This is a genomic window from Sulfitobacter sp. TCYB15 (assembly GCF_040435955.1).
GTDB lineage: Bacteria > Pseudomonadota > Alphaproteobacteria > Rhodobacterales > Rhodobacteraceae > Sulfitobacter > Sulfitobacter pontiacus.
Genome location: NZ_CP159193.1, coordinates 629,339 through 684,849, shown reverse-complemented (window position 1 = coordinate 684,849; position 55,511 = coordinate 629,339). Strand labels below are relative to the sequence as shown.

The following is a 55,511-nucleotide window of genomic DNA, read 5'->3' as shown; positions in this document are numbered from 1 at the left end:
TCACCGACCCGCAGGTTCAGGGCAAGTGGTCCACCGCATCCTATCTGGGGCTAGGAGCCATTGGCCTTTGCGCGCTGCCGGACCTGACAGGGGTGCCGCTGGCAACACTCTGGTGCATCATCGGCGGGGCATTTGCCTATGTTATCGGCGTCGGCTTTTATGTGCGCCGGGCCATGCGCTTTCGCTATGCGACATGGCACGCCTGGGTCAATATCGGCGGCATCGCGATGTTCGCGGGCATCTGGATGGCGCTGTTTCCCTCCGCGATTTAACCGACTGGCAACGCTGTGGTGTTGCACACCGTGCGCAGCGCAAAGCTGGATTGCATCTGCCCCACACCGGGCAACCGCGCCAAATGCTGGCGATGGATGCGGGCGAAATCCTCGGTATTTTCTGCCACGACCTTAAGCAGGTAATCCGCGGCCCCCGCCATCAGGTGGCATTCCAGCACATCGGGAATACGCGCAACCGCCTTTTCAAAGGCGTCCAGCACCTCGTCCGCTTGACCTTGTAGGGTGATCTCGACAAACACCGTCGTGGGGACACCCATCTTGCGCGGGTTCAGCAGGGCGACGTAATCGCGGATATACCCTTCGGCTTCCAGCCGCTGCACGCGCCGGTGACAGGCCGACGGCGAAAGATGTACCTTTTCCGACAGGTCAGAGTTCGACATCCGCCCGTTGCGTTGCAGGGCAGTAAGGATGCGGCGATCGATGTCGTCTAGACTCATGTGGCGCAATACTTTCGCGTGAAATGACCAATATGCAGCAGAGTATTCGAAGAGCAAGGGGGATAACGGCCCATAATCCGTGCCCAATTGCGTATCGAGGGGCGTACCGTAATTCAAATGCACCCTCAATAGGATGAACTCATGAAAATCGGTTGCCCCAAAGAAATCAAGCCACAGGAATTCCGCGTCGGCATGACCCCGAATGCCGCTTACGAGGCGGTGAACAAGGGACATGAGGTTGTTATCGAAGCAGGTGCCGGCATCGGCGCTGGTTTTGATGACGCCGCCTATACCGACGCAGGCGCGACGATCCTTGCCACCGCGCAAGAGGTCTTCGACAGCGCCGACATGATCGTCAAGGTCAAGGAACCCCAAGCGGTCGAGCGCAAGATGCTGCGCGAAGGGCAGATCCTGTTCACCTATCTGCACCTCGCCCCCGATCCCGAACAGACCAAGGATCTTCTTGCCTCCGGGGCGACTTGTATCGCCTATGAAACCGTCACCGACCGCAATGGTGGCTTGCCGCTGCTTGCGCCAATGTCCGAAGTCGCGGGTCGCCTGGCCCCGCAGGTGGGCGCATGGACGCTGCAAAAAGCCAACGGCGGGCGCGGCGTGCTGATGGGCGGCGTCCCCGGCGTTGGTCCGGCGCGTGTGGTCGTGATCGGCGGCGGTGTTGTCGGCACCCACGCCGCACGGATTGCGGCTGGCATGGGCGCGGATGTCACCGTGCTTGACCGGTCCCTGCCCCGTCTGCGCTATCTGGATGACATCTATGGCGGCGTGTTCAACACCTCTTACGCCTCGGCGGGCAATACGATCGAACTGGCGCGCGAGGCCGACATGATCATCGGTGCCGTCCTGATCCCCGGGGCCGCAGCCCCCAAGCTGATCAGCCGCGCGCAACTGTCCGAGCTCAAGCCCGGCGCGGCGCTGGTGGACGTGGCGATTGACCAAGGCGGCTGCTTTGAAACCTCGAAAGCGACCACCCACCAAGACCCCGTATACGAAGTGGACGGCATCATGCACTACTGCGTTGCCAACATGCCCGGTGCCGTGGCGCGGACATCGACCATTGCGCTTGGCAACGCCACGATGCCGTTCATGCTGGCACTCGCGGATAAAGGCTGGAAGCAAGCCTGCGCCGACGATCCCCACCTCAAGGCAGGTCTGAACGTGCACGCAGGTCAACTGACCTACGCCGCCGTGGCCGAAGCGCTCGGGATGGAGGCGATCACCGCCGATCAGGCCATCGCCGGTTAACCCCCCCCTACGCACCACGCAAAAGGCCCGCAGTGCACCTGCGGGCCTTTTCGTTTCACGCGGTTGAAACGCTTACTTCTTGGCAAGCTCATCGCGAATTTGCAGCAGCACGTCCAACTGGCTGGGGCCAGTCGCCACTTCGGGAGCGACATCATCGGGGCGTTCGGCCAGCGATTTCAGCCGGTTGACGGATTTGACAAGCATGAACACCACAAAAGCGATGATCAGGAAGTTGATGCAGGCCGTGATGAACGCGCCATAGGCAAAGATCGCCGCGCCGGTTTCGCGCGCCGCGTCCAGACCGGTACCCGCAGGCACATCGCCAGACAGCACCACATACATGCTGGTGAAATCAACGCCGCCAAGGACCAGACCGATCACAGGGTTGATCAGATCGCTAACCAGCGAGGTCACAATAGCCGTAAACGCCGCGCCGATAATGATACCGACTGCCAGGTCCATAACATTGCCCTTGGCAATGAAATCCTTGAATTCTTGAATCATGTCTGTCCCTCGTATGATTGAAAGCCGTGTCTGCTACGTCGCACGACATACTGCGCATGCGTTAGCACAAGTTTTCAAAATAACGATGGATTTTTGTCGGATAAGCACGGTTTTCCCCCTTACAGAGGCGAAAACCGCGCAATCCGGTGCAAAGCGTGCTTACGCTGGCAGGGAGCCCGTCAGCACATAGCGCAGGATTTGCACGACCTGCGCGGGCTCTTGGGCGACAGCCAAAGCTGCGGCGTCGACCTCTTTCAGCGCGTGCGCGTGGTCGGCCCCATGCAGGATCACCAGCGATTTCCCCAGAGCCGCCGCATAGCCTGCATCAAAAGCCGCGTTCCACTGTTTGTACTGATCGCCAAAACGCACGACGACAACATCCGCCTCTTCGATGCCCTTGCGGGTGCGGATCGCGTTCAGCTGTGCGCCCTTGCGGTCGTGCCAGAACTTGTTTTCCTCGGCCCCCAGAATCGCCACACCGCAGTCGTCGCTGGCCGCGTGGTCGGTGACAGGGCCGGTGAACACAACATCCAACCCTGCCGCGCCATCGATGATCTGATCGCGCCAGTCGGTGTGGATTTCACCCGAGAGATATACATGCAGTGTCATACCGCCTCCGTTCGCTTTAGCCGCGCAGCACGCCGCCGCTGGCTTTGGTCACCTTGTCGATCACCTTGGCGCCAACCGCCTCGATATCCGCGTCTTTCAGTGTCTTGTCGCTTGGCTGCATCCGTACCGTGAGGGCGAGCGATTTTTTCCCCTCACCCAAAGCACCGCCGATGAATTCATCAAAGACGCGCACATCGTCAATCAGGGCCTTGTCCGCCCCCATCGCCGCATTGACCAGCGTCAGCGCGTCAACATCGGCGTCCACCACAAAGGCAAAGTCACGTTCCACCGCTTGCAAAGCGCTGGTGTTCAGCGCGGGACGTGTGGCACCGGACTTGCGCGGCAAGGGCACCTCGGCTGGCCAGATGGTGAAGCCCATCGCGGGCCCTTTCACATCCAGTGCCGCCAGTACCCGCGGGTGAATTTCGCCAAAGACGCCAAGCACTTTTTTCGGGCCAAGGCAGATCTGCCCGTGACGCCCGGGGTGGAACCAGTCAGCGCCATTGCGGTTGATCTGCACCTTGGCGGGGGCACCGATGGCGGACAGGACCGCCTCGATATCCGCCTTGACGTCGAACACATCGACCGGCCGGGATGCGCCGTGCACATCTTTGGGACCGGTGCTGCCGGTCAGCAGGCCGCTGATCTGCAGATGCTGATCGCCGGGCTCGCCGCCGGTGAAGACGGGGCCGACCTCGAACAGCGCCATGTCAGGAAAGCCCCGCGCCTGATTGCGGGCCGCAGCCTGCAGCAAGGCGGGCAGCAGCGACGGGCGCATATGGCTCATGTCATTGCTGATCGGATTTTCCAGACGGGTGTCATCGGTGCCACCGCCAAACAGCGCAGCAGACGCCTGATCGATAAAGCTGTAAGACACACATTCGTTATAACCCAAGGCCGCGCAGGCGCGGCGCGCGATGGCCTCGCGGCGCTGCATCGGCGACAGGACGGGCTTGGGCACGCCGGTCGTCAGGCGCGGCAAGGGGCGCCCTTCAAGCTTGGTGAGAGACGCAATCCGCGCGACTTCCTCGACCAGATCGGCTTCGCCCTGCACATCGGGGCGCCAGCTTGGGACATGCGCCATGTCGCCTTCCAGACGGAAGCCAAGCGCCGTCAGCGTCTTGCGCTGCTCGCTTTCCGAGATGGTCATCCCCACCAGCGACTGCACGCGCGCCGCGTCCAGCTTGTAGGCGCGAGAATAGTCCGGCACCTTGCCCGCGACGACAACTTCGGACGCCTCACCGCCTGCGATGTCCAGGATCATCTGGGTCGCATGTTCGATGGCATAGGGCGTCCATTCGGGGTCAATCCCCCGTTCAAAGCGATAGCGCGCGTCCGAGTTGATCTTGAGCGCGCGGCCCGTGTAGGCGGTGCGCACCGGATCGAAATAGGCCGCTTCGACAAAGACATTCACCGTGTCCATGGAACAGCCGCTTTCCGCGCCGCCCATCACACCCGCGATGCTTTCGACCTTTTCGGCGTCCGAAATCAGGGTCATGCCTTCGCTGAAGGTATATTCCTTGTCGTCCAGCCCCATCAGGGTCTCGCCGCCCTTGGCGCGGTGGATGCGCAGGCTGTTGCCCGCGACCTTATCCGCGTCGAACACGTGCAAAGGACGGTTGCGGTCATAGGTGAAGAAGTTCGTCACATCGACGAGGAACGAGATTGGGCGCAGGCCAATGGCGCGCAGCTTGTCCTGCAACCATGCCGGCGACGGGCCATTTTTGACGCCGCGGATCACACGACCGTAGAAAACCGGACATTGGTCCAGCGTGTCTTCGTCGATCGAAACAGAGATCGGGCACGGGAACTGCCCCTCGACCGCGGGCACATCGCGCTGTTTCAGCGAGCCCAGACCACGGGCCGCCAGATCACGCGCGATCCCGCGCACACCCAAGGCATCGGGTCGGTTGGGGGTGATCGCGATCTCGATCACGGGGTCGACCTTGGCGGGGTCGTTTTCCGCCAGCCAGTCGATGAAACGGTCGCCGACATTGCCCGAGGGCAGTTCAATGATACCGTCATGTTCTTCGGACAGCTCAAGCTCGCGCTCTGACGCCATCATGCCAAAGCTTTCGACGCCACGGATCTTGCCAACGCCGATGGTGGTATCAATGCCCGGCACATAAACGCCCGGTTTCGCCACAACCACGGTGATGCCCTGACGCGCGTTCGGGGCACCGCAGATGATCTGCTGCACGCCTTCGTCGGTATCCACCTGACAGATCTGCAAACGATCCGCGTCGGGGTGCTTTTCTGCCGATTGCACATAGCCCAGCGTAAAATCCGCCAGCTTCGCGCCACGGTCTTCGACGCCTTCGACCTCGAGCCCCAGATCGGTCAGCGCATAGGTGATTTCATCGATCGACGCGGTGGTGTCGAGATGTTCCTTCAGCCAGGACAGTGTGAATTTCATGGCGGTGATCCTCATGCAATGCTTGCGCTAGGGCGTAGCGTTTAATCGGCGCGGTTTCAATGCGGTGCGGCTGCGTTTTGCGCCTAGCCCGGTGTTTTGGGCATCAACCCGTCCAGCTGGTAGCCAAGCCATCCGGTCGGGATGAAATGTCCGCCGGTATGGATGTCCAGCGTCACACTGCGGTCGCCGGCGCAATTGTCCCAAGCGAAATGCGCGAACTCTACCCCCGGGGCGAGGGTCAGCGCGCCGTCCAGCCGGCCCTTGCCGCAGCGGAACGCCTTGCGCCACAGGGCGACGACATTGGTGGTGTCATGCTCAGGCCCGCGCGGCAGGCTCATCCACAGGTCGTTGAGCCCATGCACATGGCGGACCTGACGCGGCGGGTTGGCGCAGGTGCTGGACTGTTTGATCGTGCCCGACATGGTCATCAGCCCCGCGATCCGGTCGCCGCGCGCGCAGGCATAACGCCACGCCATCGCTGCGCCAAAGCTGAACCCCGAGATATAGATCTGGCTTTGATCCACCGGATAGCGTTTCGCCACATCCGCCAGCACCGCGTCAGCAAAGGCGATATCCGCAGGGTCATCCTGCCAGAACCGCCACGCCCGATGCTGCGCCGACGGGGCTACCAGCATCACGCCACGGGGCTTTGTCTCGGACCCGATACGCGGATGGTGGATCACCGTCCGCCCGCGCCGCAGGAACGCGTGGAAATGCATCATAACAGGCAGGGGCGTCACGCCGTCCCAATCGTCGGGCATCAGGATGTTGTAGCTGCGGTTGCCGACAGGGCAGACGGTATCCCCGCCGCAGGGCGGGAGGGTTTGGGCGGTGGCAACCATTGGCGCGGCAGACAGCGCGCAGGCCAGCATCGCGGCCTGTACAATCGCTTTTGGCCGCGCGGTCATGGCGTAGAAAAAGGCGGAGAGGCTCACGGGTTTCTCTAATCCTCAAACCGATGCGCGAGATCGTCCACATCGCCCATGCGATAAAGCTTGATCTCGCGGATCAGACGCAGGGTTGGTTTGGCAGCAAACAGCAGCGACCCGACCAGAAACAACCATGTGCCCGGCGTAAGCCAAGCGTCGCTAAAGAACATGACCGACCCGACAATAAAGCAAAAAGCAGCCACGAAATCGACAACCGTATGGGCCAACTCGAACCGTGCATAAAGCCTGCGGTGCGCCTCGGATTGGTCCCGACGTTCATTGCGAAATATTTTCATGGGACCCTGCCCTTGTTCACCGGACAAGCGACGCGGTGCCCAGCGACGGACACCGCGACGATCGATTAGCGGCTCAAACCACCATGCAGCGTCGGCTGGTCCAAGCTTGCAAACCCGTAATGCCGCAACCAGCGCAGGTCTGAATCAAAGAACGCCCGCAGATCAGGAATGCCGTATTTCAGCATCGCGATGCGGTCGATGCCCATGCCAAAGGCAAAGCCCTGCCATTCGTTCGGGTCGATCCCGCCTGCTTGCAGCACCTTCGGGTGGACCATGCCGGAGCCCAGCACCTCCATCCAGCCGTCGCCTTCGCCGATACGCAGCTGCCCGTCGACCCAGGAACACTGGATATCAACCTCTGCCGATGGTTCGGTGAAGGGGAAATGCGATGCGCGGAAGCGGGTCTTGATGCCCTCGACCTCGAAGAACGCGCTAAAGAATTCCTCCAGCGTCCATTTCAGGTTCGCCATAGAGATGTCTTTGTCGATCGCCAGACCTTCGACCTGATGGAACATCGGCGTGTGGGTCTGGTCATAGTCGGCACGGTAGACGCCACCGGGGCAGATGATGCGCAGGGGCGCGCCTTCGGCCTCCATCGTGCGGATCTGCACGGGGCTGGTGTGGGTGCGCAGCACGTGGGGCGGACGGTCGTCGCCCTCGGCACGGGCCATATAGAACGTGTCCATCTCGGCGCGTGCGGGGTGGTGGCCGGGGATGTTCAGCGCGTCGAAGTTATACCAATCGGTGTCGATGCGCGGGCCTTCGGCGACCGAAAACCCCAGCTCGGCGAAGATCGCGGTCACTTCCTCGGTCACCTGGCTGACGGGGTGGATCGTGCCCTGACGCGTCGCCCGCGTGGGCAATGTCACGTCCAGCCATTCGCTGCGCAGACGCTCATCAAGGGCCGCATCCCCAAGTGCTGCTTTCTTCGCGGCAATGGCGGAGTTGATCTCGTCCTTGAGCGCGTTCAGCGCGGGGCCGACTGTCTGGCGTTCTTCGGGCGTCATACGGCCCAGCTCGCGCATCTTCAGGGCGACTTCGCCCTTTTTACCCACGGCGGCCAGACGGATGTCCTCCAACGCGGCTTCGTCGGCGGCACCAGCGATCTGGCCCAGATATTTCGCTTTCAGGTCGTCCATATCGGCCTCATGTCTTTTGCTCGGGCTGGTGCTAGCAGAATTGGCCCCGAATACAAGCGGCAGGGCTATTTGAAGCGGGTCTTGTGATGCTGAAACCGCGGGCACATAGTGGCGCAAACCATCAAGGGGGTGCCGCGCGTGGCAGAGATTTTACAACCCGACGGCAACCCGTCCCTGCCCCGACCTGTCACACGGCCCTGGCTGGCGCTGCTTGGCCTGACGCTGGGGGTGACGGTCACCAACGGGTTCGCGCGCTTTGCCTACGGGCTGATCCTGCCCGCGATGAAGACCGAGTTGGACTGGACCTATGCGCAGGCGGGCTGGCTGAACACGGCGAATGCCATCGGCTATATCATCGGCGCGGTGCTGACGTTGCTGCTGATCGGGCGCATCGCGCCTGCGCGGTTGTTCGGGTTCGGCATGGTGACCACGACGCTGACGCTGTTGGCGACGGGGTACGAGGCGACGATGGGCTGGCAGACCTTCTGGCGGATCGCGGCGGGGGTGTTCGGGGCGATGTCCTTTTCCACCGCAGGCGTTCTGACCGCGCGGCTGTTTCCCGGCGACGCGCGCCGCAATGCGCTGGCGATCGCGATCCTGTTCGGCGCGGGCGGCGGTATCGGGATCATGCTGGCAGGCGCGTCCCTGCCCCTGATGATAGAGTTCTGGGGCACCGGATCATGGCGCTATGGCTGGTATATCATCGGCGTGATCAGCGTCGCCTGCCTGCCCCTGTCCCTATGGGCCGCGGCGCGCCTGTCGGTCCCTGCACAGCGCAACACGGCGGCCGGCGGCATCAAGCTGCACCTGATCTGGAGAGAGCTTGCAGGCTACGTCGGTTTTGCCATGGGCTATATCGTCTATCTGACGTTCCTGTCTGCGTGGATGACGGATCAACAGGCACCGGCGCTGCTGATCTCGGCGGTGTGGATCATCATGGGGGTGGCGCTGATCGCCTCGCCCTTCGTCTGGCGCGGGGTATTGGCGCGGCACGCTTCGGGCAAGCCTTTGGCGATGATCCTGACCGGCATCGCAATCGGATCGGCGCTGCCGCTCGTCCTGCCCGCGGGTGGGGCCGTGGTGATTTCAGCCGTGGTGTTCGGGCTTTGCGTCTTCATGGCCCCTGGCGCGATCACCAGCTTTATCCGCCAGAACCTGCCTGCCGAAAGCTGGGCCGCCGCGATGAGCCTGTTCACCGTGGTCTTTGCCATCGCGCAGACCGCAGGCCCCTTCGCCGCCGGTGCCTTGGGCGACCTGACGGGCAATATCGGGTCCAGCCTCTTGGCTGCCGCTGCAATCCTGCTGACAGGGGCCGCTGTGGTGGCGTTTCAAAAACCGCTGCCGCAACAAGACCCCAGCTGATCACCGCACAAACGAAAAACGCCGCCCCGACGTCAGGGCGGCGTTCTAAAACTTGGGGTCGGCAAAGGGCGCTTACGCGGCCAGTGCGTCTTGTGCTTGCTTCACGATGGCACCGAATGCTTCGGGCTCGTTGATGGCCAGGTCGGACAGAACCTTCCGGTCCACTTCGATACCAGCCAGGGACAGACCATTGATGAAGCGGCTGTATGTCAGTGCTTCGTCGTGGCTGCGCACAGCGGCGTTGATCCGCTGGATCCACAATGCGCGGAAGTTCCGCTTGCGGTTCTTACGGTCGCGCGTGGCGTATTGGTTGGCTTTGTCGACCGCCTGACGGGCGACCTTAAAGGTGTTCTTGCGGCGGCCATAGTAACCTTTGGCTGCTTTGATTACCTTTTTGTGACGGGCGTGGGTAACGACACCACCTTTTGTACGGGACATATCGGCTCTCCTATCTTAGCGGTCGTAGGGCATGAAGCCCTTGATGATCTTGGCGTCGGGTGCAGACAAAGCTGTTGTCCCACGCGCGTCACGGATGAATTTTTTCGTCCGTTTGATCATACCATGCTGTTTGCCAGCCTGACCGCCGATGACCTTGCCGGTCGCCGAGATCTTAAAGCGCTTCTTGGCGCTCGATTTCGTCTTCATCTTGGGCATTTCCGTCTCCTTAACTTGAGTTCGGTAAGTGCGCGACTCGGCATGCCACGAAGGCCGGACGCGCGGAACGAAGCTGGCGTATAGGAGGGACAGGGGCCCAAAGCAAGGGCAAAAGCGCGAAACGCCTGCGCTTACCAGAACTTGTAGCGCGCAATCACATGCAAAACGGCGTCTGGCACGTCTTCCAACGCGTAGCCGCCCGGATGGGTGTTGATGGCATAGACGATCATCCCGCCCGCGATCAGCACCGTCAACGCTGACGCGCGCGGCGCACGGCCATCAGAGAAGGCCGACACGACAGAGGGGATAGAAAGCACAGCAAGGGCAAGACCAATCACCAAAATCAGATCAGTATCCATTATTCCTGCCCTTGCTCGATATATTCTTGTTACCTGACCATAGGTTATTCCGGATCGGTATTAAAAATCAATCGTTCGTCGCAGGGTGCGACGCGCAGGATATTTGTGCTGCCCTCGACGTTGAAAGGCACGCCTGCGGTGACAACGATCATATCCTCCGGCCCGGCATAGCCTTCGTCACGGGCAACGCGTGCAGCGCTGACCACAGCCATCTTGAAGCGTTCCAGCGTACCGGTCTGAACGCAATTGACGCCCCAGGTGAGCGCCAGTCGGCGCGCGGTCTTGACCAGGGGCGTCAACGCGATGATCGGTACCCGCGGGCGTTCACGTGCGGTCAACAGCGCCGTGGTCCCGCTTTGGGTGAAGCAACAGATTGCCTTGATGTTCGCGGTTTCCGCAATCTCGCGTGCAGCGGCGACAATACCGTCCGCCACGGTCATGCGGTCCACCTTGCGCGACGATTCGATAATCTGGGTGTAGGTCGGATCCTGCTCTACCTCGGTGGCCACGTTATCCATCGTGCGCACCGCCTCGACCGGATAGGCACCGGCCGCGGATTCCGCCGACAACATCACCGCATCGGCCCCTTCATAAATGGCAGTCGCGACATCCGATACCTCGGCCCGAGTGGGGATCGGGCTTTCGATCATCGATTCCAGCATCTGCGTCGCCACGATCACCGGCTTTGCCGCCGCACGGCATTTGCGCACCAGTCGTTTCTGGATCGGCGGCACATTCTGTACCGGCAGTTCAACCCCCAGATCACCGCGCGCAACCATGATACCGTCGCTCACCGCCAGGATGTCCTCGAACCGGTCCACGGCCGACGGCTTTTCGATCTTGCTCAGCAATGCGGCACGGCCCTTGGCCAGTTCGCGCGCCTCGGTCACATCTTCGGGGCGCTGCACAAAGCTCAGTGCCAGCCAGTCGACCCCCAGCTCGCACACGAATTCCAGATCGGCGCGGTCTTTTTCCGACAGGGCGGCCAGCGGCAGCACCACATCCGGCACGTTCACGCCCTTGCGGTTAGAGATCACGCCGCCGATCATCACTTCGCACTCCGCGAAATCGGGGCCGCATTCCTTGACCTTCAGACGGATCTTGCCGTCATTGACCAACAGCGATGCGCCCGGTTCAAGCGCCTGGAAAATCTCGGGGTGCGGCAGGCTCACGCGGCGGGCATTGCCCTCTGCCTCGTCCAGATCCAGCCGGAAGGACGCGCCCTCGACCAGCAATTCGCTGTCCCCCGAAAAGACACCCACACGCAGCTTTGGTCCCTGAAGATCCGCGAGAATACCGATCGTGGATCCCGTTTCCTCTTCGATCTGGCGGATGATCTGGTGCTTGATCCGGATTTCGTCATGGCTGCCGTGGCTCATGTTCAACCGGAACACATCCGCGCCCGCGTGAAACAGTGCCGATATCGTCTCGTGCGTGTCCGAGGCCGGACCCAAGGTGGCAACTACTTTGACATTCCGCGTGCGTTTCATACTGGTGACGTCCCTTTTCATCTGCGGGCTTTGGCAGCCCCTGCGCTTATTGCCACGGGTCTAACACGCGCGGCGGTCAGAGTGGATAGTAAATAAGTTAGCGTTAACATGTGTTAGCGTTAACACTTAGCGAAGATCGCCCGCCCCGTCTATGCCCACCACAGTATGACAGCACGATGACAGCGGGCGGCGGAAGGCCGTGCCACATTCATGGCCCGCCGCCTTGTACCCGCACCGGCCAGCCCATAGCTTGGGCCCACCCCACACGCAGGAGAGCATAATGCCCACACAACAGGAAATCGAACTTCAGGCCGCTGCGTTTCGCCGGCTGCAACAGCACCTGATGCAAGACCGCACGGACGTGCAGAACATCGACATGATGAACCTGGCCGGATTTTGCCGCAACTGCCTGTCGCGCTGGTATCAAGAAGCCGCAAACGAACGCGGGATCGACATGGGCAAGGATGAAGCCCGCGAGCTGTTCTACGGCATGACCATGGACGCATGGAAAGCCAACTATCAGACCGACGCGAAGGACGCGCAGAAAGAGGCGTTCAAGGTCGCCTTCGAACAGAACGTCGGCGAAAAGGGCTGACCGCGCGCAGCCAGCCCCTTGGCAAGGCGGGTTAGACCGCCGCCTTGCGCATCTCGTCCAGATAGATCTCGCGCAGACGCGGCGCGACCTTGCCCGGTGTTCCATCGCCCAGGGCCACGCCGTCGATCTCGACCACGGGCATGACAAAGGCGCTGGCGGAGGTGGTAAACGCCTCATCCGCCTGCTGCGCTTCGTGGATGGTAAAGTTACGCTCTTCCACCACCATCTGCGCCTCTTTGGCAAAACGCAGAACCGCAGCGCGGGTGATGCCGTGCAAAATCTCGTTGCTCAGGGCGCGGGTGATGATCTTGTTGCCCATCACGATATAGGCGTTGTTGCTGGTGCCTTCGGTGACAAAGCCGTCCTCGACCATCCAGGCATCATCGCAGCCCGCCTTCTTGGCCATCATCTTGCCCATCGACGGATACAGCAGCTGCACCGTCTTGATGTCGCGACGGCCCCAGCGGATGTCTTCGATGCTGATGATCTTGGCACCTTTCTTGGCGGCGGGGCTGTCGGCTAGACCGGGTTTGGACTGGGTGAACAAGACAATCGTCGGCTCTGTCGTCTCGGGATCGGGGAAGGCAAAGTCGCGGTCCCCGTCCGATCCGCGGGTGATCTGCAAATAGATCAGCCCCTCGTCGATCTCGTTCACGCGCACCAGCTCGCGGTGAACCTCCAGCAGGTCCTCCTTCGAGATCGGGTTGCGCATCTGTAGCTCGTTCAACGACCGGCTGAGCCGGATCGCATGGCCGTCAAAGTCGATCAGCTTGCCGTCCAGCACGCTGGTGACCTCATAGACCCCGTCCGCCATCAGAAACCCGCGATCAAAGATCGAAACCTTGGCTTCGGTCTCGGGCAGGTATTCGCCGTTCACATATACAGTCCGCATGTCTTATCCCCAAAGCTTGGCCGCAGGCGGATGCACCCCGGCGGCGTCAAATGTCAAAGCGTTGTCGCGGTCTTCGGCCAGAAGCAGCGGGCCGTCAAGGTCCACGACCTTTGCCCCCTGCGCCACCAGCACCGCCGGTGCCATCGCAAGCGACGACCCGACCATGCACCCCACCATGACCTCATAGCCCTGCGCGACAGCCGCATCGCGCAGCGCCAGCGCCTCTGTCAGACCACCGGTCTTGTCCAGCTTGATGTTGACCACATCGTATTTGCCCTTCAGCGCAGCAAGGCTCGCACGGTCATGACAGCTTTCATCGGCACAGACCGGCACGGGCCGCTCCATCCCGACGAGCGCATCGTCATCCCCTGCGGGCAAAGGCTGTTCAACCAATGACACACCCAGCCGCACCAGATGCGGGGCAAGATCGGCGTATACCGCGGCCGACCAGCCCTCATTCGCGTCGATAATGATCTGCGCATCAGGCGCACCGGCGCGCACAGCCTCAAGGCGGGGCATATCATCCGGCGTGCCCAGCTTGATCTTCAACAGCGGGCGATGCGCATGCAAGGCCGCCTGTTCGCGCATCTTTTCGGGTTTATCCAACGACAGGGTAAAGGCCGTGATCTCGGGCCCCGGTCGCGCCAGCCCCGCCAGTTCCCACACAGGTTTGCCCGCCTGCTTGGCTTGCAGATCCCATAGGGCACAATCCACTGCATTGCGCGCGGCACCAGCCGGCAGCAGGTCATACAGCGCATCACGCGTCAGCGGCCCGCGCAGCGCTTCGATCTCTGCCGTGACCGACTCCAGCGTCTCGCCATACCGGGCATAGGGCACACATTCGCCCCACCCCGTCACGCCGCCATCGGTGATCCGCACCGTGAGCACCTGCGCCTCGGTCCGCGATCCACGCGAAATGGTAAAGACCTGCGCCAGCCGAAAGACATCCCGGCTTACCTCAATACGCATATCCGCTCCTTCATTTTGCCACTTAAACTCTCCCCGAAGGGCCGATCAGAGGGCTGCCAAAGCCTCCGCCAATCTCGCGGCACCTTGGCGGAACGGGTCCACGGCTGGCAAGCCCAAGCGTTGTTCAACCTCGGCCAGATAGGCGTCTGCCTCTGCCTCCGACAGATGCTGGGTGTTGATCGAGATACCGACCACCTGACAGCCTGCGTTGGCAACCTTTGCCAGCGTCAGTGCCACGTCGCGCACTTCTTCCAACGTGGGCAGCGTGTAGTCGGGCAGGCCGCGCATGGTCTTGCGGGTCGGCTCGTGGCACAGGATCAACGCATCGGGTTGGCCGCCGTGGATCAGCGCCATGGTGACACCGGAATAGGACACGTGGAACAAGCTGCCCTGCCCTTCGATGATATCCCAGTGATCATCATCATTATCGGGGGTCAGATACTCGATCGAGCCGGCCATGAAATCCGCGATCACGGCATCCAAAGGCACGCCTTCGCCGGTGATCAGGATACCGGTCTGGCCCGTCGCGCGGAAGCTGCTTTTCAGCCCCTTCTCTTTCATCGCCGCGTCCAGCGCCAGCGCGGTATACATCTTGCCGACCGAACAATCGGTGCCGACCGCCAGCACGCGCTTGCCGCTGCGTTTGACGCCATTCGCAATCGGGTACTGCACCGACGGGATACGCACGTCATGCAAGCTGCGCCCGTGTTTCTCGGCGGCGGCCACGAGCTCTGGCTCGTTGCGCAGCAGGTTATGCAAGCCGGATGCCAGATCGAAACCGGCCTCCAGCGCGTCGACCAGCACGGCGCGCCATGTGGCGCTGATGGTGCCCCCGCGGTTGGCGACGCCAATCACCAGGGTCTGCGCGTCTGCCTCTTTCGCTTGCGCAAGCGTCATATCGGTCAGACCCAGATCCGCCTTGCACCCGTGCAGCCGCAGCTGACCGACGGCATTTTCAGGGCGCCAGTCCTTGATGCCCTGCGCCACTTTAACCGCAAGGTGATCCGGCGCGTCGCCCAGAAAAAGAAGATAAGGTGTTTTGATCATGATCACATGCTCCTGCAATTTGGCTTTGGCTCAGTTTCGCAGCCTTTCGGCGCGATAAGGTTGCAAATGAGTGGTGGGCGCAAGAGATGGCGCAGGAATTTTGCGGGTATCTGCCGATGCGAGCAAGAACTGTGCACAGAAATTCAGCCGCCGATGCTGCAGGTGCGAGATCACCCTTGCAGGGCGCAGCGCAATTTAATACCACCCAAGGCAATCAAGTCGTAACTTTATTACTCAAGGATTCCGCATATGAGCTTTCGCATCCAGCCTACAGCACCTGCACGTCCCAACCGCTGCCAATTGTTCGGCCCCGGTTCGCGCCCGGCAATCTTCGAAAAAATGGCAAGCTCTGACGCCGATGTGATCAACCTTGATCTGGAAGACAGCGTTGCCCCCACAGACAAGGACAGCGCCCGCGCGAATATCATCAAGGCGATCAGCGATGTAGACTGGGGCGACAAAACACTGTCCGTGCGGATCAACGGGCTGGATACACCTTACTGGTACCGCGATGTCGTCGACCTGCTGGAACAGGCGGGCGAGCGTCTGGACCAGATCATGATCCCCAAGGTCGGCTGCGCCGCTGACGTATATACTGTCGACGCGCTGGTTACGGCGATCGAAACCGCGAAGGGCCGCACCAAGAAAATCTCGTTCGAGGTGATTATCGAATCGGCCGCAGGCATCGCCCACGTCGAAGAGATCGCCGCCGCCAGCCCGCGCCTGCAAGCGATGAGCCTTGGTGCCGCCGACTTTGCCGCCTCTATGGGGATGCAGACGACCGGCATCGGTGGCACGCAAGAAAACTATTACATGCTGCGCGACGGGGCGAAGCATTGGTCCGATCCGTGGCATTGGGCGCAGACCGCCATTGTCGCCGCCTGCCGGACCCACGGCGTGCTGCCGGTCGATGGTCCGTTCGGTGATTTCTCGGACGACGAAGGCTACCGCGCGCAGGCGCGCCGGTCGGCGACCCTGGGCATGGTCGGCAAATGGGCCATCCACCCCAAGCAGATCGCCGTCGCGAACGAGGTGTTCACCCCCTCCGACGAGGCCGTCGCCGAAGCGCGCGAGATTCTGGCCGCGATGGAAACAGCCAAGGCCAACGGCGAGGGTGCGACCGTCTACAAGGGCCGTTTGGTCGATATCGCCAGCATCAAACAGGCCGAAGTCATCGTGCGCCAGTCCGAGATGATCGCCTCGCGCTAACCCCGCGATACTGAACAGCGGTGCGAGGCGACCCTCGCGCCGCGCCATCTCCCCCGCAGCAAAGCGGGCTTGGCATGCCCCGCGGCTTGGGGCATCAAGGCAGCATGACCATCGATATCCTCTCTGCGCTCGCGCTTTTCGCGCTGATCACCTCTATCACGCCGGGGCCGAACAACCTGATGCTGATGGCATCGGGCGCGAACTTCGGCTTTGCGCGCACGGTGCCGCATATGATGGGCATCACCCTTGGTTTTATGGTCATGTTGCTGCTGGTGGGCTTTGGCCTGATCCGCGTGTTTGACGCCTTTCCCGTCATCTATACGGTGCTCAAGATCCTGAGCCTGATCTATCTGATCTACCTTGCCTATAAGATCGCCACCGCCGCCCCGGTGCAAAGCGCAGACCCCAACGCCAAACCGCTGAGCTTTCTGCAAGCGGCGGGGTTTCAATGGGTCAACCCCAAGGCCTGGGCCTTCGGGCTCAGCATCATCACGATCTACGTGCCCTCTGCCGGCATATTGCCGCTGGTGATCACGGCGCTTGTCGTGGCGGTGATGGCGCTGCCGTCGGTCACCCTTTGGACCCTTCTTGGCGGGCAGATGGCCCGTTTTCTAACCAATCCCCGGCGTTTGCGGGTGTTTAACGTGACCATGGCCGCGCTGCTTGTGGCGTCGCTGCTGCCCGCCCTTTGGCCGGCCAGCTGACAGGTTCCGTTGCAAAGACCGCAAATCAACGCCATATAGCCCTGAACAAAGCGCGGAGCAGGTGATGACACAGTATCTGGATTTCGAAAAACCACTGGCCGAAGTGGAAGGCAAAGCGGAAGAGCTGCGCGCTCTGGCGCGGTCCTCCGAAGGGATGGACGTGAGCGCCGAAGCCAAAACGCTGGACGAAAAAGCCCACCAAATGCTTGACGATCTGTACAAGTCGTTAACGCCGTGGCGCAAATGTCAGGTGGCACGTCACCCCGACCGGCCCCATTGCAAAGACTATATCGAGGCCCTGTTTACCGAATACACCCCGCTGGCGGGGGACCGGAACTTTGCCGATGATCTTGCGGTCATGGGCGGTCTGGCACGGTTCAACGACACGCCTGTCGTCGTGATCGGCCACGAAAAAGGCAACGACACCAAATCCCGTATCGAACGCAATTTCGGCATGGCCCGCCCCGAAGGCTACCGCAAAGCCGTGCGCCTCATGGAACTGGCCGACAAGTTCGGGCTGCCCGTGATCACGCTGGTCGACACCCCCGGTGCCTACCCCGGTAAAGGCGCGGAAGAGCGTGGCCAATCCGAAGCCATCGCCCGCGCGACCGAGAAATGCCTGCAGATCGGTGTGCCGCTCGTTTCTGTCATCATCGGTGAAGGTGGGTCAGGCGGGGCGGTTGCTTTTGCCACGGCGAACCGCGTCGCCATGCTGGAACATTCCGTCTATTCCGTGATCTCGCCCGAGGGCTGCGCATCGATCCTGTGGAAAGATGCCGAGAAAATGCGCGAGGCCGCCGAAGCGCTGCGCCTGACCGCGCAAGATCTGAAACAACTGGGCGTCAACGACCGCATCATCCCCGAACCCCGTGGCGGCGCGCATCGGGATCGGAAAGAGGCAATCGCATCGGTGCGCAAGGCGATTGCCGCGATGCTGGATGACCTGTCGGGCAAAGACCCAAAGGCGCTGGTGGCAGATCGCCGCAAGAAATTCCTCGACCTCGGGGCCAAGGGGCTGGCGGCGTAATCTACGCCGCCCGCTGGCGCATCATGTCGCCAGCATCCGCAGACCTTGGGTCACGTCGGTGCGCACTGCCAGCCGCAGACCGGGTTCGTCGCCCGCGCGCAGCGCCGCGATAATCAGTTTGTGGAAATGCGGCGGCTCTGTCCGTCTGAGCCGCCCGTAAAGCGCCCGCATCGTCGGGCCCATCTGCAGCCAGACCGTTTCCGCCATCGCCAGCATCGCAGGGGCCTGCGCCCGCAGGTATAGCGTGCGATGAAACTCCAGATTGGTGCGAATATAGCTCACCGCGTCACGGTGGATCACCGCATCCGAGATGGCATTGTTGATCGCCTGCATCCGGTCGATCAGCGCAAGGTGGGCCCGCGGCAGGGCGCGGCTCGCAAGCTCCACCTCGATCAGGGCACGCAGGGCGGCCAGCTCCTCGATCCGTTCGTTGCTCAGCTCCGGCGTCGATATCCGGCCAGAGGCCGACATGGTCAGCGCCCCTTCCGCCGCCAGCCGCCGCACGGCCTCGCGGGCGGGGGTCATCGACACCTCGTATTCCTTGCCGATTCCCCGCAGGGTCAGCGCCTGCCCCGGGGCCAGATCGCCGTGCATGATGCGGGTCCGCAACTGCCGATAGACACGGTCATGGGCCAAAGGATGCGCATCAAGGGGGCGAGGGTTCAGATTCATATCGCCGTTGTGATCACGAATCGCCGCTGCGTCAATGTCGCAAACGCGGGCGAAGTCTATGCCTGCGCGGTAAACTTGAACCGGTGCAAGTCGCTGCCGTGGGTGCGCAGCCAGCCACGCGCCTCTTGATAGGGGCCGTAAATCCGTTCGACCTCGGCCCAGAAGGCGGGCGAATGGTTCATCTGCGCCAGATGCGCGACCTCGTGGGCGGCGACGTAATCCAGCACGTCGGGCGGCGTCAGGATCAAGCGCCACGAAAACATCAGCCCCCCGTCCGAGGTGCAAGACCCCCACCGCGATCGCGTATCCCGCAAGGTTAGCTTGCTGTACGGCCGCCCCAGCAGCGCACTATAATCGTCGCAGGCGCCAGTCAGCCGGTCCCGTGCGAGCTCTTTCAAATGCGCGGCAAGCCGGGTCGGCACACGCGCTGCAGGGCCGGGCACGGAAATCGTATCGGTCCCCAGCACCACCCGTCTGCCCTGCCCGGCTTCAACCCGCAGCATCCGACCGCCCAAGGGAAACTCTGCCCCGATGCCCACCAGAACATCAGCGCCACGCGCTTCCAGATGTTGCCGAATCCACGCCTCTTTCTCGCGGGCAAAGGCGATTCCCTCTGCCTCCTTCAAGCGTTTCGGCATGGTAAGCGTCACCCGCCCATCCAGTTGCGATATCCGCAATGATATCCGCCGCGCCCGCGCAGAGCGGCGCAGGATCAGCGGGATAGGCGGGTTTCCGGGCAGGACAGGATCAGGCATTTCAGGGTTCCGGGTCGCGATGGGGTGGCGATTGCCTTTGACAGTGCCTATCTCATATGGCACTTGGCCTGAATCATCTATACGCAACAACACTTTCAAAAAGGGGACTTCGATGCCCAATGAAGAATGGGGAACCAAGCGCCTGTGCCCCACAACGGGCAAGCGGTTCTACGACCTGAACAAAGATCCGATCATCAGCCCTTACTCCGGCGAAGTGGTCGAGGTGGATAACTCCAAATCCCGCATGATCGCAGCAGATGCCGAAGATGCCGTCACCGCCAAAGCCAAGAAGGGCGATGTGGATGATGACGAGACATTGGTAGATGACGACGATGTAGATGTGGATCTGGACGACGACATCCTGGACGATGACGACGACGATGATGATACCGTTCCACTCGAAGAAATCGCCGACGTTGCATCCGACGACGAAGATTGATTGAATTTTGCGAGGGCGGGATAGATTTTCCTCTTGATCCCGCCTTCGCGACCGCCTATTCAGCGGCGCATCGGCCTTGAATGGTTGATACACTTCCCGGATCTCTGATCCACGATGGGGCCTTAGCTCAGCTGGGAGAGCGCCTGCATGGCATGCAGGAGGTCAGCGGTTCGATCCCGCTAGGCTCCACCAAATCCCCCCCTACATTCCAGCATACACGTCACGCACCACGCGGGGCTGACTGACGCGCGCCCGCGAGGCGGGCACTCTGAGTCAGCGGTTCGATCCCGCTAGGCTCCACCAAACACCACCCTACATTCCAGCATAGACGTCGCGCACCACGCGAGGCTGACTGACGCGCGTCCGCGAAGCGGACACTCTGAGTCAGCGGTTCGATCCCGCTAGGCTCCACCAAATCCCCCCCTACATTCCAGCATACACGTCGCGCACCACGCGAGGCTGACTGACGCGCGTCAGCGAAGCGGACACTCTGAGTCAGCGGTTCGATCCCACTAGGCTCCACCAAACCTTCACCGAACATTCCAGCATATATGGCACCCACCACGCGGGGCTGACTGACGCGCGTCAGCGTTTTCGACGCATCGCAAGCCGACCTACATATACAAAGCCCGCGGTCACACTGACGGCGGCGAAGACCCATCCGAACGCCACGAGCAGCTTGTGCCGGATCGGGTGGTAGTTGCGGAAATAGGCCCATGTGTCGGTGTAGGGGATGCTTTCGACCCAGTGCTGCACCGCAAGGAATGCGATGGTCCCGAGACAAAGCACGCCTGAGACGCAAAACACCCATATGACCGCTCGGTCCGTCACCTTTCCCATTGCGCACCCTGCCCCTTGAAACGCCGCTCCACCCCAAGCTGTACGGCAAGGAGCAGCCGCGCACAAAATTAAATTGGCCGCACCACTAGACGACCGGTCTATTACTTCTTACCTCCCCCGTATGACAGAGCAAAAGAAATCAGATCAAACGCGGCAAAAGATCCTGACCGCCGGACGTGCGCTGATCAGCAAGCACGGGTTTGGCGCTGTCGGACTGGCGCGCATCCTGAGGGAAAGCGATGTCCCCAAGGGGTCGTTCTATTATTACTTTCCGTCCAAGGATGCCTTTGGTCAGGCTTTGCTGCACGACTATGTCGACGATTATCTGGCGCGCATGGATGCGCTGTGCAGCGGGTCGGGTTCTGCCCGTGACAAGCTGTTGTCCTTCTGGTCGGCGTGGCTTGCCCATGCCCATTCCGAAGGCATCGCCAACCAGTGCCTCGTTGTGAAGCTTGGGGCCGAGGTTGCCGATCTGTCCGACGACATGCGGCGCATCTTGGATGATGGCGTGGCGCAGTTGGTCAGCCGCATTGCGCAGCTGCTGGTTGTCGGGGCCGAAGAAGGCTCTGTCCCGCCGGTCGATGATCCGCGGGCAGCAGCGCAGATGCTCTATGCCAAGTTTCTGGGGGCCGCGATCCTGTCGAAACTGTCGCAGGATCAGCTCCCGTTGCAGCAGGCTTTGTCAGAAACCACCGATTTTCTAACCATACGATAAACCAAAGAAAGCGAGACCCCCATGAAAGCAGCAGTGCACAACAGCTTTGGCGAACCCATCGACGTCATCGAAGCGACCGATGTCGACACCCCGACCGCAGGGGCGGGCGAGGTTCTGGTCAAGATGACCCTGTCGCCAATCCACAACCACGACCTTTGGACGATCCGCGGGAACTACGGCTACAAGCCCGAGCTTCCCGGCGCGATTGCCGGCAGCGAAGCGCTTGGCACCGTCGAGGCTGTCGGTGAAGGCGTGGACGACGCGATGATCGGCCAGCGTGTGTCGATCGCGGGCGTGCATGGCACCTGGGCTGAATACTTCGTCGCCCCCGCCACGGGTGTTCTGCCCCTGCCCGACGTGATCTCGGACGTTGCTGGCGCACAGTTGATCGCGATGCCCTTCAGCGCCATCTCTCTGCTGGAAACGCTCAAGGCGCAGAAAGGCGACTGGATCGTCCAGACCGCTGCGAACGGGGCCGTCGGCAAGATCATGACCACGCTCGCCAAAAGCCGCGGCATCAACCTGCTGAACCTCGTGCGGCGCGAAGATGCTGTGAAAGAGCTGACGGATCTGGGCATCGACAACGTGCTGTCGACCTCGGAAGCGGGCTGGCAGGACAAAGCGCGCGAGATCATCGGCGAAAAAGGGGCCGCATCCGCGATCGATTCCGTAGGGGGCGATATCTCGGCTGATCTGGTCGATCTGCTGGGACTGGACGGAGAGCTTGTCGTGTTCGGGACCGCGACCGGTGCGCCGATGCCGCTGAACTCTGGCGCGCTGATCATGAAGCACATCACCGTCAAAGGCTTCTGGGGCTCCCGCGTGAGCGGCGACATGGACCCAGAAGAGCGCAAGCGCCTGATCACTGAACTGGTCACGCTGGTCGCCAAAGGCGAATTGGTGCTGGAAGACGGTGGGCAGTTCGGGCTGGATGATCTGTCCGGTGCGCTGAAAGCCTCGCTGACACCGGGCCGTCCCGGCAAGGTGATGATCCGCGGCTAAACGCAGCCGAATACCACAGCACCAAACGGGGCGGCCCTTGATCCGGAATCAAGGGCCGCCCTGCTTTCATTTTGGTACTCTAGCTTGAGTGGCCGCGATCTTTAGAACGGCAGCCCTGTATAATTCTCTGCCAGATCGCGCCGTGCTGTTTCGCTTTGCGCCAGATGCGCCAGCGACGCCCGCCGCATCTGTGGGGCGAAACTGTCTTCGCCCTCGAACTGATGCAGCATTGTTGTCATCTGCCAGCTGAACCGCATCGCCTTCCAGATCCGCGACAGCGCGTGGGCGGAATAACCGTCAACCCCGCTGTGATCCCCTCGCTTCAGCGCGGCGATCAGCGCGTCATGCAGATAGAAGACATCGGACACCGCGAGGTTCAGCCCCTTGGCACCGGTGGGCGGTACGATATGCGCGGCATCCCCCACCAGAAACAGGTTTCCCCACCGCAAAGGCTCGCTCACGAAGGAGCGCAGCGGCGCGATGGATTTCTCGATCGACGGGCCGGTCACAAGCGCCTCTGACACAGGTCGCGGCAAACGTTGCTTCAGTGCCTCCCAGAAGCGGTCATCGCTCCAATCCTCGACCTTTTCGGTCGACGACACCTGAATGTAATAGCGGCTCAGGCTTGCGCTGCGCATGGAGGCAAGAGCGAAGCCGTGCGCCGAACTGGCATAGATTAATTCATCGTTCACCGGTTTCGTGCGCGACAGAATCCCCAGCCAGCCAAAGGGGTAGACCCGTTCAAACTCCCGACGTTTGGCGGCGGGGATCGTCGCGCGGCTGACACCGTGGAACCCATCACAGCCCGCGACGTAGATGCAGCTGATCTCGCGTCGCTGGCCGTCTTTGGTGAAGGATACCGTCGGCGCATTGCTGTCCGCACCGTCGATCACCACATCCTCGACCTCGTGAATGATCGTGGTGCCCATCCGGTCTTGTGCGTCGTACAGATCGCGGGTGACCTCTGTCTGGCCATAGACCATGACCTTCTTGCCGATCAGCTTGTGGAAATCGATATGCACCATCAGATCGTTGTCGGTCAGGTAGCAGCCTTTGTGCGGCAAGCCCTGTTGGTCCATCCGCGCACCGACACCGGCGTGGCGCAGCAGGTTCATTGTGCCATCCTCAAGCACGCCCGCGCGGATACGTGACAGCACGTGTTCACGGGTGGTCCTTTCAAGCACGACAGTGCTGACGCCTGCGTCGTTCAGCAATTGCGACAGCAGCAAGCCCGATGGCCCGCCGCCAATAATGACGACTTCCGTTTTCATATAGCTGCTCCCTGCCCGATTTTCGGGTTAACCTATTGTACGGAACGTGCATGATGAATGGATCGTTAGCGCAATTGCTGGTACAATCCGTGCATGACAGAGCTTTCCCCGATCCCCAGCTATGCGCTTTTTGGCGAAACCAAAGGCTTTCCCGATGTCCTCCATTGCGAACGGATCAAGGACCGCGCACCGGATCACGCGTGGCACATCGCGCCACATCGGCACGCGCAATTGGCGCAGGTGCTCTATATCCTTTCGGGGGGTGGCACGGCGAACATCGATGGCGACCGATTTGCCCTGACGCAGGGATCGGTCGTCTTTATCCCGCCCCGCATGGTGCATAGTTTCGACTTTGCCCCCAATACCCAAGGCATGGTGCAATCCTTTCCCATTGCGATCCTGCACAGCATCGGGCCCGTCAATGCCGAGGTCGCACAGGCGTTGACCAAGCCGACGGTTGGTCGCGCCGCGGGCCCGCTGATCGCGCTGATGACCCAGCTGGAAACCGTGGCGGCCCAGACGGGGGCGCCGTTTCGGGCGCAGATTGCCGTGGGGCTGGGGCATGCGGTTCTGGCCAGCATCGCGGCATGGGGGACCACGCAAAACCGCAGAAACGACGCACCGCAGGATGATCGTCTGTCGCGGCTCGACCAGCTTATCGGCGATCCGGACAGTGCCGGCTGGACGGCCAAGGACTTTGCCAGCACCCTCGGGATCAGCACCGGACATCTGTCGCGCCTGTGTCGCGCGGCAAAGGGGCTGTCCGCCACCGCCTACATCGAAGCCCGCCATGTCGAGGAAGCCTGCCGCATGCTGGCCTTTACACGCCTGTCGGTGGCCGAGGTTGGCTATCGTCTGGGGTTTGCCGATCCGTCCTATTTCTCGCGCCGTTTCCGCACCGTGCAGGGGGTGACCCCATCGCAATACCGCCAGCAATTCGTAACCTGAGATCGCGGCCAAAGGACCACAGGTTGAAGTCTCGGCAAATCAGTGCTCACAAAACTGACAAATGTCAGAATTATTAACCGTTATCGCTAACAGCCGTTTGACCTACCCCAATTGATACGTGAAGGTGACGTTAGGGAGCCTGCGCAACCCGTGCCGCGCAGATAAGAGAAACCGAAGTTTCTGGGAGGAAATAGAATGACAAAAGGCAATATGAACCGTCGCACCATGCTGCGCGGCGCTGCTCTTGGCGCGTTGGCGACACCGGCGCTGGTCGGCAAAGGGATCGCGCAGGGCAAGGTCAACTGGCGCGTGCAAGCGCATTGGCCCAAAGCGTCCAGCTCTTTCACCGACAGCCTTGGCAAGCTGGCCGAAGTGCTTGAGGCGCGCACCGAAGGCGCGTTCAAAATGGATCTACTGGGTGCCGGCGAATTCGCCAAAGGCCCCGACATCTACAATATCGTGCGCAAGGGCGTGGTGCCCATGGGGACGGTCAGCCCGTCCTATGTGCAAGATCAGGCGCAGGCCGCGTCCTTCCTGTTCGGCATCCCCGGCACCTTCCGTCAGGCTTGGGAAATGGAACACGCGGTCAAGAACCTTGGCCTTGAGGCGCTGGTGAACGAAGACCTGAACGCCGATGGCGTAATGATGAAGACGGAAAAGGTCCTGCCCGTCGAAATCGTCGTGTCGAAAAAGATCGAATCCGCCGAAGACTTCAAAGGGCTCAAGCTGCGGTCGTCGGGTACGATGCTGGATTACCTGCAATCCGCCGGTGCCGCGCCGCAATACATCCCCGGGTCCGAACTCTATCAGTCGCTCAGCTCGGGCGTTGTGGATGGCGCACATTGGGGCGCTGCCGTCGGGGCCAAATCCATGTCCCTCTGGGAGGTCTGCAAATACCACTACAAACCCGCGCTTGGTCAGACCACCGACGCCTTTATCCTGAATATGGAGGCCGTCGACGGGCTGGAGGACGATCTGCGCACTGCCCTGCTCGACACGATGGAAACGCGGTTCTTCCAGCGCTCGGCCGAATACCAGCACGCCGAAGCCATCGCGATTTCTTCGGGCATCGCCGAGAACGATATCGAGGTGTCCGAACTGCCCGACGACGTTCTGGCGATCCTTGCCGATGCCTCGGCCAAGATCCTCGACACAGAGGCGCAGAAAGGCGAACGCGCAGCGAAGGCGGCGGATATCTACAAAACCTTGATGACCGACCTCGGCTACCTCTAGGGGCCTGATCCGGGAGCTCGACCCCGGTGATGCCACAGTGAAAATCAATGTAGCCGCCTGACATGTCCCTGCATTTCGGGCGGCTTCTTTTATGTCTTGAGGGAGAAACGTTTTGTTTAAACTTGCGCGCTTCATCACGCAATTGAACCGCATGATCGGCTATTGGATCAGCTTTTGCGTGCTGATCATCTTTGCCCTGCTGCTGGCCGATGTGGTCATGCGCTATCTGATCGGGCAGCCCGCGATCTGGACTGCCGAGTTGGCGACGCTGATCTTTGGTGTCTATGCGATCATCGGGGGCGGCTATCTGCTGACCGAACGCGGTCACGTGAACGTCGATATCATCTACGGCCAGTTTTCCCCCAAACGCAAAGCCTTGGTGGACATCGTGACATGGCCGCTGTTCCTGATCTTTGTCGGCGTGCTGCTGTGGCAAGGCTACGACATCGCGTCCGAGGCCATCGCGGATATGGAGCGGTCGAACTCAGTCTGGAAGGCCCCGCTGTGGCCGACAAAATCGCTGATCCCCGTCGCCGCCTTGCTGCTGCTGTTGCAGGGCTTCGTACGCCTTTGGGCCGATGTGCGCACCCTGATGGGGCTGCCCAATGATCCCGCGATCTTTGGACAACCGGCCACCGGCGACACCCAAGCCGCCCAAGCCGCAGGAGGCCAGTCATGAGCGTTGAAATCCTGACCATGCTATTCTTTGGCGCGCTGCTGTTGTTTGTGATGCTCGGCACGCCGCTGGCCTTTGCCCTTGGGGGGATATCGGTCATCTTCCTCTATGCGGAAATGGGCGATCTGGGGTTCTATCTGCTCGCCTCCAAAATGTGGGAAACGATGCAATCCCCCACGCTGATGGCAATCCCGCTGTTTGTCTTCATGGCGATCCTGCTTGAAAAATCGGGGGTCGCGAATGATCTTTACGATATGATGCACGAATGGTGGGGCGGGCTGCGCGGCGGTCTGGCCATCGGCACGGTGCTGATCTGCGTGATCTTTGCCGCCATGTCGGGCATCTCGGGTGCGGCGGTTGTCACGATGGGGACCATCGCGCTGCCCAAGATGCTGGAACGCGGCTATGACAAGAAGCTCGCGCTTGGGGCGATCAACGCGGGCGGGGGCTGGGGCATCCTGATCCCGCCGTCGATCCTGATGGTGCTGTATTCGCTGCTGACCGAAGTGTCGGTCGGGCGTCTGTTCGCGGCCGGTATCGGACCGGGGCTGCTGCTGTTCTTCCTCGTCTCCGTCTATATCGGCGGGCGCTGCTGGATGCAGCCGGAACTGGGCCCCGCCCTCCCGAAAGAGGAACGCGCGAACTGGGGGCAGAAGCTGCGGTCTCTCAAGGCGGTGATCCTGCCGATCCTGATCGTGGTGATCGTGCTCGGGGCCATCTTCGGCGGCTACGCGACGCCGACGGAAGCCGCCGCCATCGGCGTCTTTGGTGCGATGGTCGCTACGGGCGTGAACCGGCAGCTGTCATGGGCCGTGATCCGCGACGCCTCTGTCGCGACGCTGAAACTGACCGCGCTGATCATGTGGATCCTTTTCGCGGCCCACGCCTTCAGCACGGCCTATACCGCGCTTGGGGCCCAAAGCCTGATCCAGGACATGATGAACCTTGTGCCCGGTGGGCGTTGGGGGTCGCTGGTGTTTATGCTGGCGGTGCTTTTCATCCTTGGCATGGTGCTGGATCCGGTGGGGATCATGCTGATCACCCTGCCTGTATTCCTGCCCGTTGTGCAGAGCTATGGCTTTGATCCGATCTGGTTCGGCATCCTCTTCATCATCATGATGGAGGTCGGGTATATGACCCCGCCCTTCGGCTTTAACCTCTTTTACCTCAAAGGGGTGGCCCCGCCGGATGTCACAATGGGCGATATCTATGCCTCTGTGACGCCTTACGTGATCGTGACGCTGATTGGGGTCTTGCTGATCATTCTGATCCCCGAGATCGCGACCTATCTGCCCAAGTATTTCTACGGGTAGACCTGTAAACACCTGCCTTGACCCGCGGCACGGCTGCGGGTCAAAGCCCCTGACGGGATATGCTCAAATATTAGGCAGCCGTCGAGATACAGCCTGAAATTGCGCCAAAAATGCCCGTTTCGGATCGCACCCGACGGGAATCACGCTATCCAGATGGGAGTTATTTTCAGCTGGACGAGGCCCCCCATCAACATCGCCGCCCATACCGATCAGGCTCTTGCCGTGCCGATGCAACCCCGCGCCCGCGGGGCGTTGTGCATCAGCAGCAAGACCTATGGCGGCGCGTCCGTGATTGGCGATCTCTACCAACAAGGCTGCTTCAAGGCGCTGTTTCCGCGCGCGGCGGCGGGCGGGCTGACGGGGGTTTTCCTCAATACCTCGGGCGGGATGACGGGCGGCGATGAACTGTCGATCACCGCCACGGCGGGTGCGGGCAGCCGGCTGACCCTGACCAGCCAAGCGGCCGAGCGCGTCTATCTGGCGCAACCCGGCCCCATGGCGCAGATGACCACGCGGCTGGATGCCAAAGCGGGGGCACGGGTCGATTGGCTGCCGCAGGAAACGATCCTGTTCAACGGCTCCGCCCTGCGCCGCAAGCTTGAGGTGGACCTGACGGGCGATGCCTGTTTCTTCGGCGTAGAGCCGCTGGTCTTTGGCCGCGTCTCCATGGGCGAAACGCTGCGCGACGCGCGCTTTGCCGATAACATCACAATCCGCCGCGACGGGCAGCCTATCTTTGCCGATGCCGTGCGTCTGTCCGGCGATATCCACGCACAGCTTGCAGGCACCGCCACGGCGGGCGGCAACTGCGCCATGGCCAGCGTGATCTATGCCGCCCCCGATGCCGAAGCGCTGCTTGCCCCTCTGCGCGCGCTGCTGCCTGCCAGCGCCGGTGCCAGCCTGATCCGCGACGGCGTGCTTTATGCGCGGCTCCTCGCGCCCGACAGTTACATCCTGCGCCAGTCTCTGGTGCCGATCATCGCCCGCCTGCACGGCGCGGCCCCTCCTAAAACATGGATGCTTTGACATGCAGCTGACCCCCCGTGAAAAAGACAAACTGCTGATCGCCATGGCGGCCGAGGTCGCGCGCAAGCGTCTGGCCCGTGGCGTCAAGCTGAACCACCCCGAGGCGATTGCCCTGATCACCGACACCGTTGTCGAAGGCGCGCGCGATGGCCGCAGCGTGGCCGAGATGATGCAGGCCGGTGCCCAGGTCATCACCCGCGACGACTGTATGGAGGGCATCGCCGAGATGATCCACGACGTGCAGGTCGAAGCCACCTTCCCCGACGGGACCAAGCTGGTCACCGTGCACAACCCTATCCGCTAGACCCCATTCGCAAGAAAGGCCCCTGCTATGAAACATCTGATGATCCTGCCCGCCGCCCTGATGGCCGGCCCTGCACTTGCCCACCCCGGTGTGCATATCGCCCCCCACGGGGCCGAATGGATGCCTGTCTTCATGGGGCTTGCCGTCATCGCAACCGCCGCGGCCATCGCCCTGCGCGGGCGGGTCAAGGCCCCCCGCAAGGCGCGCAAATGATCCCCGGAGAAGTGCTGTGCGCCGCGGGGGACATCACCCTGAACGCCGATCGCACGGCCATCACCCTGATGGTTGCCAATACCGGTGACCGGCCCGTGCAGGTTGGCAGCCATTACCACTTTGCCGAAACCAACCCCGCGCTCGACTTTGACCGCGTCGCCGCGCGTGGTCACCGACTGGACATCGCCGCCGGCACCGCCGTGCGCTTTGAACCCGGTCAACGTCGCGAGGTGCAACTGATCCCGCTCGCGGGCGACCGCAAAGTGTACGGGTTCAACGCTGAAGTGATGGGCGCGCTCTAAGGCGCTTCGAGGAAAGAGAGACCTATGACCACCACACTCCCCCGCTCTGAATATGCAGCGATGTATGGCCCCACCACGGGTGACCGGCTGCGACTGGCCGACACCGATCTGATCATCGAGGTGGAACGCGATCTGACCACCTATGGCGAAGAGGTGAAGTTCGGCGGCGGCAAGGTGATCCGCGACGGGATGGGCCAGTCGCAGGTCACGCGGGCAAACGGTGCGGTGGATACTGTGATCACCAACGCACTGATCGTGGATCATTCGGGCATCTACAAGGCGGATGTGGCGCTGAAAGACGGGCGCATTGCGGCGATTGGCAAGGCGGGCAACCCCGACACCCAGCCAAACGTCGACATCATCATCGGACCGGGGACCGAGATCATCGCAGGCGAAGGCCGCATCCTCACCGCGGGCGGTTTCGACAGCCACATCCACTTTATCGCGCCCCAGCAGATGGAGGACGCGCTGCATTCCGGCGTGACCACCTGCTTTGGCGGCGGCACCGGCCCTGCGCATGGCACGCTTGCCACCACCTGCACCCCCGGCCCGTGGCATATCGGGCGCATGCTGCAGGCGATGGATGGTGTGGTGATGAACATCGGTCTCTCGGGCAAGGGCAACTCTAGCCAACCCGGCGCACTGGTCGAGATGGTGAACGGCGGGGCCTGTGCGCTGAAGCTGCACGAGGATTGGGGCACCACCCCCGCCGCCATCGATTGCTGCCTGTCGGTCGCCGACGATATGGACGTGCAGGTGATGATCCACACCGACACGCTGAACGAATCCGGCTTTGTCGAACATACGCTTGGCGCGATGAAAGGTCGGACCATCCACGCCTTCCACACCGAGGGCGCAGGCGGTGGCCACGCCCCCGACATCATCAAGATTTGCGGCGAGGAGCACGTGCTGCCGTCCTCGACCAACCCGACACGCCCCTTCACGGTGAACACGCTCGAAGAGCATCTGGACATGCTTATGGTCTGTCACCACCTTGATAAATCCATCCCCGAAGACGTCGCCTTTGCCGAAAGCCGGATCAGACGCGAGACGATTGCCGCCGAGGATATCCTGCATGACATCGGTGCTTTCTCGATCATCGCCTCTGACAGTCAGGCCATGGGCCGTGTGGGCGAGGTGCTGATCCGCACATGGCAAACCGCTGACAAGATGCGCAAGCAGCGCGGGCGCTTGCCGGAAGAAACCGGCGACAACGATAACTTCCGCGTCAAACGCTATATCGCGAAATACACGATCAACCCCGCCATCGCTCATGGTGTCAGCCGCGAGGTCGGCTCGATCGAGGTCGGCAAGAAGGCCGATCTGGTGCTGTGGAACCCCGCCTTTTTTGGCGTGAAGCCCGAAATGGTATTGATGTCAGGCATGATCGTCGTGGCACAGATGGGTGATCCGAATGCGTCGATCCCAACGCCGCAGCCGGTCTATACCCGCCCGATGTTCGGGGCCTATGGCAGTGCGCTCCAGCATTGCGCGGTGACCTTCATCTCGGAAGCCGCGCAGTCGAGCGGGCTGCGCGACAGCCTTGGCCTGCGCAAACAGACCATCGCCGTGCAAAACACCCGCAACATCGGAAAATCCGATCTGATCCACAACACGGCCACCCCCAAGGTAGAGGTGAACCCCGAAACCTACGAAGTCCGCGCGGACGGCGAGTTGCTGACCTGCGCGCCCGCTGAGACCGTCCCCATGGCGCAACGCTATTTCATGTTCTGAGGCCCCTAGATGACCGACCTTCCCCCCGCCCATACGATCAAGCGCCACGGCCAGTGGGACCATGCGGATGACAGCTGCGTGCTGACCTATGACGACCGTTTCCTGCGCCGCAAACGCCTGCTGACCAGCCACAATCGCGGGTTCCTCGTGGACCTCGCCCATACGGAATCGCTGAACCACGGCGATGCGTTCGAGCTTGAAGGCGGGCAAATCATCGAGGTCATCGCGGCCAAGGAAGCCTTGCTGGAAATCACCGGCGACGATCTGGTGCGGCTGGCATGGCATATCGGCAACCGGCACTGCCCCTGCCAGCTTGAACCCGCCCGCCTGCTGATCCAGAACGACCACGTGATCCGCGACATGCTGACAAAGCTCGGCGCGACGTTGCGGGATGTGTCCGAACCGTTCATTCCCGAAGGCGGTGCCTATGGCCACGGGCGCACCCATAGCCATGCACATTAGGCCCGCCGGACGATGCAAACCCAAGCCCTGATCACGCTCGCGCAATGGCTGTCGCCCAGCTTTCCCATCGGCGCGTTCAGCTATAGCCACGGGCTGGAAATGGCCGTGCAGGACGGCACCATTCACGATGCGTCCAGCCTTCAGGCGTGGCTGTCGGACATCATCACCCACGGTGCGGGCCGGACCGATGCGATCCTGCTGAACGCTGGCTTTGCGGGCAAGGGGATGGACGAGGTGGATGCGCTGGCGCGCGCGCTGGCACCCTCGTCAGAGCGACTGACCGAGATGACCCAACAGGGCGCGGCCTTTGTGCGGGTGGTCAATGACGTCTGGGGGCATGACCTTCCCGACCTGACGCTGCCCGTCGCCTTTGGTGCAGCCTGCGCGGCGCAGGGGCTGCCCGTGGAACAAGGCGCGCAGCTATTCCTGCACGCCTTCGTCAGCGCACTGGTGTCTGCTGCGATCCGCGCGGTGCCCTTGGGGCAAACGGACGGGCAGCGGGTGATCACCGCCCTTGCCCCGCTGTGCCACCAAACGGTGACGCTGGCCCTGACCCAAACCATCAACGACATCGGCAGCGCCTGTTTTCTGGCCGATATCGCGTCGATGCGACATGAAACGCTTTACTCAAGGATGTTCCAGACATGACCTCCCCCCATGGACCGCTTCGTATTGGCATTGGTGGCCCCGTTGGCGCGGGCAAGACGACAACGACCGCCGCCCTGTGCCGTGCCATGCGCGACCGCTGGTCGATCGGCGTGATCACCAATGATATCTACACCCAAGAGGACGCCGAAGCGCTCATGCGGCTTCAGGTCTTGCCGCAGGACCGGATCATCGGGGTCGAAACCGGCGGCTGCCCCCATACCGCCATCCGCGAGGATGCCTCGATCAACCTTGCCGCTGTCGCCCGGATGCGCGACCGCCACCCCGATCTGGACTGCGTGCTCATCGAATCCGGTGGCGATAACCTGTCGGCGACCTTCAGCCCCGAACTGGCGGATGTGACGCTTTATGTCATCGACGTGGCTGCGGGCGAAGAGATCCCGCGCAAGGGCGGGCCGGCGATCACCAAGTCGGATATCCTGATCATCAACAAAACCGACCTCGCCCCGCATGTGGGCGCGTCGCTAGAGGTGATGGACCGTGACGCCAAACGGATGCGCGGCGATCTGCCCTATCTCTTTGCCGAGATGAAACACGATAAGGGTGTGGCAGAGCTGCTGGACCTGATTGTCGAAATCGGCGGCCTCCGCCCGGTTCCCGAAAATTAACAATTTGCAATAATAACGGCGGAATTTTGCCCACAAAAATCCTGACGCTTTGTTTTTGGCCGAGAATCGCGGAATGTCTGCCGGACTTTACTGGGACAGTAAGGTGAGTGAAACGGGCAGCAGGACAGATAAATGAGCGTGAAACGCCAGTGGTCATCGAAAGTCGGAATTCCTTTTTTGTGTGTGGCCCTGCTGATGACAGCAGCCTGCGCCCGCGGCCCGTCTGAAATTCAGACCATTGGTCAGGCGGGTATCAACCCCGACCTGCACGCCATGGCAATCCGCGAGGTACGCGTTTTGCAATCCAAAGGTCAGCGCGTCTGGTGCGTGCCCTTCGCACGCAATGCCAGCGGCGTTCAAATCCGCGGCAATGCCAATACGTGGTGGGCGCAAGCCAACGGCCTGTACGAGCGCGGCAAAGAACCCGTCGTCGGGTCGGTCATGGCGTTCAAAGGCACCAGCCGGAACCCTATGGGCCATGTTGCCGTCGTCTCCGAAGTCGTTTCCCCGCGCGAGATCAAAGTTGATCACGCCAACTGGAAGCGCAACAAGATCTCGCTTGGGATGAGCGTACAAGACGTATCTCCGCTGAACGACTGGTCCGATGTGCGCCTTGAAAGCCAGGCCGGGTCCTACGGCAGTGTCTATCCGATCAACGGGTTCATCTATCCCGACGCGAAATCCGCGCCGTCGAACGAGATGACGCAGCCCCCCATGTTCGCATTTTCGGCGGCACCGACACAAAGCAACTGACCAATGGGGCCGCAGCGCCCCTCAAGGTTGCAAATCTGCTGACACTGGCGTTGGGTAGGCACATCTAAACATCAGGATGCCCCCAATGACCCAGCAGCAGAATGCCTCTTGGCAAATCACCAAACCCGCGACCCGCAGCCGCAAGGGGATCGTCGCCTCGCAAAGCCGTGTTGCCGCGCAGGTCGGGGCGGATGTCATGGCGCAGGGCGGCAATGCGGTGGATGCGGCAATTGCCACCTCCTTTGCGCTTGGCGCGGCTGAACCCTGGATGAGCGGTATGGGCGGCGGCGGCTTTATGGTCGTGCGCATGGCGGGCGAAAAGACGGCCAAGGTCATCGAATTCGGAATGAAATCCCCCAAGGGGCTGGATGTCGCGGACTATCCCATCGTGGGCGGCAAGGCGGGCGATCTGTTCCCCTGGCCTTCGGTGCTGGAAGACCGCAATGTCTTTGGGGCCAAGGCGATTGCCATTCCCGGTCAGGTCGCGGGCATGGGTCTGGCGCATGAAAGCTTTGCCACGAAACCTTGGGCCGATCTGCTGGCCCCTGCGATCAAGCTTGCCGATGATGGTCTTCCTGTTGACTGGTACACGCAGCTGATCCTTGGTGGTTCGGCCAAAGACCTCGCCCCCTTCCCCGCCTCGGCCGAGACGTTTCTGGACGAAGACGGCTTTCCCAAATCCTCTGGCTGGACCGCCTTGGGCGAGACGAAATGCGACCTTGGCCGTCTTGCCGCGTCGCTGCGCACCGTCGCCAAGGACGGACCGCGCGCGTTTTACGAGGGGCCTTTGGCGCAATCCATCGTCGCCGATCTGCAAGCCGCCGGCGGGCACCATACGGCCGAGGATCTGTCGCAGTATCAGGCGACATTGGTCGACGCGATGCACTATGCCTACCGCGGGCACGAGGTCATCGCCACACCGACCCTGACCGCTGGCCCGACCATGCGCCGCGCCCTTGATCTGATGACCGCTTGGCAGCCTGGCACAGACGCCCCCGACGCCGAAGCCTTCATCGCTTATGACCGTGCCATCCGGCAGGCCAACCAGGAACGCTATGACACGATGGGCGATACCGAACATGAACCCGATCCGTCTTGCACCACACATTTCAGCGTGGTCGATGCGGCGGGCAATATGGTCGCCGTCACCCAAACGCTGCTGTCGATCTTTGGCTCGCGGATGATGCTGCCGCAATCGGGCATCCTGATGAACAATGGCATCATGTGGTTCGACCCTGAACAGGGCAAGCCGAACTCGCTTGGGCCGGATAAACGCTGCCTTGCGAATATGTGCCCCACCCTGCTGGAGCGTGCCGACGGTGCGCAATTCGCGCTTGGGGCGTCTGGCGGGCGCAAGATCATGCCCGCTGTGGTCGAACTGACCTCACTGCTGCTGGACTACGGGATGGATCTGGAAGCCGCCTTTCATGCGCCGCGCACGGATATGAGCCTTGCCGATGTGACCATCGTGGATCAGGCGCTGCCGCCGCAGGTGATCGCGACGCTGCAAGACACGCTGGACAATGTGGTAACCGCGCCGCGCACGATCTTCCCCTATCACTTCGCCTGCCCCTCTGCTGTCGGGCGCGCAGGCGACGAAAATACCGGCGTGACAGAGGTGATGTCCGCTTGGGGGGATGCTGTCAGCGCCTAAAAGAGCGACGGGCAAGCATAGCTGCCTTGCCCTGCACATCTGACAAAGAGATGTACATTTGCGTCACAACCGACTAGGGACGGGCGCAACACGTGGCTGGCGTATCCGCTTTTGCCGCGACGCGCGTATTTGTAGCGCGACATTTTCTCAGACAGGACAATCCCTTGATCCAAACCATCGCAGACGCGCTTGCCACCCAAGGCTATGATTCGCTTACCCCCGTCCAAGAGGCGGTTACCAACCCAGATCTGGTCGAAGCCGACCTTCTGGTGTCAGCCCAAACGGGGTCCGGCAAGACAGTGGCCTTTGGTCTGGCCATCGCACCGACCCTTTTGGGCGACGATGAAAAATTCGGACACGCTGGCGCGCCCCTGGCGCTGATCATCGCACCGACGCGCGAATTGGCCATGCAGGTCAGCCGCGAGCTGACGTGGCTTTATGGCAAGGCCGGTGCGGTCGTGACCACCTGCGTGGGCGGCATGGACACACGCACCGAACGTCGTGCGCTGGACCGTGGCGCGCATATCGTCGTCGCGACACCGGGCCGCCTATGCGACCACATCAAACGCAACAACATCAACCTGTCCGACATTCGTGCCGTGGTGCTGGATGAAGCGGACGAGATGCTTGATCTGGGTTTCCGCGAAGAGCTGGAATTCATCCTCTCCGAAGCGCCGGAAGAGCGCCGCACACTGTTGTTCTCGGCCACCGTGCCTGCGGCGATCGCCAAGCTGGCCAAATCCTACCAGCGTGATGCGCAGCGCGTCGAAACCGTGGGCGAAAAGAAACAACACGCCGACATCGAATACCGTGCGCTGAACGTGCACCCGCGCGACACTGAAAACGCGATCATCAACGTGCTGCGCTTTTACGAGGCGAAAAACGCCATCGTCTTCTGCAACACCCGCGCCGCCGTCGCACGCCTGACCACCCGCTTTACCAACCGCGGCTTTTCGGTCGTGGCGCTGTCGGGCGAGCTGACGCAATCCGAACGCACCAACGCGCTGCAAGCGCTGCGCGACGGGCGCGCGCGCGTCTGTATCGCGACAGATGTTGCCGCCCGCGGGATCGACCTGCCCAACCTCGAACTGGTGGTGCATGCCGATCTGCCGTCGAACTCTGACACGTTGCTGCACCGCTCGGGCCGTACCGGTCGTGCCGGTCGCAAGGGTGTGTCCGCGCTGATCGTTCCCGCCAAGATGCGCAGCAAGGCAAACCGTCTGCTGGGCGGTGCCAAGCTGAAGGTCGAATGGGCCAACCCGCCCTCTGCTGAAGAAGTGAACGCCGAAGACGAAAAGCGTTTGCTGGCTGATTCCGCATGGTCTGACCCGATCCCCGATGATGCAGCGGGCTTTGTTGCCAATCTGGTCGAACAGTTCAGCGCCGAGCAACTGGCGACGGCCTTTGTGAACCTGTACCGTGCACGCCAGTCCGCGCCCGAGCAGCTGGCAGAGCCCGGCACCCCTGCCGACGAACGCCCCCGTGGCGACTTTGGCCCGTCGGTCTGGTTCTCGATCTCGATCGGGCGCAATGATGACGCCGAACCCCGCACCATCCTGCCGATGATCTGTCGCATGGGCGATCTGACCAAGGATGACGTGGGCGCGATCCGCGTGCAGCCCAGCCATACCTTTGTCGAGATCCTCGAGACCTCGGCAGATAAATTCACCAACGCGCTTGGCCCCGACATGAAGGTCGAAGACGGCGCGGTTGTGACCAAACTGGACAAGGCCCCCGATCTGTCGCGCGGGCCCAAGCCCGGCGGCCGTGGCCCCAAACCGAACCGTGGCGGCCCGCGTTCCGACAACGGCCCGCGTCCCGATCGTGGCCCTCGCCCCGACCGCGCACCCTATGACCCCGACGCACCACGTGCACCGCGCAAACCACGTGCGGCCAGCACCGAAGAAGCATCGGTTACCTACGAGAAGCCTCGCGGCCCGCGCCCCGATAAAGGGTTCGACAAACCGCGCGGCGACAAGCCGAAGTTTGACAAGCCCAAAGCCCCCAAAGGCGAACGCCCGCCCAAGTCGCACAAGACCGAACGGTCTCCGATGAAGCCCGGTGCCACGCCTAAACCCAAGTCTGCGGGCAAGCCTGACAGCTTCGACAAACCCGGCGGCAAGCCCAAAGCCAAAGCCGTCTGGAAAAAGGAAAAGCCAGCGGATCGTGGGGCGGACCGCCCCCGTGGCGACGGCAAACCAGCGGATAAACCGTTCAAGGCCCGCGCCGCTGACCCGTCGAAACGCTTTGTCCCACCGGGCAAACTGGGCGCGAAACCCAAGGGTGGCAAACCTTCGGGCAAAGCCGGTGGCGGCGATGCAGCCCCCAAACGCGGCAAGTCGAGCTTTCGCCCGAAATAAGCCGCAAGACCTACCCCCGGTCTGAAAACGGGGAAATACAGATCAATCAATCGCTTAGGGGCCGGAATTTTAATCAATTCCGGCCCTTTTTGCGTCTATCTTCCCCGTCCCGCCCCCCTATGTGGCAGGTTTTTCCTTTTCAGAGGGGGAAGTTGCTCCTAACAATCACTGCACATGGGCCGAAACAGACGCGAGGCGCGTTTGCGATGGGGCCTTGAAAACAGGGTGCATTGCCACCCGCCCCCAATCCCAACCTCGGAAAGGTCACGCACATGGATGGTACATTTAGCGAAAACGATATCTCCCGTGTGGTCGAGGCAGATCGCGCGCACATCTGGCACCACCTCAGCCAGCACAAAGCCTATGAAACCACGGACCCACGGATCATTGTCGAAGGCAAAGGCATGCGTGTCTGGGACCAGAAGGGCAAAGAGCATCTGGACGCGGTGTCCGGTGGTGTCTGGACCGTCAACGTCGGCTATGGCCGTGAAAGCATTGCCAACGCCGTGCGCGACCAGCTGATCAAGCTGAACTATTTTGCGGGGTCTGCCGGGTCTATTCCGGGGTCGCATTTTGCGGAAAAGCTGATCGACAAGATGCCGGGCATGAGCCGCCTGTACTATTGCAACTCCGGCTCCGAGGCGAACGAGAAAGCCTTCAAGATGATCCGCCAGATCGCCCACAAACGCTATGGCGGCAAGAAGCACAAAATCCTGTATCGCGACCGCGACTACCACGGCACGACCATCGCTTGTCTGTCTGCGGGCGGTCAGGAAGAACGCAATGCGCAATACGGCCCCTTCACCGACGGGTTCGTCCGCGTCCCCCACTGTCTGGAGTATCGCAAGTTCGAGCAAGACGGCGCGCCAGAGGATAACTACGGCGTTTGGGCCGCGGATCAGATCGAGAAGATCATCCTCGCCGAAGGGCCCGACACCGTGGGCGGGCTGTGTCTTGAACCCGTCACGGCGGGCGGTGGAGTTATCACGCCTCCGGACGGCTATTGGGAACGGGTGCAAGAGATTTGCCGCAAGTATGACGTGCTGCTGCACATTGACGAAGTCGTCTGCGGCATCGGGCGTACCGGCGAATGGTTCGGCTACCAGCATTTCGGCGTCCAGCCCGATATGGTCACGATGGCCAAGGGTGTGGCCTCGGGCTATGCGGCGATTGCCTGTCTTGTGACGACGGAAGAGGTCTTTAACCTGTTCAAGGACGACGCCAGCGACCCGCTGAACTACTTCCGCGATATCTCTACCTTCGGCGGCTGCACCGCGGGCCCCACCGCCGCGATTGAAAACATGGCGATTATCGAACGCGAAAACCTGCTGCAAAACACCCGCGACATGGGGCAATACATGCTCGAAGAGCTTGAAGAGCTGTCGGACAAATATGACGTGATCGGTCAGGTGCGCGGCAAGGGTCTGTTCCTTGGCGCAGAGCTGGTCCAAGACCGCAGCACCCGCGTTCCCGTTGTCGAAGCGCAGATTCAGGCGGTCGTCGCAGACTGTATGGCGCAGGGCGTGATCATCGGGGCGACCAACCGGTCGGTGCCGGGCAAGAACAACACGCTCTGCTTCAGCCCTGCATTGATCGCGAAGAAGGACGATATTGATCAGATCATCGCGGCCGTGGATGGGGCAATGGGTCGGGTGTTCGGCAGCAAATAGGCTGCCGCTCCGGCACTTTGTCGCCGATCAAAATAATCTTACTGGAACCAAACCCGTCACATAGCGTTAAGTACTGAAGCTAGTATGGAGTATATCATGAAAAAGCTACTTTTGGTCCTGCCTATGGTTGGCGCACTCGCCGCTTGCGAAACGCAGACGCAATCTTCTGTAACCGGTGCTGCTGCTGGTGCGGCTCTGGGTGCTGTCGTGTCGGGCGACGATGACAAAACCAAAGGCGCCGTTCTGGGTGGCTTGGCTGGCGCTGCTGCAGGTGCATACCTGGGCCGCGGCAAAAACGGCCAGTGCGTCTACCAGAACTCCGCAGGTCAGCGTTACACGGCTGCTTGCCCATAAGCGTTTTCTGCTCCCGAAGGCAGATATTCACATTAGGCCTCGGCGTTTCGCCGGGGCCTTTTTTATGCGCTGACGGGCGGGTTGAGTGACGCCCATAAAAAAGGGCGGCTAGATGCCGCCCCGTCTTACCCGTGATTTTACCGCGACATCAGTCAAGCAAACCCGCGTGCTTCAACCCGTGATCCACCAGCGCTTTGGTGGCATCGGTCAGCGGCACCAGCGGCAGGCGCACCTCGTCTGAACACAACCCCAGACGCGCCATCGCGTATTTCACACCCACCAGGCCCGGCTCGGTGAAGATCGCGTTGTGCAGCGGCATCAGCTTGTCCTGGATTTCCAGCGCCGCGGCATAGTCCCCCGCAAGGCAGAACGCCTGCATCTGGCTTAGCAGCTTGGGCGCGACATTCGCGGTGACAGAGATACAGCCAACGCCGCCTTGGGCGTTGAACCCGTGCGCTGTGGCGTCCTCGCCCGAGAGCTGGACAAAATCCGGCCCGCACAGCATCCGCTGGTCACAGACCCGCGCCAGATCGCCGGTGGCATCCTTGACACCGATGATGCGCGGCAGCTTGGCCAGCTCCGCCATGGTTTCGGGCAGCATATCAACGACCGAACGGCCAGGGATATTGTAGATGATGATCGGCAGACCGCAGGCCTCGTGGATCGCGGTGAAATGCGCGATCAGACCGGCTTGGGTCGGCTTGTTGTAATAGGGCGTGACCACGAGAACCGCATCGGCACCGACGCTTTCGGCGTGTTTGGCCAGACGGATGCTTTCGGTCGTGTTGTTCGAACCGGCACCTGCAACGACGGGGATACGACCCGCGGCGGCTTTGACGACTTCGGCGACAACGGTTTCATGCTCGGCATGGGTCAGGGTGGGCGATTCACCGGTGGTTCCGACAGGCACCAGCCCGTTCGATCCTTCCGCGATGTGCCATTCCACCAGCTTCTTGAGCGTGGCCAAATCCAGCGCGCCGTCCGTGAACGGCGTGACGAGTGCAGGTAGTGAACCTTGTAGCATATGCACGCTCCTATTCTTGCGTTGCTGGGCAAGCGCCCAATTGCTGATAGCGGCAAGTTGAGTTGAAACCCCCGCGCCGCGCCGTATGTTGCAAGGCTGTAGCCTTTGACCAGTAGGAAATGCAAGTGATGAGACGCGCCTTGGCGACGCTGACGATGGTTTTTGCCCTCGCCCTTCCGGCCCATGCCGAAAGGCCGCGTCCGCTGGGATGGGCGATGGACGCCATGCGCGCGGGCAGCTGGGATAATGCCGCCCTGATCGCGCGCCGTGACGGGGCCGTTGCGGTAGATGTGATTGAATGGCACCGCCTGCGCGCCGGACGGGGCACCTATGACGAGGTGACAGATTTCCTTAACCGCCGCCCTGATTGGCCGGGCGAGGCCTATCTGCGCAGACAGTCCGAAGAGGCCGTGATCCGCGAGGGTGACAAGGCGATACTGGAGTTCTTTACCGGTCAGGGCCCGCAGACGCCCGAGGGTGTGCTGGCCCATGCCGCAGCGCTGCTGCGTGCGGATCGTCTGGGCGAGGCACAGGCGCGGCTGGTGCTGGCGTGGCGTACCCTGCCCATGAGCGGGAACGATCAGGCAAAGTTTATTGACGCACATGGGCCTTTGCTGAAACCGCACCACGCCGCCCGTCTGGACGAGATGCTATGGCAACGGGAACACGCCGAAGCCCGCCAGATGTTCGATCTGGTCAGTGATGCCGACAAGGCGCTGGCCGAAACCCGCATCGCCTTGCAAAATCTGGACGGCGACGTAAACGCCCTGATCGACGCGCTGCCCGCCAGCAAGGCCGGTGATCCGGGGCTACAGGCCGACCGCTTTGAATGGCGCATCCGCAAAGGCTACGGCGACAGCGCCAAGGATCTGATGCTGTCGCAATCGGTCAGCGCTGCGGCCCTTGGTCAGCCCGCCGCATGGGCCAACCGCCGCCGCGCGCTGGCGCGGGATGAAATGCGCAATGGCGATCCGGCGCGGGCCTATCAGATGGCGTCGAAACACTTCCTGTCCGAAGGGTCACATTTCGCGGACCTTGAATGGCTGTCGGGCTATATCGCCCTGCGGTTCCTCAAAGACTCCAAGCTGGCGCTTGGTCACTTTCAGGCCCATGACGGCGCGGTAGAATCCCCCATCAGCCAAGGGCGCGCCGGCTATTGGCAGGGCCGCGCGTATCAAGCCATGGGCGACGCCGAGGGCGCGGCCAAAGCCTATGCCCAAGGCGCGAAGTTCCAATCCTCTTTCTACGGTCTGCTTGCGGCAGAGCGGGGCAATCTGCCGTTCGACACAAGCCTTGCAGGCGCTCCCCCTGAACAGGACTGGCGCACATCGGCGCTGGCACATGCACCGCTGTTTCAGGCGGGGCTGTTGCTGCAAGCCTCGGGCGAGCTGTCGACCGCCGAACGGTTCTGGACCCATCTGGCAGAGCAGTTGATCACCGAAGACGCCGCCCTTCTTGGACAGGCCGCGATTGACGTGGGCCAGCCGCATCTGGCCGTGATGATCGGCAAACGTGTGGCACAACGGGGCATCACCATCGCCGGCCCCTATTACGCGCTGCATGATGCGATCAAGCTGGACCTGAACATGGCCCCCGAAATGGTGTTGGCCATCGCCCGCCGCGAAAGCGAATTCGATCCCGTGGTCCAAAGCCATGTGGGCGCACGCGGTCTGATGCAGCTGATGCCCGCCACGGCCAAGGATGTCGCGCGCGATCTGGAGATCAGCGCGCTGCACACCACCGACCGGCTGACCGCCGACCCGGAATACAACGCTTTGCTGGGGTCCGAATACCTGTCGCAGATGGCGGGCCGGTTTAACGGGAATGTGGTCATGGTCTCAGCCGCCTATAACGCGGGCCCCTCGCGTCCGACGCGCTGGATGGATACCTACGGCGACCCGCGCGAGGGCGACATCGATATCGTCGACTGGATAGAGATGATCCCTTTCCGCGAGACGCAGAACTATGTGATGCGGGTGACCGAAAGCCTGCCCGTTTACCGCGCGCGCATGGGCAAAAACCCCCTGCCCCAACCCTTTACCGAGGAACTAACGGGCACGACCCTTTTGCCGTTCGCGCCAAAAGGTGAATAGCCCCGCCGCGACGATCAGCGCCGCCCCGAAGGCGACATTGGGGCGCACGGTTTCGCCAAAGGCGCTGATGCCGATGATCGCGGCAAAGACCAGTTGCAAATAGGCAAAGGGCTGCACCGCGCTCGCCTCGGCCACTTCGTAGCAGCGGATCAACAGCCAGTGACCCGTGACACCGGTGATGCACAGACACCCCATGATCAGCCAGTCGCTGGCGATCATCGGCTCCCAATACCATAGCCCCGTGGCTGTCATCGCCACTGACCCCGTGACGCCGGTCCAGAAAAAGCTGGTGGCGGTCTTGTCCTTGCGCCCGACATAGCGGGTCAGCAGCCCGTAGACCGCGAACATCGCGGCCGCCACCAGCGGGATCACGGCGGCGGGGTCAAAGACGCTCATCCCCGGCTGTAGAATGATCAACACCCCGATAAAACCGACCCCGATCGCCGCCCATCTGCGCCAGCCGACGCTCTCCCCCAGGACGGGGCCGGACAGGGCGGCAACCAACAGCGGATAACAGGTAAAGACCGCGTGGCTCTCCACAAGGCCAAGGATCGTGAAGGCGACGATCATCACGCAGATCTCGGCCGCCAGCAGCAGCCCGCGGAATATCTGGAGCACCGGCTGGCTGGTCCGCGCCGCCGCCCGCAACCCGCCCGCATGGCGTTTGGCCAGCGCGATCACAAAGGCCGCGAAGAACCAGTAGCGGATCATCACCACCATCATCACGTTGTATTCAGAGGCCAGATGCCGCGACAGCCCGTCCTGCACCGCAAACACAAAGGTCGTGATCACCATCAAGGTGATGCCAAGCGGGATATTGTTCGACTGCGCCGCAGCCGCCGCGCGGTTGGCGGCCATGCTCATACGCGCACAGCCCGCGTCATGTGCCGCTTGCGTCCATAACCGGTCGTGCGCTCAACCGCGAAGCCCGCGCTTTCCAGCGCGCGACGGACCGCGCCAGCGGCGGTATAGGTCGCGGCCGTGCCAAACGGTGCCGTGTGCCGTGCGACATCGTGCAGCAGCTCCGGCTCCCACAGCTCGGGGTTTTTGGCGGGGGAAAATCCGTCAAGAAACCACGCATCCGCCAGCCCGTCCCACGCGGGCACCGCGCGCCGCGCATCGCCGATCACCACGGTCAGCACCACATCGCCAAAGCGCATCTCTCCACCCTCGGGCGACCAAGCGTCCAGCAGCGCGTCGCGCTTGCCGTCGAAGGCAGGAAAGGACCGATGCGCTTGGGCCATATCCTCGGACGACATCGGGAAGGCTTCAAAGGAGGTGAAATGCAGCGTGCCTTTCGCGCCATGCCGCGCCCACGCGTCCCACGCCACGAGAAAATTCAGCCCCGTGCCGAACCCCAACTCTCCGATGCGGAACCCGTCGCGGAAGCGGTTGGTCAGGTCATTCCCGTCGATAAAGACATGCTGCGTTTCCTCTACCCCGTTGTCGAGGCTGAAGTACGGGTCGTCGAACTTGGAGGACACGGGCACACCGCTGTCTTTCCATTCAATATCAGCTGTCTGGTTCTCCATGGGATGGCCTTGTGCTATGGGCGTTGCCGAACACTGCGCAAAAAGGGCAAGGATTGGCAATGGCCGAAATCACGATACGCGGCGCGGGGATATTCGGGCTATCCGTGGCATGGGCCTGCGTGCAACGCAGCGCGACGGTGCAGGTGATCGACCCGAATGGGCCCGCCGCCGGCAGCAGCGGCGGTATCGTCGGCGCGCTGGCCCCGCATGTGCCTGAAAACTGGAACGCCAAGAAAGCCTTTCAACGCGACAGCCTGCTGATGGCCGAAGGGTTCTGGCAAGCGGTTGAACAGGCGGGTGGGGGGAACGCGGGCTATGCCCGCAAGGGGCGCCTGCAACCCGTGGCCGATGATACGGCATTGGCACTGGCACAGCAGCGGGCCGAAACCGCCAAGGCGCTGTGGCAGGGTCAGGCCACATGGTCCGTGATCCGCGCGAGTGACACGCCGTGGCAGCCCGACAGCCCCACCGGCTGGCTGATCCACGACACGCTAAGCGGTCTGATCCACCCCCGCCACGCCTGCGACGCGCTGGTGCGGGCACTGGCGGCCAAAGGCGTGACGGTGCAGGCGGAAGGCGAAGATCGCGGACAGGTGCTGTGGGCGACGGGCGTCGCAGGGCTGACGCAAATGACCGCCAATCACAGCCGTCTGGTAGGCGCAGGCGTCAAGGGTCAGGCCGCGCTGCTGGACTATGACGCGCGCGGCTTGCCACAGCTTTTCGCGGGCGGTGTGCATATCATCCCGCATAGCGACGGCACCACCGCCATCGGATCAACGACAGAGCGCGCGTATACCTCGCCCACCGAGACGGACGCGCAGCTTGATGATGTGATCGCCGCCGCACGTGCCGCGGTGCCCGTGTTGCGTGATGCGTCGGTGATCACCCGCTGGGCCGGCGTGCGCCCGCGCAGCCGCAGCCGTGCCCCGATGCTGGGTTCCTTGCCCGACGCTCCGGGGCAGTTCGTGGCCAATGGCGGGTTCAAGATCGGGTTCGGCATGGCCCCCAAAGTGGCCGAGGTCATGGCCGATCTGATGCTGGACGGGCGCGATACCATCCCCGAGGGGTTCCGCGTCGAAGACAACCTCTAGCGCCGCGGCGGCCCGACAGCCCCCTAAGGCACCTCTTAAACGCAAAAGGGCCCCGGCAGATGCCGAGGCCCTTTCACGTTCATGTCGCCAAGGTTTAGGCAGCGTTTGGCAGGATCACGATTTCAACGCGGCGGTTTTGCGCTTTGCCCGCTGCGTTCAGGTTGCTTGCCACCGGCTGGCTTTCGCCACGGCCCACAGATTGGATGCGGCTGCCGGGAACGCCGTTCGACACCAGCACATTCGCGACGGCGCGCGCACGGCCTTCGGACAGCTGCTGGTTATAAGACGCTTCGCCATCGCTATCGGTGTGACCGACGATTTGCAGCGTGGAGTTGCTGTAGACGTTCACGTTCCGCGCCAGTGCGGCCAGATCGTTTTGCATACCGGCCTGAACCTGCGTGCTGTCTGTCGCGAACAGGATGTCCTGCGGCAGGGTCACGATCAGACGGTCACCTGTGTTGGTGATGATCACGTCGGAATCCAGCTGACGGCGCAGGTCGGCCTCTTGCTTGTCCAGCGAATAGCCATAGCCAGCACCCAATGCACCGCCAGCGACCGCACCGGCCAAGGCACCTTGCGCACGGTTGCCGTCGCCTTTGGACAGCGCACCGATCACAGCACCGGTACCTGCACCGATCAGCGCACCGTTACGTGTGTTGGCGTTCGGGTCGTTGGGGTTGCCGCCAATCGGACCGGGTTCACAAGCAGCCAGCGCCAGAACGCTTGTCAGAGCTACAGCAATGGAGGTTTTCGAAAGTGTCATATCTTATTCTGCCTTTAAGTTGTGGCCCCGTTCGGGCGAGGCAATCGTCACATAACGCTTTACACCAGCCTTTGTTCCCGTTGAACCGGCAGCTTCAAACCCATAGGCAGCAACCCGCCGATACCCTCACGCGTCGACGCGGGCGGATTCAAAGGCCAGCATGGCGCGTTTGACCGGCAGCCCCCAGTGATAGCCCCCTAGCCCACCGGATTTGCGCAAGGCGCGATGGCAGGGGATCAACCAGCTGATCGGGTTACGCCCCACCGCCGTGCCCACGGCGCGGACCGCTTTGGGCGTGCCGATGGTCTGGGCGATTTCGGAATAGGTGGTCACATGACCCGACGGGATCGCCAGCAAAGCCTCCCACACCTTGATCTGGAAGGGCGCGCCGATCAGATACATCGGGGCTTTGTCGGTCCCGTCTCCCTGCACGCCAAAGGCAATCTGCACCCAGTCGCGCAGCACCGCCGGATCCTCGCGGAATGTCGCACCCGGCCAGCGACGGCATAGATCCTCCATCGCGGCATCGGTGCCCATCTCGGCCGAGAAAGCCAGCCCGCAGATCCCCCGTGGCGTGCCCATGACCAGTGCCGGGCCAAAAGGGCTGTCGAACCACCCCCACGAGATCACAAGCCCGTCCCCCTTGCGGGCGAAATCGCCAGGGCTCATGGCTTCCCACCGCAGGAACATGTCGTGCAGACGGCCAGAGCCGGACAGCCCCAGCTCGTGCGCCGTGTCGAGCGTGGTAAAACGGTCGCGCAGCAGCGATTTGGCGTGATCCAGCATCAGGTATTGCTGATAGCGTTTCGGCGACACCCCCACCCACTGCGAGAAGAGCCGCTGGAAATGCGCCGGGCTCATCCCCATTTCGCCCGCGATCTGATCCAGCGCCAGCGGGTCGGCGGCGGCATCGATCAGATCAATCGCCCGCCGCATCACACCGTAGTGATAGGCGCTGCCGTCTGCGGTGGCGGCATCTTCGGGGGCGGTGGTTTGGGGCGTGTGCTGTGCATGTGTCATAGGGGTAGACTACGGCAGGCCCCGCCCCCGCGCGACCCGAAACATGCGCCAAATGACGCAGCCCCCTGCCGCAGCGACGCCCGTAAAATCCGCAGCGCGCGGCTTGCCCTGAGAAGCGAAACCACGCATACCCTTGGCGCATGGCCAAAACCCTTGATTATCACACGATCCGCGAGATTTTCACCCGCTTTCAGGACGCCGAGGCGGAACCGAAAGGCGAGCTGGATCACACCAACGTCTATACGTTGCTGGTCGCTGTCGCGCTGAGCGCGCAGGCCACGGATGCGGGGGTGAACAAGGCTACCAAATCCCTGTTCGAGATTGTCGAGCACCCGCAGCAGATGCTGGACCTCGGACTGGAGGGGCTGACCGAACATATCAAGACGATCGGCCTGTTCCGCCAGAAGGCCAAGAACGTGATGAAGCTGAGCCAGATTCTGGTGGATGACTATGACGGGGTCGTGCCCAACAGCCGCGCGGCGCTTCAATCGTTGCCCGGCGTGGGCCGCAAGACCGCGAATGTTGTGCTGAATATGTGGTGGCACTATCCGGCGCAGGCGGTGGACACGCATATCTTTCGCGTCGGCAATCGCACACGCATCGCCCCCGGCAAAACCGTCGATGCAGTAGAACGCGCGATCGAGGATAATATCCCTGTCGATTTCCAACACCATGCCCACCACTGGATGATCCTGCACGGGCGATACCATTGCAAAGCGCGCAAACCCCTATGCAGAACCTGCATCATCCGTGACCTTTGCCCCTATGAGGAAAAAACCGAATGACCCAATACGAAGTGGTTGGCATCGGCAACGCTGTTGTCGATGTGATCTCGCATGCGGATGACTCGTTTCTGCAAGATAACGGCATCGAAAAAGGCATTATGCAGCTGATCGAGCGGGACCGCGCCGAAAACCTGTATGCGACAATGCAAGACCGTCTGCAGACCCCCGGCGGGTCGGTCGCCAATACCATTGCGGGCATCGGCGCGCTTGGCTTGCCCACGGCCTTTATCGGGCGGGTGAATGACGATGATCTGGGTCAATTCTATGCCAAAGCGATGACAGACATCGGCATTGATTTTGTCAACGCGCCTGTGACCGGGGGCGAGAACCCGACCTCGCGCTGCATGATCTTTGTGACCCCGGACGGGGAACGCTCTTTGAACACCTATCTTGGGATCTCCACTGGGCTTACCTCGGACGACGTTCCGCAGGCGGTGGCCTCCAGCGCCAAGCTGATGTTCCTCGAAGGCTACCTTTTTGACCACGACGCCGGCAAAACCGCCTTCCGCGAAGCGGCGCGCGCGGCGACGGCGGGCGGTGGCATGGCGGGGATCGCGATTTCCGACCCCTTCTGCGTGGAACGCCACCGGGATGACTTCCTCGCGCTGATCGAAAACGATCTGGGTTACGTCATCGGCAACGAGGCCGAGATCCGCGCCCTGTGGGAAACCGACGATCTGGAAGACGCGCTGACCCGCACCGCGGCGATCTGTGACACGGTCGTCTGCACCCGGTCCGGCGACGGTGTGACGCTGATCCGCAAGGGCGAACGTGTCGACGTACCGGTGACCAAGGTGACCCCCGTGGATGCAACAGGCGCCGGCGATCAATTCGCGGCGGGGTTCCTCTATGGCATGGCCACGGGCCGCGACCTTGAAACATGCGGCAAGATGGGCAACATCTGCGCGGCCGAGGTGATCAGCCACATCGGCCCGCGCCCGCAGACCTCGATGATGGAGCTGTTCAAGGAAAAAGGGCTGGTCTGATGCTGACCGACGGATATCACGACGTACCGCTTGGCAAACTGGCGATGGTTGTCACACATCTTGAGATGCGCGAGGCCGCCCCCCTGCGGGATGTCCCCGCCCCCGAGGGTGTGACCCTGCGCGCGTTGACCCCGACACTGGACTGGTACCGTGATATCTTTCGGCGGGTCGGACAGGATTGGCTGTGGTTCGGACGGCTCACAAAAACCGACGCCGAATTGCAGGCGCTGTTGTCGGATGCGGACACGCAGTTTTTCACGCTGACCAAGGACGGTCGCGACGAGGCGCTGCTCGAGCTTAAGTTCACGGCTGATGGCACGTGCGAGCTCGCCTATTTCGGACTGACCCCCGCGCTGATCGGGTCGGGTGCCGGGCGCTACCTGATGAACCACGCGATCCGCACGGCTTGGGCGCGGCCGATCTCGCGGTTTCATCTACATACCTGCACGCTCGACAGTCCGCAGGCGCTGTCCTTTTACATCCGCAGCGGGTTTACCCCGTTCAAGAGGCAGGTCGAGGTCGCGGATGATCCGCGGCTGATCGATCTGCTGGACAAGGACGCAGGGGCGCATGTGCCGACCATCGGCTAGCGCCCCCGAGGCTCATCCCATCCGTTCAGAGGCGTAAGACCCCGGCGAGGCAGGGAAGACCACCGTCTTGTTGCCATTCACAAACACGCGCCGGTGGATATGCGCGTGAATGGCCCGCGCCAATACCTGACTTTCGACATCCCGCCCGAGCGAGACATAGTCTTCGGCGGATTGCGCATGGGTGACGCGCACGATGTCCTGTTCGATGATCGGCCCTTCATCCAGATCGGCGGTCACATAATGCGATGTCGCCCCGATCAGCTTGACCCCGCGCTGGAACGCTTGCTTATACGGGTTCGCCCCCTTGAAGCTGGGCAGGAAAGAATGGTGGATATTGATGATCCGTCCCGACATCTTCTGGCACATTTCGTCCGACAGGATCTGCATGTAGCGCGCCAGTACGATTAGCTCGGCCCCCGCGTCTTCGACCACAGCCATGATCCGCGCCTCGGCGTCGGCTTTGTTTTCCGGCGTGACCTTGATGCAGTGGAACGGGATGTCGTTGTTCACAACGACCTTTTGATAGTCCATATGGTTGGATACCACCGCGACAATATCGATCGGCAACGCGCCAATACGCCATCGGTACAGCAAATCGTTCAGACAATGCCCGAAGCGCGAGACCATGATGACGACCTTCATCTTCACCGCCTCGTCGTGGAACTCATAGGCCATGTCAAAGAGCCGCGCCGCATCGGCAAAGCCGTCTGACAGGGTCGCCAGATCAACTTCGGCTTCGCTTTCAAAGCTGACGCGCATGAAGAAACCGCCGGTTTCCTTATCGTCGAACTGGGCACTGTCCGAGATGTTGCAGCCTTGATCGGCCAGATAATTTGCAATCGCCGCGACAACCCCGCGCGCAGAGGGGCAGGTCACGGTCAGGGCATATGTCTTCATCGGGATTTTTCCTGTGGCAAAGCGGTCCGACGTCGCGCGCCGATAGCCACCTGTTTCCTATCCGCCCCCGCCCCGTCAAGTTCGCGACGGCCGAAAAAGACACGCGACGCCAGCACGGCCGGTCAAATCAGCACAATCGGTTTCCGATCATGCACATTGGCCCATATCCGCTACGCAATCGGGCAGACGGTGAACGCGGCCTGCCCCTTTGTCAGGCGTCGGCAAAATGCTCGACAAAGGCGTTGACCACAGCGGTGTAGACCTCACGCTTGAACGGGACGATGTTGTCGACCAGTTCGCGCACCGGCAACCAGCGCCAGTCCGAGAATTCGGGGTGTTCGGTGTCCAGGTTGATCTCGTCATCCGACCCGTGAAAGCGCAGCAGGAACCATTTCTGCTCTTGCCCGCGGAACCGGCCTTTCCAGATGTTGGGCACCAGTTCGATCGGCAGGTCATAGGGCAACCAGCCCTCGGTCTGTGCCACCACGGTAACAGAGCTTGGGGGGATGCCTGTCTCTTCCTCCAGCTCGCGCAGGGCGGCGACTTCGGCGTGTTCGCCCTTTTCGACGCCACCTTGCGGCATCTGCCATGCGTCCTGATCCCGGTCCCGACGTTGCCCGACAAACACATGCCCGTCGGCGTTGACCAGCATGACCCCGACACAGGGGCGATAGGGCAGTCGGGCGATTTCTTCTGGCGTCATATCGGGGGCCTTTCGCGGCAAGAGAAGTCATACCGGCGTTAGCACGAATCCCGCGCCCATGTATATTGGCTTACGCAGCGTTGTGCGTGACAGAACCGCAGGCTTGGGGTGAACTGCCGCACAGAACGGCCCAGTACCCTACATTCAGCCCTCGAAAGGTTTGCCAAATGTCCGATTATCCGCACCTGCTTGCCCCGCTTGATCTGGGGTTCACGACGTTGAAAAACCGCGTATTGATGGGGTCTATGCACACCGGGCTTGAGGAAACACAGGACTGGAACCGCGTCGCCGAATTCTACGCAACCCGCGCGCGTGGCGACGTGGGGCTGATGGTGACAGGAGGCATCGGGCCCAACCCCGAAGGGTCGGTCGCGCATGGTGCCGCGATGATGCTGTCGCAAAAGGACGTGGACAACCACAGCATCGTCACCGACCGCGTGCACGAGGCAGGCGGCAAGATCGCGATGCAGATCCTGCACGCGGGGCGCTATGCCTTCAGCCCCGAATGCGTCGCCCCCTCGGCGATCAAATCCCCCATCTCGATGTTCGCCCCGAAAGAACTGGACGCGGAAGGTATCGAAAAGCAGATCAGCGATATCGCAGCCTGCGCCCTGCGTGCCAAACAGGCAGGCTATGACGGGGTAGAGGTGATGGGCTCCGAAGGGTATTTCCTGAACCAGTTCCTCGTCACCCACACCAACAAACGGACCGACGAATGGGGCGGGTCGTACGAGAACCGCATGAGGCTGCCAGTCGAGGTCGTGCGCCGCGTGCGCGAGGCCGTCGGCCCCGATTTCATCCTCATCTACCGTTTGTCGATGATCGACCTGATCCCCAACGGCTCAACCTTTGAAGAGGTCGTGCAGCTTGCCAAGGCGGTAGAGGCCGCAGGTGCCACGATCATCAATACCGGCATCGGCTGGCACGAGGCGCGCATCCCGACGATCCAGACCTCGGTCCCGCGCGCGGCCTTTGCATGGGTCACGAAAAAGCTGATGGGTCAGGTGAACATCCCGCTGATTACCTCCAACCGGATCAACACGCCCGAGGTCGCCGAAGAGGTGCTGGTGGACGGCTGCGCCGACATGGTGTCGATGGCACGTCCCATGCTGGCCGATGCCGATTTCGTCGCCAAGGCCGCCGCCGGAAAATCGGCCGAGATCGCGCCCTGTATCGCCTGCAACCAAGCCTGTCTGGACCATACCTTTGGCGGCAAAATCTCGAGCTGTCTGGTCAACCCGCGCGCCTGCTACGAGACTGAACTACGCGTCGATCCTGTTGACGCGGCCAAGACAATCGCCGTGGTGGGCGCGGGGCCTGCGGGGCTCTCTGCCGCCATCACCGCGGCAGAGCGCGGCCATACGGTCACCGTCTTTGACCGCGCATCCGAGATCGGCGGCCAGTTGAACCTTGCCAAGCAGGTCGCCGGCAAAGAGGAGTTCTGGGGCCTCGTCGACTGGTATCGGGAGATGGTCAAGAAATACGACGTCACCGTGAAGCTGAACACCGAGGTCTCGGCCAATGATCTGGGCGATTATGACGAGGTGATTATCGCCACCGGCGTTATCCCCCGCGACCCGCAAATCCCCGGTCAGGACGCGGGCAATGTGGTCAGCTATATCGACATCCTGAACGGCACCGTCACCGCTGGTCAGCGCGTCGCCGTCATCGGCGCGGGCGGCATCGGTTTCGATGTGTCCGAACATCTGGTGCATGACGGGGACAGCACCACCACCAACCTGCCCGAATGGATGAAGGAATGGGGCGTCACCGACCCCGCCGATCACCGCTCTGGCCTCGCGCCCGAAGGTCCGCAGCCGCACGCCCCCGCGCGCGAAGTGACCATGCTGCAGCGCAAGACCACCAAGGTCGGCAAGGGCTTGGGCAAGACGACCGGCTGGATCCACCGCGCGTCCCTGACCATGAAGAACGTGCAGATGATCGCGGGCGTCAACTACGAGAAGATCGACGCAGAGGGCCTGCACATCAGCTTTGGCGAAGCGCGTGAAAAGCCGCAGGTGATCGCGGCGGATACGATCGTGCTTTGTGCCGGTCAACTGTCGGACCGGTCGCTAGCCGACGCGCTAGAGGTCAAGGGCATCCCGTGCCATGTTATCGGCGGCGCGGATGTCGCGGCTGAACTGGATGCGAAACGCGCGATTGACCAAGGCACCCGTCTGGCCGCTGCGCTGTAAGGTATGTCGACCAAAATGGGGCAGGCTGTCGTGGCCTGCCCCGTCTTTCGCCCGCGCCACAAGGGCAGCACATCTTGCGCCTCCGCGCCGGTCTGTCAAAATGCCCGGATCAATAGATGTTTCAGGGTGTGGCCATGCCGATTTGCGTTTTCGATATCTTTGCCGATGGCACGACCCAAGTGCCCACCGACACGCATCTTACGGGGCCGGGCATCTACCGCTGGTGGCACTTTGATCTTGCCGACCCGATGCTTGAACCCTGGGTCCGCGAACACCTGCATGAAATCCCCGCCGGATCGCTGATCCAGAAACAGACCCGCCCGCGCTGTGACCGGTTTGAAGGCGGGCTGATCCTGAACCTGCGCGGCATCAATATGAACGAGGGGCAGGATGCCGATGAAATGGTATCGGTGCGAATGTATGTGGATTCCGACCTGCTTATCACCGTGCGCCGCAAGAAGGTCTTTGCCATAGACGCCATCCGCCGCGAGGCCGAAGCGCAAAAGGCCCCTCCCAGCCCTGCGGAGTTCCTCGAAGCGCTTGTGGGTCGCTTGACCCTGCGGGTGCAGGAACACGTCGCAACGCTGGATGAACAGGCGGAGTTCTTCGAGGATGATCTAGAGGACAAGAACACCCCGATGCCCCATGAGCTGCCCGAAATCCGGCGCAGCGTGATCCGGCTGCGGCGCTATCTTGACCCCCAACGCGAGGCGCTGGCCAAGCTGGCCGCCTTTGATATTCCGCTGATCCCCGACGAAAGCCAGCTTGAGCTGCGCGAGCAGGCCAACAGTGCGCTGATCGCGGTAGAAGAGCTGGACGAGCTGCGCGACCGACTGGTGTCGGTTCAGGAAGAGCACGACGCCAATATCGCGCAGCGCCAAGCGCGCCACGGCTATGTGCTGTCGGTCGCCGCGGCGATCTTTCTGCCGCTGGGGTTTCTGACCGGTCTGTTCGGCGTCAACGTCGCCGGGATGCCGGGGGTGGACCATCCTTGGGCGTTTACCATCCTCTGTCTTGGCATGGCGGGGCTGGCGCTGCTTATGTTTCTGGTCCTGAAACTGGTCCGCTGGATTTGACCACAGCACGGCGCGCCCTGTTTCCCCGCCGCGAACGATCCCTATAAATACCTCTCCACTGTCTCACCGCTGCCGTGATCCTGCCCGATTTGGCCGCCATACCCTTTCCAGACGCAGATGATGAAAGGGGACGGGTATGGACCGCCTGACAGAGATGGAAGCATTCGCCACGGTCGTGGACCAGGGTGGCTTTACCGATGCGGCCAAGAAGATGGGTATCTCCAAATCCGCCGTATCCAAACACGTATCCTCGCTTGAAGCGCGGCTTGGGGCGCGGTTGCTGAACCGCACGACCCGCCGTGTCAGCCCGACAGAGATCGGGCTTGCCTATTACGACCGTGCCCGCCGCGTGCTGAATGACGCGGGCGAAGCCGATGCGCTTGTGACCTCTATGCAATCCGCGCCATCGGGCCTTTTGCGTATCTCGGTCGCGACGGACTTTGGCGTGAACCATCTGTCACCCGCCCTGTCCGAGTTTCTGGCCGATTTCCCCGATATCACCGTCAACATGGTGCTGAACAACCGCTACGTCGAACTGATCAGCGAAGGTTTCGACATGGCCGTCCGTATCGGAGAGCTGGAAGACAGCACCCTG

60 protein-coding genes and 1 tRNA gene (2 of these 61 running past the window's edge) are annotated in these 55,511 nt (G+C 61.9%); 36 read left to right on the top strand and 25 right to left on the bottom strand.

The features are described 5' to 3' along the window. Positions 1–272, top strand: the end of a protein-coding gene (locus tag ABM428_RS03250) for a hemolysin III family protein (RefSeq protein WP_009825931.1). 379 nt of this gene lie to the left of the window's left edge; 272 of the gene's 651 nt are visible here — the last part of the coding sequence; its start codon lies beyond the left edge, outside the window; its stop codon occupies positions 270–272. Here ABM428_RS03250 and ABM428_RS03245 read toward each other — a convergent pair. Continuing rightward, entirely contained in the window at positions 269–730 is a 462-nt protein-coding gene (locus tag ABM428_RS03245) for an Lrp/AsnC family transcriptional regulator (RefSeq protein WP_005851227.1), read from the bottom strand. The two genes, ABM428_RS03250 and ABM428_RS03245, sit on opposite strands and share 4 nt — an antisense overlap. Positions 731–871: 141 nt before the next feature. Between ABM428_RS03245 and ald the strand changes: the two genes are divergently transcribed. Next, positions 872–1,990, top strand: a complete 1,119-nt coding sequence (gene ald / locus ABM428_RS03240; RefSeq protein WP_132997517.1) for an alanine dehydrogenase — start codon at positions 872–874, stop codon at positions 1,988–1,990. 72 nt (positions 1,991–2,062) lie between these two features. Here ald and mscL read toward each other — a convergent pair whose 3' ends face one another. The 6 genes from mscL to pheS form a co-directional block, all read right to left on the bottom strand. Continuing rightward, a complete protein-coding gene (gene mscL, locus ABM428_RS03235) occupies positions 2,063–2,494 on the bottom strand; it encodes a large conductance mechanosensitive channel protein MscL (RefSeq protein ID WP_005851224.1) in 432 nt (143 codons plus the stop codon). A 159-nt stretch (positions 2,495–2,653) separates the two neighbouring features. After that, the gene (locus tag ABM428_RS03230; protein WP_353628163.1) at positions 2,654–3,103 is read right to left on the bottom strand and encodes a YtoQ family protein; all 450 of its coding nucleotides are present in this window, start codon (positions 3,101–3,103) and stop codon (positions 2,654–2,656) included. Between the two features lie 16 nt (positions 3,104–3,119). Next, entirely contained in the window at positions 3,120–5,519 is a 2,400-nt protein-coding gene (pheT, locus tag ABM428_RS03225; protein ID WP_132997516.1) for a phenylalanine--tRNA ligase subunit beta, read from the bottom strand. Positions 5,520–5,602: 83 nt separating this feature from the next. Then, positions 5,603–6,454 carry a polyhydroxybutyrate depolymerase gene (locus ABM428_RS03220; protein WP_353628162.1) on the bottom strand — a complete coding sequence of 284 codons (852 nt, stop codon included), beginning with the start codon at positions 6,452–6,454 and terminating at the stop codon, positions 5,603–5,605. 8 nt (positions 6,455–6,462) lie between these two features. Next, a complete protein-coding gene (locus ABM428_RS03215; RefSeq protein ID WP_132997515.1) occupies positions 6,463–6,744 on the bottom strand; it encodes a YrhK family protein in 282 nt (93 codons plus the stop codon). Between the two features lie 65 nt (positions 6,745–6,809). After that, a complete protein-coding gene (gene pheS / locus ABM428_RS03210) occupies positions 6,810–7,883 on the bottom strand; it encodes a phenylalanine--tRNA ligase subunit alpha (protein ID WP_037954562.1) in 1,074 nt (357 codons plus the stop codon). 138 nt (positions 7,884–8,021) lie between these two features. Here pheS and ABM428_RS03205 point away from each other — a divergent pair, with 138 nt between their 5' ends. Beyond that, entirely contained in the window at positions 8,022–9,245 is a 1,224-nt protein-coding gene (locus tag ABM428_RS03205; RefSeq protein WP_240790831.1) for a YbfB/YjiJ family MFS transporter, read from the top strand. Between the two features lie 72 nt (positions 9,246–9,317). Here ABM428_RS03205 and rplT read toward each other — a convergent pair whose 3' ends face one another. The 4 genes from rplT to pyk all read right to left on the bottom strand — a co-directional run bounded on the left by rplT (position 9,318) and on the right by pyk (position 11,748). Next, complete coding sequence (gene rplT / locus ABM428_RS03200; protein ID WP_005851211.1) at positions 9,318–9,683, bottom strand: 50S ribosomal protein L20; 366 nt, start codon at positions 9,681–9,683, stop codon at positions 9,318–9,320. A gap of 15 nt (positions 9,684–9,698) precedes the next feature. Continuing rightward, complete coding sequence (gene rpmI, locus ABM428_RS03195; RefSeq protein ID WP_005851209.1) at positions 9,699–9,899, bottom strand: 50S ribosomal protein L35; 201 nt, start codon at positions 9,897–9,899, stop codon at positions 9,699–9,701. A 131-nt stretch (positions 9,900–10,030) separates the two neighbouring features. Beyond that, positions 10,031–10,258, bottom strand: a complete 228-nt coding sequence (locus tag ABM428_RS03190; RefSeq protein ID WP_005851207.1) for a hypothetical protein — start codon at positions 10,256–10,258, stop codon at positions 10,031–10,033. A 44-nt stretch (positions 10,259–10,302) separates the two neighbouring features. Next, complete coding sequence (gene pyk, locus ABM428_RS03185) at positions 10,303–11,748, bottom strand: pyruvate kinase (protein WP_132997513.1); 1,446 nt, start codon at positions 11,746–11,748, stop codon at positions 10,303–10,305. Positions 11,749–12,028: 280 nt separating this feature from the next. On the opposite strand from pyk, the gene ABM428_RS03180 reads away from it, so the two are divergent. Next, positions 12,029–12,343 (top strand): DUF1244 domain-containing protein, encoded by a 315-nt coding sequence (locus ABM428_RS03180; protein WP_132997512.1) that lies wholly within the window; start codon positions 12,029–12,031, stop codon positions 12,341–12,343. 31 nt (positions 12,344–12,374) lie between these two features. Here the strand turns inward: ABM428_RS03180 and ABM428_RS03175 are convergent, their stop codons facing one another. From ABM428_RS03175 to dgcN, 3 genes are read right to left on the bottom strand one after another with little or no spacing between them, the layout of a single operon-like run. Beyond that, on the bottom strand, positions 12,375–13,235 hold the full coding sequence (locus ABM428_RS03175) for a D-amino-acid transaminase (protein WP_005851201.1): 861 nt from the start codon (positions 13,233–13,235) through the stop codon (positions 12,375–12,377). A gap of 3 nt (positions 13,236–13,238) precedes the next feature. Then, positions 13,239–14,204, bottom strand: a complete 966-nt coding sequence (dgcA, locus tag ABM428_RS03170) for an N-acetyl-D-Glu racemase DgcA (protein ID WP_132997511.1) — start codon at positions 14,202–14,204, stop codon at positions 13,239–13,241. A 45-nt stretch (positions 14,205–14,249) separates the two neighbouring features. Continuing rightward, a complete protein-coding gene (gene dgcN / locus ABM428_RS03165) occupies positions 14,250–15,251 on the bottom strand; it encodes an N-acetyltransferase DgcN (protein ID WP_132997510.1) in 1,002 nt (333 codons plus the stop codon). Positions 15,252–15,500: 249 nt separating this feature from the next. Here dgcN and ABM428_RS03160 point away from each other — a divergent pair, with 249 nt between their 5' ends. From ABM428_RS03160 to ABM428_RS03150, 3 genes are all read left to right on the top strand, one after another. Continuing rightward, positions 15,501–16,460 carry an L-malyl-CoA/beta-methylmalyl-CoA lyase gene (locus tag ABM428_RS03160; protein ID WP_037943086.1) on the top strand — a complete coding sequence of 320 codons (960 nt, stop codon included), beginning with the start codon at positions 15,501–15,503 and terminating at the stop codon, positions 16,458–16,460. Between the two features lie 74 nt (positions 16,461–16,534). Beyond that, a complete protein-coding gene (locus tag ABM428_RS03155; protein ID WP_132997509.1) occupies positions 16,535–17,164 on the top strand; it encodes a LysE family translocator in 630 nt (209 codons plus the stop codon). 64 nt (positions 17,165–17,228) lie between these two features. Further along, the gene (locus ABM428_RS03150) at positions 17,229–18,191 is read left to right on the top strand and encodes an acetyl-CoA carboxylase carboxyltransferase subunit alpha (RefSeq protein WP_005851191.1); all 963 of its coding nucleotides are present in this window, start codon (positions 17,229–17,231) and stop codon (positions 18,189–18,191) included. Positions 18,192–18,212: 21 nt separating this feature from the next. Here the strand turns inward: ABM428_RS03150 and ABM428_RS03145 are convergent, their stop codons facing one another. Together ABM428_RS03145 and ABM428_RS03140 are read right to left on the bottom strand one after the other, a co-directional pair. Next, complete coding sequence (locus ABM428_RS03145) at positions 18,213–18,863, bottom strand: GntR family transcriptional regulator (RefSeq protein WP_005851189.1); 651 nt, start codon at positions 18,861–18,863, stop codon at positions 18,213–18,215. A 56-nt stretch (positions 18,864–18,919) separates the two neighbouring features. After that, positions 18,920–19,618 (bottom strand): M48 family metallopeptidase, encoded by a 699-nt coding sequence (locus tag ABM428_RS03140; RefSeq protein WP_132997508.1) that lies wholly within the window; start codon positions 19,616–19,618, stop codon positions 18,920–18,922. A 112-nt stretch (positions 19,619–19,730) separates the two neighbouring features. Here ABM428_RS03140 and ABM428_RS03135 point away from each other — a divergent pair, with 112 nt between their 5' ends. Both ABM428_RS03135 and ABM428_RS03130 read left to right on the top strand, forming a co-directional pair. Beyond that, positions 19,731–20,057 (top strand): TIGR02300 family protein, encoded by a 327-nt coding sequence (locus ABM428_RS03135; RefSeq protein WP_005851186.1) that lies wholly within the window; start codon positions 19,731–19,733, stop codon positions 20,055–20,057. A 116-nt stretch (positions 20,058–20,173) separates the two neighbouring features. Then, positions 20,174–20,249 (top strand) — tRNA-Ala (locus ABM428_RS03130). Positions 20,250–20,642: 393 nt separating this feature from the next. Here the strand turns inward: ABM428_RS03130 and ABM428_RS03125 are convergent. After that, positions 20,643–20,897, bottom strand: coding sequence for a hypothetical protein (locus ABM428_RS03125; protein WP_289082208.1), 255 nt, complete (start codon positions 20,895–20,897; stop codon positions 20,643–20,645). Positions 20,898–21,018: 121 nt separating this feature from the next. Here ABM428_RS03125 and ABM428_RS03120 point away from each other — a divergent pair, with 121 nt between their 5' ends. Both ABM428_RS03120 and ABM428_RS03115 read left to right on the top strand, forming a co-directional pair. Further along, positions 21,019–21,612, top strand: a complete 594-nt coding sequence (locus tag ABM428_RS03120; RefSeq protein ID WP_037943080.1) for a TetR/AcrR family transcriptional regulator — start codon at positions 21,019–21,021, stop codon at positions 21,610–21,612. 21 nt (positions 21,613–21,633) lie between these two features. Next, positions 21,634–22,614 (top strand): zinc-binding dehydrogenase, encoded by a 981-nt coding sequence (locus tag ABM428_RS03115; protein ID WP_168592671.1) that lies wholly within the window; start codon positions 21,634–21,636, stop codon positions 22,612–22,614. Positions 22,615–22,715: 101 nt separating this feature from the next. Here ABM428_RS03115 and pobA read toward each other — a convergent pair whose 3' ends face one another. Then, positions 22,716–23,885: a 4-hydroxybenzoate 3-monooxygenase gene (gene pobA, locus ABM428_RS03110; protein ID WP_353628161.1), complete on the bottom strand. Its 1,170-nt coding sequence runs from the start codon at positions 23,883–23,885 to the stop codon at positions 22,716–22,718. A 93-nt stretch (positions 23,886–23,978) separates the two neighbouring features. Here pobA and ABM428_RS03105 point away from each other — a divergent pair, with 93 nt between their 5' ends. The 17 genes from ABM428_RS03105 (at position 23,979) to ABM428_RS03025 (ending at position 40,161) form a co-directional block, all read left to right on the top strand. Further along, positions 23,979–24,833, top strand: coding sequence for a helix-turn-helix domain-containing protein (locus ABM428_RS03105; RefSeq protein WP_243251105.1), 855 nt, complete (start codon positions 23,979–23,981; stop codon positions 24,831–24,833). A gap of 195 nt (positions 24,834–25,028) precedes the next feature. Continuing rightward, positions 25,029–26,066 carry a TRAP transporter substrate-binding protein gene (locus ABM428_RS03100; protein ID WP_037943075.1) on the top strand — a complete coding sequence of 346 codons (1,038 nt, stop codon included), beginning with the start codon at positions 25,029–25,031 and terminating at the stop codon, positions 26,064–26,066. A gap of 112 nt (positions 26,067–26,178) precedes the next feature. Then, the gene (locus ABM428_RS03095; protein ID WP_037943073.1) at positions 26,179–26,745 is read left to right on the top strand and encodes a TRAP transporter small permease subunit; all 567 of its coding nucleotides are present in this window, start codon (positions 26,179–26,181) and stop codon (positions 26,743–26,745) included. Continuing rightward, on the top strand, positions 26,742–28,055 hold the full coding sequence (locus tag ABM428_RS03090; RefSeq protein ID WP_005851171.1) for a TRAP transporter large permease subunit: 1,314 nt from the start codon (positions 26,742–26,744) through the stop codon (positions 28,053–28,055). Before ABM428_RS03095 ends, ABM428_RS03090 begins: the two co-directional genes overlap by 4 nt. 153 nt (positions 28,056–28,208) lie before the next feature. Further along, positions 28,209–29,081: an urease accessory protein UreD gene (locus tag ABM428_RS03085; RefSeq protein WP_353628160.1), complete on the top strand. Its 873-nt coding sequence runs from the start codon at positions 28,209–28,211 to the stop codon at positions 29,079–29,081. Position 29,082: 1 nt separating this feature from the next. After that, positions 29,083–29,385, top strand: a complete 303-nt coding sequence (locus ABM428_RS03080; RefSeq protein ID WP_005851167.1) for an urease subunit gamma — start codon at positions 29,083–29,085, stop codon at positions 29,383–29,385. A gap of 27 nt (positions 29,386–29,412) precedes the next feature. Beyond that, on the top strand, positions 29,413–29,598 hold the full coding sequence (locus tag ABM428_RS03075) for a hypothetical protein (protein ID WP_005851166.1): 186 nt from the start codon (positions 29,413–29,415) through the stop codon (positions 29,596–29,598). Then, positions 29,595–29,900 carry an urease subunit beta gene (locus ABM428_RS03070; protein WP_132997501.1) on the top strand — a complete coding sequence of 102 codons (306 nt, stop codon included), beginning with the start codon at positions 29,595–29,597 and terminating at the stop codon, positions 29,898–29,900. The genes ABM428_RS03075 and ABM428_RS03070 overlap by 4 nt, the downstream gene beginning before the upstream one ends. A gap of 24 nt (positions 29,901–29,924) precedes the next feature. After that, complete coding sequence (gene ureC / locus ABM428_RS03065; RefSeq protein ID WP_353628159.1) at positions 29,925–31,634, top strand: urease subunit alpha; 1,710 nt, start codon at positions 29,925–29,927, stop codon at positions 31,632–31,634. A gap of 9 nt (positions 31,635–31,643) precedes the next feature. Beyond that, positions 31,644–32,096 (top strand): urease accessory protein UreE, encoded by a 453-nt coding sequence (locus ABM428_RS03060; protein WP_005851160.1) that lies wholly within the window; start codon positions 31,644–31,646, stop codon positions 32,094–32,096. A gap of 12 nt (positions 32,097–32,108) precedes the next feature. Beyond that, positions 32,109–32,744 (top strand): urease accessory protein UreF, encoded by a 636-nt coding sequence (locus ABM428_RS03055; RefSeq protein WP_132997499.1) that lies wholly within the window; start codon positions 32,109–32,111, stop codon positions 32,742–32,744. Beyond that, on the top strand, positions 32,741–33,370 hold the full coding sequence (gene ureG / locus ABM428_RS03050) for an urease accessory protein UreG (RefSeq protein ID WP_037943062.1): 630 nt from the start codon (positions 32,741–32,743) through the stop codon (positions 33,368–33,370). The genes ABM428_RS03055 and ureG overlap by 4 nt, the downstream gene beginning before the upstream one ends. 132 nt (positions 33,371–33,502) lie before the next feature. Then, complete coding sequence (locus tag ABM428_RS03045) at positions 33,503–34,123, top strand: CHAP domain-containing protein (protein ID WP_132997498.1); 621 nt, start codon at positions 33,503–33,505, stop codon at positions 34,121–34,123. 85 nt (positions 34,124–34,208) lie between these two features. Continuing rightward, positions 34,209–35,777 carry a gamma-glutamyltransferase gene (locus ABM428_RS03040; protein WP_353628158.1) on the top strand — a complete coding sequence of 523 codons (1,569 nt, stop codon included), beginning with the start codon at positions 34,209–34,211 and terminating at the stop codon, positions 35,775–35,777. Between the two features lie 164 nt (positions 35,778–35,941). Beyond that, on the top strand, positions 35,942–38,137 hold the full coding sequence (locus tag ABM428_RS03035) for a DEAD/DEAH box helicase (protein ID WP_132997496.1): 2,196 nt from the start codon (positions 35,942–35,944) through the stop codon (positions 38,135–38,137). 272 nt (positions 38,138–38,409) lie between these two features. Further along, positions 38,410–39,807: an aspartate aminotransferase family protein gene (locus ABM428_RS03030; RefSeq protein WP_009825899.1), complete on the top strand. Its 1,398-nt coding sequence runs from the start codon at positions 38,410–38,412 to the stop codon at positions 39,805–39,807. 96 nt (positions 39,808–39,903) lie between these two features. Beyond that, complete coding sequence (locus ABM428_RS03025; RefSeq protein WP_037944890.1) at positions 39,904–40,161, top strand: glycine zipper 2TM domain-containing protein; 258 nt, start codon at positions 39,904–39,906, stop codon at positions 40,159–40,161. Positions 40,162–40,309: 148 nt separating this feature from the next. Here the strand turns inward: ABM428_RS03025 and dapA are convergent, their stop codons facing one another. After that, positions 40,310–41,185 (bottom strand): 4-hydroxy-tetrahydrodipicolinate synthase, encoded by an 876-nt coding sequence (gene dapA / locus ABM428_RS03020; RefSeq protein ID WP_005851145.1) that lies wholly within the window; start codon positions 41,183–41,185, stop codon positions 40,310–40,312. A 119-nt stretch (positions 41,186–41,304) separates the two neighbouring features. Here dapA and ABM428_RS03015 point away from each other — a divergent pair, with 119 nt between their 5' ends. Continuing rightward, positions 41,305–43,278 (top strand): transglycosylase SLT domain-containing protein, encoded by a 1,974-nt coding sequence (locus ABM428_RS03015; RefSeq protein WP_353628157.1) that lies wholly within the window; start codon positions 41,305–41,307, stop codon positions 43,276–43,278. On the opposite strand, the gene ABM428_RS03010 is transcribed toward ABM428_RS03015, so the two are convergent. Next, a complete protein-coding gene (locus tag ABM428_RS03010; protein ID WP_353628156.1) occupies positions 43,234–44,142 on the bottom strand; it encodes a DMT family transporter in 909 nt (302 codons plus the stop codon). The genes ABM428_RS03015 and ABM428_RS03010 overlap by 45 nt on opposite strands. Then, positions 44,139–44,810, bottom strand: coding sequence for a tRNA (5-methylaminomethyl-2-thiouridine)(34)-methyltransferase MnmD (gene mnmD, locus ABM428_RS03005; protein WP_005851137.1), 672 nt, complete (start codon positions 44,808–44,810; stop codon positions 44,139–44,141). The genes ABM428_RS03010 and mnmD overlap by 4 nt, the downstream gene beginning before the upstream one ends. Positions 44,811–44,869: 59 nt before the next feature. Here mnmD and ABM428_RS03000 point away from each other — a divergent pair, with 59 nt between their 5' ends. Beyond that, entirely contained in the window at positions 44,870–45,901 is a 1,032-nt protein-coding gene (locus tag ABM428_RS03000) for an FAD-binding oxidoreductase (protein WP_353628155.1), read from the top strand. Between the two features lie 94 nt (positions 45,902–45,995). Here ABM428_RS03000 and ABM428_RS02995 read toward each other — a convergent pair whose 3' ends face one another. Continuing rightward, positions 45,996–46,664, bottom strand: coding sequence for an OmpA family protein (locus ABM428_RS02995; protein ID WP_005851133.1), 669 nt, complete (start codon positions 46,662–46,664; stop codon positions 45,996–45,998). A gap of 126 nt (positions 46,665–46,790) precedes the next feature. Then, complete coding sequence (locus ABM428_RS02990) at positions 46,791–47,684, bottom strand: bifunctional helix-turn-helix domain-containing protein/methylated-DNA--[protein]-cysteine S-methyltransferase (RefSeq protein WP_206338404.1); 894 nt, start codon at positions 47,682–47,684, stop codon at positions 46,791–46,793. A gap of 140 nt (positions 47,685–47,824) precedes the next feature. Between ABM428_RS02990 and nth the strand changes: the two genes are divergently transcribed. From nth to ABM428_RS02975, 3 genes are read left to right on the top strand one after another with little or no spacing between them, the layout of a single operon-like run. After that, positions 47,825–48,469: an endonuclease III gene (nth, locus tag ABM428_RS02985; RefSeq protein ID WP_005851129.1), complete on the top strand. Its 645-nt coding sequence runs from the start codon at positions 47,825–47,827 to the stop codon at positions 48,467–48,469. Next, complete coding sequence (locus ABM428_RS02980) at positions 48,466–49,455, top strand: adenosine kinase (protein WP_132997491.1); 990 nt, start codon at positions 48,466–48,468, stop codon at positions 49,453–49,455. Before nth ends, ABM428_RS02980 begins: the two co-directional genes overlap by 4 nt. After that, complete coding sequence (locus ABM428_RS02975; protein WP_037964746.1) at positions 49,455–50,045, top strand: GNAT family N-acetyltransferase; 591 nt, start codon at positions 49,455–49,457, stop codon at positions 50,043–50,045. The genes ABM428_RS02980 and ABM428_RS02975 overlap by 1 nt, the downstream gene beginning before the upstream one ends. Before the next feature lie 12 nt (positions 50,046–50,057). On the opposite strand, the gene purU is transcribed toward ABM428_RS02975, so the two are convergent. After that, positions 50,058–50,942, bottom strand: a complete 885-nt coding sequence (gene purU, locus ABM428_RS02970) for a formyltetrahydrofolate deformylase (RefSeq protein ID WP_132997490.1) — start codon at positions 50,940–50,942, stop codon at positions 50,058–50,060. A gap of 211 nt (positions 50,943–51,153) precedes the next feature. Then, positions 51,154–51,645 carry an RNA pyrophosphohydrolase gene (locus ABM428_RS02965; RefSeq protein WP_005851121.1) on the bottom strand — a complete coding sequence of 164 codons (492 nt, stop codon included), beginning with the start codon at positions 51,643–51,645 and terminating at the stop codon, positions 51,154–51,156. 167 nt (positions 51,646–51,812) lie between these two features. Between ABM428_RS02965 and ABM428_RS02960 the strand changes: the two genes are divergently transcribed. The 3 genes from ABM428_RS02960 to ABM428_RS02950 form a co-directional block, all read left to right on the top strand. Next, entirely contained in the window at positions 51,813–53,840 is a 2,028-nt protein-coding gene (locus tag ABM428_RS02960; protein WP_132997489.1) for an NADPH-dependent 2,4-dienoyl-CoA reductase, read from the top strand. A 116-nt stretch (positions 53,841–53,956) separates the two neighbouring features. Then, the gene (locus ABM428_RS02955) at positions 53,957–54,916 is read left to right on the top strand and encodes a zinc transporter ZntB (RefSeq protein WP_107277665.1); all 960 of its coding nucleotides are present in this window, start codon (positions 53,957–53,959) and stop codon (positions 54,914–54,916) included. Positions 54,917–55,052: 136 nt separating this feature from the next. Further along, a protein-coding gene (locus tag ABM428_RS02950) for a LysR family transcriptional regulator (RefSeq protein WP_005851116.1) crosses the window boundary here: on the top strand, positions 55,053–55,511 show its 5' portion. 447 nt of this gene lie beyond the right edge of the window; 459 of the gene's 906 nt are visible here — the first part of the coding sequence; the start codon lies at positions 55,053–55,055; its stop codon lies off the right edge, out of view.

Excerpts from the sequence above, each read along its gene's own strand:
- ABM428_RS03135 (WP_005851186.1), top strand. The coding sequence starts at position 19,731 with ATGCCCAATGAAGAATGGGGAACCAAGCGCCTGTGCCCCACAACGGGC.
- ABM428_RS03160 (WP_037943086.1), top strand. The coding sequence starts at position 15,501 with ATGAGCTTTCGCATCCAGCCTACAGCACCTGCACGTCCCAACCGCTGC.
- ABM428_RS03120 (WP_037943080.1), top strand. The coding sequence starts at position 21,019 with ATGACAGAGCAAAAGAAATCAGATCAAACGCGGCAAAAGATCCTGACC.
- ABM428_RS03085 (WP_353628160.1), top strand. The coding sequence starts at position 28,209 with ATGGGAGTTATTTTCAGCTGGACGAGGCCCCCCATCAACATCGCCGCC.
- ABM428_RS03230 (WP_353628163.1), bottom strand. The coding sequence starts at position 3,103 with ATGACACTGCATGTATATCTCTCGGGTGAAATCCACACCGACTGGCGC.
- ABM428_RS02990 (WP_206338404.1), bottom strand. The coding sequence starts at position 47,684 with ATGACACATGCACAGCACACGCCCCAAACCACCGCCCCCGAAGATGCC.
- ald (WP_132997517.1), top strand. The coding sequence starts at position 872 with ATGAAAATCGGTTGCCCCAAAGAAATCAAGCCACAGGAATTCCGCGTC.
- ABM428_RS03070 (WP_132997501.1), top strand. The coding sequence starts at position 29,595 with ATGATCCCCGGAGAAGTGCTGTGCGCCGCGGGGGACATCACCCTGAAC.
- ABM428_RS03115 (WP_168592671.1), top strand. The coding sequence starts at position 21,634 with ATGAAAGCAGCAGTGCACAACAGCTTTGGCGAACCCATCGACGTCATC.
- ABM428_RS02975 (WP_037964746.1), top strand. The coding sequence starts at position 49,455 with ATGCTGACCGACGGATATCACGACGTACCGCTTGGCAAACTGGCGATG.
- ABM428_RS03140 (WP_132997508.1), bottom strand. The coding sequence starts at position 19,618 with ATGCCTGATCCTGTCCTGCCCGGAAACCCGCCTATCCCGCTGATCCTG.
- ABM428_RS02980 (WP_132997491.1), top strand. The coding sequence starts at position 48,466 with ATGACCCAATACGAAGTGGTTGGCATCGGCAACGCTGTTGTCGATGTG.
- ABM428_RS03105 (WP_243251105.1), top strand. The coding sequence starts at position 23,979 with ATGACAGAGCTTTCCCCGATCCCCAGCTATGCGCTTTTTGGCGAAACC.
- ABM428_RS02995 (WP_005851133.1), bottom strand. The coding sequence starts at position 46,664 with ATGACACTTTCGAAAACCTCCATTGCTGTAGCTCTGACAAGCGTTCTG.
- ABM428_RS03125 (WP_289082208.1), bottom strand. The coding sequence starts at position 20,897 with ATGGGAAAGGTGACGGACCGAGCGGTCATATGGGTGTTTTGCGTCTCA.
- ABM428_RS03100 (WP_037943075.1), top strand. The coding sequence starts at position 25,029 with ATGACAAAAGGCAATATGAACCGTCGCACCATGCTGCGCGGCGCTGCT.
- ABM428_RS03150 (WP_005851191.1), top strand. The coding sequence starts at position 17,229 with ATGACACAGTATCTGGATTTCGAAAAACCACTGGCCGAAGTGGAAGGC.
- ABM428_RS03215 (WP_132997515.1), bottom strand. The coding sequence starts at position 6,744 with ATGAAAATATTTCGCAATGAACGTCGGGACCAATCCGAGGCGCACCGC.
- ABM428_RS03060 (WP_005851160.1), top strand. The coding sequence starts at position 31,644 with ATGACCGACCTTCCCCCCGCCCATACGATCAAGCGCCACGGCCAGTGG.
- ABM428_RS03190 (WP_005851207.1), bottom strand. The coding sequence starts at position 10,258 with ATGGATACTGATCTGATTTTGGTGATTGGTCTTGCCCTTGCTGTGCTT.
- ABM428_RS02965 (WP_005851121.1), bottom strand. The coding sequence starts at position 51,645 with ATGACGCCAGAAGAAATCGCCCGACTGCCCTATCGCCCCTGTGTCGGG.
- ABM428_RS03080 (WP_005851167.1), top strand. The coding sequence starts at position 29,083 with ATGCAGCTGACCCCCCGTGAAAAAGACAAACTGCTGATCGCCATGGCG.
- dgcN (WP_132997510.1), bottom strand. The coding sequence starts at position 15,251 with ATGATCAAAACACCTTATCTTCTTTTTCTGGGCGACGCGCCGGATCAC.
- ABM428_RS03090 (WP_005851171.1), top strand. The coding sequence starts at position 26,742 with ATGAGCGTTGAAATCCTGACCATGCTATTCTTTGGCGCGCTGCTGTTG.
- ABM428_RS03175 (WP_005851201.1), bottom strand. The coding sequence starts at position 13,235 with ATGCGGACTGTATATGTGAACGGCGAATACCTGCCCGAGACCGAAGCC.
- rpmI (WP_005851209.1), bottom strand. The coding sequence starts at position 9,899 with ATGCCCAAGATGAAGACGAAATCGAGCGCCAAGAAGCGCTTTAAGATC.
- ABM428_RS03145 (WP_005851189.1), bottom strand. The coding sequence starts at position 18,863 with ATGAATCTGAACCCTCGCCCCCTTGATGCGCATCCTTTGGCCCATGAC.
- ABM428_RS03000 (WP_353628155.1), top strand. The coding sequence starts at position 44,870 with ATGGCCGAAATCACGATACGCGGCGCGGGGATATTCGGGCTATCCGTG.
- ureC (WP_353628159.1), top strand. The coding sequence starts at position 29,925 with ATGACCACCACACTCCCCCGCTCTGAATATGCAGCGATGTATGGCCCC.
- pheS (WP_037954562.1), bottom strand. The coding sequence starts at position 7,883 with ATGGACGACCTGAAAGCGAAATATCTGGGCCAGATCGCTGGTGCCGCC.
- dgcA (WP_132997511.1), bottom strand. The coding sequence starts at position 14,204 with ATGCGTATTGAGGTAAGCCGGGATGTCTTTCGGCTGGCGCAGGTCTTT.
- ABM428_RS03015 (WP_353628157.1), top strand. The coding sequence starts at position 41,305 with ATGCAAGTGATGAGACGCGCCTTGGCGACGCTGACGATGGTTTTTGCC.
- ABM428_RS02960 (WP_132997489.1), top strand. The coding sequence starts at position 51,813 with ATGTCCGATTATCCGCACCTGCTTGCCCCGCTTGATCTGGGGTTCACG.
- ureG (WP_037943062.1), top strand. The coding sequence starts at position 32,741 with ATGACCTCCCCCCATGGACCGCTTCGTATTGGCATTGGTGGCCCCGTT.
- nth (WP_005851129.1), top strand. The coding sequence starts at position 47,825 with ATGGCCAAAACCCTTGATTATCACACGATCCGCGAGATTTTCACCCGC.
- pobA (WP_353628161.1), bottom strand. The coding sequence starts at position 23,885 with ATGAAAACGGAAGTCGTCATTATTGGCGGCGGGCCATCGGGCTTGCTG.
- dapA (WP_005851145.1), bottom strand. The coding sequence starts at position 41,185 with ATGCTACAAGGTTCACTACCTGCACTCGTCACGCCGTTCACGGACGGC.
- mscL (WP_005851224.1), bottom strand. The coding sequence starts at position 2,494 with ATGATTCAAGAATTCAAGGATTTCATTGCCAAGGGCAATGTTATGGAC.
- ABM428_RS03055 (WP_132997499.1), top strand. The coding sequence starts at position 32,109 with ATGCAAACCCAAGCCCTGATCACGCTCGCGCAATGGCTGTCGCCCAGC.
- rplT (WP_005851211.1), bottom strand. The coding sequence starts at position 9,683 with ATGTCCCGTACAAAAGGTGGTGTCGTTACCCACGCCCGTCACAAAAAG.
- ABM428_RS03040 (WP_353628158.1), top strand. The coding sequence starts at position 34,209 with ATGACCCAGCAGCAGAATGCCTCTTGGCAAATCACCAAACCCGCGACC.
- ABM428_RS03025 (WP_037944890.1), top strand. The coding sequence starts at position 39,904 with ATGAAAAAGCTACTTTTGGTCCTGCCTATGGTTGGCGCACTCGCCGCT.
- ABM428_RS03245 (WP_005851227.1), bottom strand. The coding sequence starts at position 730 with ATGAGTCTAGACGACATCGATCGCCGCATCCTTACTGCCCTGCAACGC.
- ABM428_RS03180 (WP_132997512.1), top strand. The coding sequence starts at position 12,029 with ATGCCCACACAACAGGAAATCGAACTTCAGGCCGCTGCGTTTCGCCGG.
- ABM428_RS03075 (WP_005851166.1), top strand. The coding sequence starts at position 29,413 with ATGAAACATCTGATGATCCTGCCCGCCGCCCTGATGGCCGGCCCTGCA.
- ABM428_RS03045 (WP_132997498.1), top strand. The coding sequence starts at position 33,503 with ATGAGCGTGAAACGCCAGTGGTCATCGAAAGTCGGAATTCCTTTTTTG.
- mnmD (WP_005851137.1), bottom strand. The coding sequence starts at position 44,810 with ATGGAGAACCAGACAGCTGATATTGAATGGAAAGACAGCGGTGTGCCC.
- ABM428_RS03010 (WP_353628156.1), bottom strand. The coding sequence starts at position 44,142 with ATGAGCATGGCCGCCAACCGCGCGGCGGCTGCGGCGCAGTCGAACAAT.
- pheT (WP_132997516.1), bottom strand. The coding sequence starts at position 5,519 with ATGAAATTCACACTGTCCTGGCTGAAGGAACATCTCGACACCACCGCG.
- ABM428_RS02955 (WP_107277665.1), top strand. The coding sequence starts at position 53,957 with ATGTTTCAGGGTGTGGCCATGCCGATTTGCGTTTTCGATATCTTTGCC.
- purU (WP_132997490.1), bottom strand. The coding sequence starts at position 50,942 with ATGAAGACATATGCCCTGACCGTGACCTGCCCCTCTGCGCGCGGGGTT.
- pyk (WP_132997513.1), bottom strand. The coding sequence starts at position 11,748 with ATGAAACGCACGCGGAATGTCAAAGTAGTTGCCACCTTGGGTCCGGCC.
- ABM428_RS03030 (WP_009825899.1), top strand. The coding sequence starts at position 38,410 with ATGGATGGTACATTTAGCGAAAACGATATCTCCCGTGTGGTCGAGGCA.
- ABM428_RS03155 (WP_132997509.1), top strand. The coding sequence starts at position 16,535 with ATGCCCCGCGGCTTGGGGCATCAAGGCAGCATGACCATCGATATCCTC.